51 protein-coding genes (2 of these 51 cut by a window edge) are annotated in these 57,033 nt (G+C 61.5%); 12 read left to right on the plus strand and 39 right to left on the minus strand.

Annotation, left to right across the window (positions count from 1 at the left end):
- From gutQ to ACTJJ6_RS16395, 17 genes are all read right to left on the minus strand, one after another.
- Positions 1-36, minus strand: partial view of an arabinose-5-phosphate isomerase GutQ gene (gene gutQ / locus ACTJJ6_RS16315; protein WP_016926691.1) — the start only. Its footprint begins 936 nt before the window's first position; only the first 36 of its 972 coding nucleotides appear in the window; it begins with the start codon at positions 34-36; its stop codon lies beyond the left edge, outside the window.
- Positions 29-802: a glucitol operon DNA-binding transcriptional repressor SrlR gene (gene srlR, locus ACTJJ6_RS16320; RefSeq protein ID WP_016926692.1), complete on the minus strand. Its 774-nt coding sequence runs from the start codon at positions 800-802 to the stop codon at positions 29-31. The genes gutQ and srlR overlap by 8 nt, the downstream gene beginning before the upstream one ends.
- A gap of 83 nt (positions 803-885) precedes the next feature.
- Complete coding sequence (gene gutM, locus ACTJJ6_RS16325) at positions 886-1,242, minus strand: transcriptional regulator GutM (protein ID WP_164053248.1); 357 nt, start codon at positions 1,240-1,242, stop codon at positions 886-888.
- A 46-nt stretch (positions 1,243-1,288) separates the two neighbouring features.
- Positions 1,289-2,068 carry a sorbitol-6-phosphate dehydrogenase gene (srlD, locus tag ACTJJ6_RS16330; protein ID WP_028127783.1) on the minus strand — a complete coding sequence of 260 codons (780 nt, stop codon included), beginning with the start codon at positions 2,066-2,068 and terminating at the stop codon, positions 1,289-1,291.
- Positions 2,069-2,078: 10 nt separating this feature from the next.
- A complete protein-coding gene (srlB, locus tag ACTJJ6_RS16335; protein WP_033639642.1) occupies positions 2,079-2,441 on the minus strand; it encodes a PTS glucitol/sorbitol transporter subunit IIA in 363 nt (120 codons plus the stop codon).
- Positions 2,442-2,463: 22 nt separating this feature from the next.
- Positions 2,464-3,444 carry a PTS glucitol/sorbitol transporter subunit IIB gene (gene srlE, locus ACTJJ6_RS16340; protein ID WP_016926695.1) on the minus strand — a complete coding sequence of 327 codons (981 nt, stop codon included), beginning with the start codon at positions 3,442-3,444 and terminating at the stop codon, positions 2,464-2,466.
- A 15-nt stretch (positions 3,445-3,459) separates the two neighbouring features.
- Positions 3,460-4,008 (minus strand): PTS glucitol/sorbitol transporter subunit IIC, encoded by a 549-nt coding sequence (gene srlA, locus ACTJJ6_RS16345; RefSeq protein ID WP_004941528.1) that lies wholly within the window; start codon positions 4,006-4,008, stop codon positions 3,460-3,462.
- A 236-nt stretch (positions 4,009-4,244) separates the two neighbouring features.
- Positions 4,245-5,294 carry a class I fructose-bisphosphate aldolase gene (gene fbaB, locus ACTJJ6_RS16350; protein ID WP_015378749.1) on the minus strand — a complete coding sequence of 350 codons (1,050 nt, stop codon included), beginning with the start codon at positions 5,292-5,294 and terminating at the stop codon, positions 4,245-4,247.
- Positions 5,295-5,500: 206 nt separating this feature from the next.
- A complete protein-coding gene (locus tag ACTJJ6_RS16355; RefSeq protein WP_016926696.1) occupies positions 5,501-6,187 on the minus strand; it encodes a GntR family transcriptional regulator in 687 nt (228 codons plus the stop codon).
- A 98-nt stretch (positions 6,188-6,285) separates the two neighbouring features.
- On the minus strand, positions 6,286-7,617 hold the full coding sequence (locus tag ACTJJ6_RS16360) for an MFS transporter (RefSeq protein WP_048325252.1): 1,332 nt from the start codon (positions 7,615-7,617) through the stop codon (positions 6,286-6,288).
- Positions 7,598-9,103 carry a mannitol dehydrogenase family protein gene (locus ACTJJ6_RS16365; RefSeq protein ID WP_440803493.1) on the minus strand — a complete coding sequence of 502 codons (1,506 nt, stop codon included), beginning with the start codon at positions 9,101-9,103 and terminating at the stop codon, positions 7,598-7,600. The genes ACTJJ6_RS16360 and ACTJJ6_RS16365 overlap by 20 nt, the downstream gene beginning before the upstream one ends.
- 52 nt (positions 9,104-9,155) lie before the next feature.
- Positions 9,156-10,445 carry an MFS transporter gene (locus ACTJJ6_RS16370; protein WP_015378745.1) on the minus strand — a complete coding sequence of 430 codons (1,290 nt, stop codon included), beginning with the start codon at positions 10,443-10,445 and terminating at the stop codon, positions 9,156-9,158.
- A 91-nt stretch (positions 10,446-10,536) separates the two neighbouring features.
- Positions 10,537-11,553: a Zn-dependent oxidoreductase gene (locus tag ACTJJ6_RS16375; RefSeq protein WP_110147594.1), complete on the minus strand. Its 1,017-nt coding sequence runs from the start codon at positions 11,551-11,553 to the stop codon at positions 10,537-10,539.
- Between the two features lie 5 nt (positions 11,554-11,558).
- Positions 11,559-12,773 (minus strand): D-mannonate dehydratase ManD, encoded by a 1,215-nt coding sequence (gene manD, locus ACTJJ6_RS16380; protein WP_016926700.1) that lies wholly within the window; start codon positions 12,771-12,773, stop codon positions 11,559-11,561.
- Between the two features lie 168 nt (positions 12,774-12,941).
- Positions 12,942-13,847, minus strand: a complete 906-nt coding sequence (gene yegS, locus ACTJJ6_RS16385; RefSeq protein WP_015378742.1) for a lipid kinase YegS — start codon at positions 13,845-13,847, stop codon at positions 12,942-12,944.
- A 467-nt stretch (positions 13,848-14,314) separates the two neighbouring features.
- On the minus strand, positions 14,315-15,667 hold the full coding sequence (gene trhP / locus ACTJJ6_RS16390) for a prephenate-dependent tRNA uridine(34) hydroxylase TrhP (protein WP_049299962.1): 1,353 nt from the start codon (positions 15,665-15,667) through the stop codon (positions 14,315-14,317).
- Between the two features lie 178 nt (positions 15,668-15,845).
- Entirely contained in the window at positions 15,846-16,184 is a 339-nt protein-coding gene (locus tag ACTJJ6_RS16395) for a YegP family protein (RefSeq protein ID WP_004941561.1), read from the minus strand.
- A gap of 337 nt (positions 16,185-16,521) precedes the next feature.
- Here ACTJJ6_RS16395 and ACTJJ6_RS16400 point away from each other — a divergent pair, with 337 nt between their 5' ends.
- Both ACTJJ6_RS16400 and ACTJJ6_RS16405 read left to right on the plus strand, forming a co-directional pair.
- Positions 16,522-16,785: an antitoxin gene (locus ACTJJ6_RS16400; protein WP_004941563.1), complete on the plus strand. Its 264-nt coding sequence runs from the start codon at positions 16,522-16,524 to the stop codon at positions 16,783-16,785.
- 3 nt (positions 16,786-16,788) lie between these two features.
- Positions 16,789-17,178 (plus strand): type II toxin-antitoxin system VapC family toxin, encoded by a 390-nt coding sequence (locus tag ACTJJ6_RS16405; RefSeq protein ID WP_016926704.1) that lies wholly within the window; start codon positions 16,789-16,791, stop codon positions 17,176-17,178.
- 7 nt (positions 17,179-17,185) lie between these two features.
- On the opposite strand, the gene baeR is transcribed toward ACTJJ6_RS16405, so the two are convergent.
- From baeR to ACTJJ6_RS16435, 6 genes are read right to left on the minus strand one after another with little or no spacing between them, the layout of a single operon-like run.
- Positions 17,186-17,902: a two-component system response regulator BaeR gene (gene baeR / locus ACTJJ6_RS16410; RefSeq protein ID WP_004941568.1), complete on the minus strand. Its 717-nt coding sequence runs from the start codon at positions 17,900-17,902 to the stop codon at positions 17,186-17,188.
- A complete protein-coding gene (gene baeS / locus ACTJJ6_RS16415) occupies positions 17,902-19,284 on the minus strand; it encodes a two-component system sensor histidine kinase BaeS (protein WP_016926705.1) in 1,383 nt (460 codons plus the stop codon). Before baeS ends, baeR begins: the two co-directional genes overlap by 1 nt.
- The gene (gene mdtD / locus ACTJJ6_RS16420) at positions 19,281-20,711 is read right to left on the minus strand and encodes a multidrug transporter subunit MdtD (RefSeq protein WP_193843016.1); all 1,431 of its coding nucleotides are present in this window, start codon (positions 20,709-20,711) and stop codon (positions 19,281-19,283) included. The genes baeS and mdtD overlap by 4 nt, the downstream gene beginning before the upstream one ends.
- A 10-nt stretch (positions 20,712-20,721) precedes the next feature.
- Positions 20,722-23,802: a multidrug efflux RND transporter permease subunit MdtC gene (gene mdtC, locus ACTJJ6_RS16425; protein ID WP_033639651.1), complete on the minus strand. Its 3,081-nt coding sequence runs from the start codon at positions 23,800-23,802 to the stop codon at positions 20,722-20,724.
- The gene (locus tag ACTJJ6_RS16430; RefSeq protein ID WP_110147268.1) at positions 23,799-26,918 is read right to left on the minus strand and encodes an MdtB/MuxB family multidrug efflux RND transporter permease subunit; all 3,120 of its coding nucleotides are present in this window, start codon (positions 26,916-26,918) and stop codon (positions 23,799-23,801) included. The genes mdtC and ACTJJ6_RS16430 overlap by 4 nt, the downstream gene beginning before the upstream one ends.
- Positions 26,918-28,171 carry an MdtA/MuxA family multidrug efflux RND transporter periplasmic adaptor subunit gene (locus ACTJJ6_RS16435; RefSeq protein ID WP_143779309.1) on the minus strand — a complete coding sequence of 418 codons (1,254 nt, stop codon included), beginning with the start codon at positions 28,169-28,171 and terminating at the stop codon, positions 26,918-26,920. The genes ACTJJ6_RS16430 and ACTJJ6_RS16435 overlap by 1 nt, the downstream gene beginning before the upstream one ends.
- 272 nt (positions 28,172-28,443) lie before the next feature.
- Between ACTJJ6_RS16435 and ACTJJ6_RS16440 the strand changes: the two genes are divergently transcribed.
- Both ACTJJ6_RS16440 and ACTJJ6_RS16445 read left to right on the plus strand, forming a co-directional pair.
- Positions 28,444-29,397: an aldo/keto reductase gene (locus ACTJJ6_RS16440; protein ID WP_337055683.1), complete on the plus strand. Its 954-nt coding sequence runs from the start codon at positions 28,444-28,446 to the stop codon at positions 29,395-29,397.
- 61 nt (positions 29,398-29,458) lie between these two features.
- Positions 29,459-30,076 carry a pyridoxamine 5'-phosphate oxidase family protein gene (locus ACTJJ6_RS16445; protein WP_016926711.1) on the plus strand — a complete coding sequence of 206 codons (618 nt, stop codon included), beginning with the start codon at positions 29,459-29,461 and terminating at the stop codon, positions 30,074-30,076.
- Here ACTJJ6_RS16445 and ACTJJ6_RS16450 read toward each other — a convergent pair.
- On the minus strand, positions 30,073-30,639 hold the full coding sequence (locus ACTJJ6_RS16450; protein WP_151254627.1) for a GNAT family N-acetyltransferase: 567 nt from the start codon (positions 30,637-30,639) through the stop codon (positions 30,073-30,075). The two genes, ACTJJ6_RS16445 and ACTJJ6_RS16450, sit on opposite strands and share 4 nt — an antisense overlap.
- Positions 30,640-30,690: 51 nt before the next feature.
- Positions 30,691-32,043: a molecular chaperone gene (yegD, locus tag ACTJJ6_RS16455; protein WP_033639655.1), complete on the minus strand. Its 1,353-nt coding sequence runs from the start codon at positions 32,041-32,043 to the stop codon at positions 30,691-30,693.
- A gap of 164 nt (positions 32,044-32,207) precedes the next feature.
- Between yegD and alkA the strand changes: the two genes are divergently transcribed.
- Positions 32,208-33,698, plus strand: coding sequence for a DNA-3-methyladenine glycosylase 2 (alkA, locus tag ACTJJ6_RS16460; RefSeq protein WP_049299957.1), 1,491 nt, complete (start codon positions 32,208-32,210; stop codon positions 33,696-33,698).
- Positions 33,699-33,706: 8 nt separating this feature from the next.
- Here alkA and ACTJJ6_RS16465 read toward each other — a convergent pair whose 3' ends face one another.
- From ACTJJ6_RS16465 to ppk1, 6 genes are all read right to left on the minus strand, one after another.
- Positions 33,707-34,060: a DNA-binding protein gene (locus ACTJJ6_RS16465; RefSeq protein WP_004941591.1), complete on the minus strand. Its 354-nt coding sequence runs from the start codon at positions 34,058-34,060 to the stop codon at positions 33,707-33,709.
- 195 nt (positions 34,061-34,255) lie between these two features.
- The gene (locus tag ACTJJ6_RS16470) at positions 34,256-37,585 is read right to left on the minus strand and encodes a diguanylate cyclase (protein WP_049299956.1); all 3,330 of its coding nucleotides are present in this window, start codon (positions 37,583-37,585) and stop codon (positions 34,256-34,258) included.
- Between the two features lie 185 nt (positions 37,586-37,770).
- Positions 37,771-39,204, minus strand: a complete 1,434-nt coding sequence (gene mgtE, locus ACTJJ6_RS16475; RefSeq protein ID WP_016926718.1) for a magnesium transporter — start codon at positions 39,202-39,204, stop codon at positions 37,771-37,773.
- Positions 39,205-39,307: 103 nt separating this feature from the next.
- Positions 39,308-39,490: a YfgG family protein gene (locus ACTJJ6_RS16480; protein ID WP_004941600.1), complete on the minus strand. Its 183-nt coding sequence runs from the start codon at positions 39,488-39,490 to the stop codon at positions 39,308-39,310.
- 181 nt (positions 39,491-39,671) lie between these two features.
- A complete protein-coding gene (gene ppx, locus ACTJJ6_RS16485) occupies positions 39,672-41,222 on the minus strand; it encodes an exopolyphosphatase (protein ID WP_033632396.1) in 1,551 nt (516 codons plus the stop codon).
- Between the two features lie 10 nt (positions 41,223-41,232).
- On the minus strand, positions 41,233-43,296 hold the full coding sequence (ppk1, locus tag ACTJJ6_RS16490; protein ID WP_016926720.1) for a polyphosphate kinase 1: 2,064 nt from the start codon (positions 43,294-43,296) through the stop codon (positions 41,233-41,235).
- Positions 43,297-43,692: 396 nt separating this feature from the next.
- Between ppk1 and ACTJJ6_RS16495 the strand changes: the two genes are divergently transcribed.
- From ACTJJ6_RS16495 to ACTJJ6_RS16510, 4 genes are all read left to right on the plus strand, one after another.
- Entirely contained in the window at positions 43,693-45,864 is a 2,172-nt protein-coding gene (locus tag ACTJJ6_RS16495; protein ID WP_440803514.1) for an ABC transporter permease subunit, read from the plus strand.
- The gene (gene pstA / locus ACTJJ6_RS16500; RefSeq protein ID WP_193843009.1) at positions 45,861-47,510 is read left to right on the plus strand and encodes a phosphate ABC transporter permease PstA; all 1,650 of its coding nucleotides are present in this window, start codon (positions 45,861-45,863) and stop codon (positions 47,508-47,510) included. The genes ACTJJ6_RS16495 and pstA overlap by 4 nt, the downstream gene beginning before the upstream one ends.
- Before the next feature lie 28 nt (positions 47,511-47,538).
- Positions 47,539-48,351, plus strand: a complete 813-nt coding sequence (pstB, locus tag ACTJJ6_RS16505; RefSeq protein ID WP_019452422.1) for a phosphate ABC transporter ATP-binding protein PstB — start codon at positions 47,539-47,541, stop codon at positions 48,349-48,351.
- A gap of 234 nt (positions 48,352-48,585) precedes the next feature.
- Entirely contained in the window at positions 48,586-49,398 is an 813-nt protein-coding gene (locus tag ACTJJ6_RS16510) for a hypothetical protein (protein WP_440803518.1), read from the plus strand.
- A gap of 29 nt (positions 49,399-49,427) precedes the next feature.
- Here ACTJJ6_RS16510 and ACTJJ6_RS16515 read toward each other — a convergent pair whose 3' ends face one another.
- From ACTJJ6_RS16515 to purM, 4 genes are all read right to left on the minus strand, one after another.
- On the minus strand, positions 49,428-49,643 hold the full coding sequence (locus tag ACTJJ6_RS16515; RefSeq protein ID WP_049299950.1) for a hypothetical protein: 216 nt from the start codon (positions 49,641-49,643) through the stop codon (positions 49,428-49,430).
- 202 nt (positions 49,644-49,845) lie between these two features.
- Positions 49,846-50,397 (minus strand): spermidine N1-acetyltransferase, encoded by a 552-nt coding sequence (gene speG / locus ACTJJ6_RS16520; protein WP_004941631.1) that lies wholly within the window; start codon positions 50,395-50,397, stop codon positions 49,846-49,848.
- Positions 50,398-50,510: 113 nt separating this feature from the next.
- On the minus strand, positions 50,511-51,149 hold the full coding sequence (gene purN / locus ACTJJ6_RS16525; RefSeq protein WP_004941635.1) for a phosphoribosylglycinamide formyltransferase: 639 nt from the start codon (positions 51,147-51,149) through the stop codon (positions 50,511-50,513).
- Positions 51,149-52,186, minus strand: a complete 1,038-nt coding sequence (gene purM / locus ACTJJ6_RS16530; RefSeq protein WP_021504399.1) for a phosphoribosylformylglycinamidine cyclo-ligase — start codon at positions 52,184-52,186, stop codon at positions 51,149-51,151. Before purM ends, purN begins: the two co-directional genes overlap by 1 nt.
- A gap of 255 nt (positions 52,187-52,441) precedes the next feature.
- Here purM and upp point away from each other — a divergent pair, with 255 nt between their 5' ends.
- On the plus strand, positions 52,442-53,068 hold the full coding sequence (gene upp, locus ACTJJ6_RS16535; protein ID WP_004941642.1) for a uracil phosphoribosyltransferase: 627 nt from the start codon (positions 52,442-52,444) through the stop codon (positions 53,066-53,068).
- 76 nt (positions 53,069-53,144) lie between these two features.
- A complete protein-coding gene (uraA, locus tag ACTJJ6_RS16540) occupies positions 53,145-54,434 on the plus strand; it encodes a uracil permease (protein WP_440803525.1) in 1,290 nt (429 codons plus the stop codon).
- Positions 54,435-54,481: 47 nt separating this feature from the next.
- Here the strand turns inward: uraA and ACTJJ6_RS16545 are convergent, their stop codons facing one another.
- Complete coding sequence (locus ACTJJ6_RS16545) at positions 54,482-54,730, minus strand: GlsB/YeaQ/YmgE family stress response membrane protein (RefSeq protein ID WP_016926728.1); 249 nt, start codon at positions 54,728-54,730, stop codon at positions 54,482-54,484.
- Positions 54,731-54,763: 33 nt separating this feature from the next.
- On the minus strand, positions 54,764-55,279 hold the full coding sequence (locus ACTJJ6_RS16550; protein ID WP_016926729.1) for a hypothetical protein: 516 nt from the start codon (positions 55,277-55,279) through the stop codon (positions 54,764-54,766).
- Positions 55,280-55,551: 272 nt separating this feature from the next.
- On the opposite strand from ACTJJ6_RS16550, the gene hda reads away from it, so the two are divergent.
- Positions 55,552-56,253, plus strand: coding sequence for a DnaA inactivator Hda (gene hda / locus ACTJJ6_RS16555; RefSeq protein WP_025159568.1), 702 nt, complete (start codon positions 55,552-55,554; stop codon positions 56,251-56,253).
- 48 nt (positions 56,254-56,301) lie between these two features.
- Here the strand turns inward: hda and arsC are convergent, their stop codons facing one another.
- Complete coding sequence (arsC, locus tag ACTJJ6_RS16560) at positions 56,302-56,655, minus strand: arsenate reductase (glutaredoxin) (RefSeq protein ID WP_015378717.1); 354 nt, start codon at positions 56,653-56,655, stop codon at positions 56,302-56,304.
- A 20-nt stretch (positions 56,656-56,675) separates the two neighbouring features.
- A protein-coding gene (locus tag ACTJJ6_RS16565; protein ID WP_004941664.1) for a beta-barrel assembly-enhancing protease crosses the window boundary here: on the minus strand, positions 56,676-57,033 show its 3' end. It continues 1,112 nt past the right edge of the window; the window shows 358 of its 1,470 coding nt (coding positions 1,113-1,470); the start codon falls outside the window, past its right edge; it ends in the stop codon at positions 56,676-56,678.

The following is a 57,033-nucleotide window of genomic DNA, read 5'->3' on the forward strand; positions in this document are numbered from 1 at the left end:
GCGGGCGAAGGCGAGCAGGGCGTTGGCGTTACTCATCGGGGTCTCCTACCAGAATGATATTGATGCCTTTCGCCTGCAGGGCGGCGAGGTAATCAGGGTTGATGTCTCGGTCGGTGATCAGCGTGTCGACGGCGCTGAGTTCGCACACCACGTTCGGGCTCTTGCGGCCGAATTTCGAGGAGTCCACCAACAGAATAATGCGGCCGGCGGCTTCGCACATCGCTTTGCTGACGTTGTGCACTTCGTTGAAGGTGGTGACGCCGGCGTTGAGATCGACGCCGTCCGCGCCGATAAACAGCTTGTCGAAGCTGAATTGCTGGAACGCCGATTCCGCCAGGCTGCCGTGGAACGAGGCCGATTTTTTGCGGTAGGTGCCGCCGGGCATCAGGATGGTCTGATCGTTGTCCAGTTCCACCAGCGCGTTGACGATGGTCAGGCTGTTGGTCATCACCGTGATGTTATTGAACTGCGCCAGGTGCGGCACCATCTGCAGCACCGTGCTGCCGGCGTCGAAGATCAGCGAGTCGCCGTCGGCGATCAGCGCCACGGCGGCGCTGGCGATGCGGCGCTTTTTCTCGGTGTTGATATGGGTTTTACGGTCGATTGGCTGATCGCCGTCGTCGCGGCTGAGCACCACGCCGCCGTAGGTGCGGATCACCTCGCCTTCTTCTTCCAGCAGGGTGAGATCCTTGCGGATGGTGGTGCCGGTGGTGGAGAAATGCTCGGCCAGGGCGTCCACCGCCGTTTTGCCATGCCGCTGCAGATATTCAAGGATAGCGGCCTGCCGCTGCTTTGGTTTCATCGCGATTCCCGTTCACAAGAGTTGGGCATTTCCCCTCGCTGAATAATTCACTATGAAAGGTAATGTCTTTTAATGTGAAAATATCACGATTTGGGGTCAATCGCTAACGATAGTGCAGACTGGCATGCGCGATCCTCGGGGAAGATCACATCCGGGCGCAAATCCTGCTGATGCAATCCGTGTAAATGAGGCAGCGGGCGGGGCCGGGCGAAGACGGTCAGGCCGCGCAGCAACAGGCTGCCGCATACCCGCCGATCGTCGTCGAAGGCCAGCGCCAGCACCACCCGTGGGCGAAAACGGCCGCCGGAACGGCCGACGCCCACGGCGCCCAGCCGGCATAAACCGTCGAAGGCGCGGTTGAAACGTTGCAGTTGCCACCAGCCGAAGGCGATTTGCAGCAGCCAGGCCAGCAGCGCGAAGGCGATCAAAGCTTGTGTCATGGGGTTCTCCTTAGGCCCCCTTCCGCGGAAGGGGGCGTCGGTGGCGTCAGAACATCACCTGGCCGCCGGTGATGTTGATCGATTGGCCGGTGCAGTAAGAGGCCTTATCGCTGGCGTAGAACAGCAGGGTGTTCAGTACGTCCTGATAGTCGCAACCGCGCTTCAGCGGCACCTTGTCGATGTAGTACTGCTCCACCTGGTCCGGTGCGATGCCCAGTTTTTGCGCGTACTGCGGCAGCAGCGACTGGAACATCGGCGATTTCAGCAGGTTGCCGAGCATCAGCGAATGCACGGTAATGCCGTATTCCGCCAGATCGAGCGCCAGCGACTGCGTCAGCCCCACGCCGCCGAACTTGGCGGCGCTGTAGCCGGAGTTGTGCTTGCTGCCGACCTTGCCGGACTTGGAGTTGATCTGGATGATGCGCCCGGCGATGCCGTCGCGGATCATCAGGCGCGAGAACTCGCGGGCGCAGAGGAAATAGCCCACCAGGTTCACCTGCAGCGAGCGGTCGAAGTCGCCCAGCGGGAAATCGGTGATTGGCGCCGCCTTGGCGATGCCGGCGCTGTACACCAGCAGGTTGGCCTGGCCGAACGCCCGGTCAACCGCCGTCGCCAGCGCGATCACGCTCTGCTCGTCGGTGGCGTCGGCTTGAAAACCGCAGGCGCTGCCTGTGCCGTACTCTTCGTTGATCTGCTGTGCCACCCGATTGGCGTTGTCGGCGTTCAGATCGGCCACCGCCACCCGATAACCGGCCTGCGCCAGCCCGTGGGACAAAAAGGCGCCTAACGTTTGGCCGCCGCCAATCACTACAGCTACTTCAGACATGGTCTACTCCTTATGCGATAAATGACAGCGTGCTGCCCAACGGGATATCAGTCGGCGTCGGGCCGGATACGTGGATCGAGCCGGGGAATTCGGCTTCGGCTTCGCCGTCGAAGCGCACGGTGACGTGGCCCAGCTCGCGCAGATTCTGCGTGGCGACGCTGCCGACGGCGGTGATTGCGTAGCGCTGCTGCGCCAGTTCCATCACGCCGCCGACCTGCAGCTCGCCGGCGGTTGCGCCGTGGCGGTGGATGAAGCAGAACTCTTCGATATCCGCCGGGGCGCCTTCACGGAAGGTGATCAGCATGTTGTCCAGCAACGCGTCGCGGGCGCAGCCGCCGATCTGCGTGATGGTGGTGTGAAAAATGGTGTGCATAAACGTCTCCCTGGGGATCACATTATTGATAAATGAAGGCCGAGGCGGCCCAGGCGATTAACACCGTCGGCGCGCCGGTCAGGAAGCGGCCGACCAGCACTGAAGGCACGCCGACCCGCACGGTGTCCTGTTTGGCTTCCGCCAGCGACAGGCCGACCGGAATGAAGTCGCAGGCGGCCTGCGCGTTGATGGCGAACAGCGCGGGCAGCGCCAGCTGCGGCGGAATATGGCCGAGGCCGATCTGTACCCCGACCAGCACGCCGATCACTTGGGCGATGACCGCGCCGGGGCCGAGGAACGGCGACAGCAGCGGGAATGAGCAGATCAGCGCCAGCGTCACCAGGCCGATCGGGCTGTTGGCGAGCGGCGTCAGGCCGTGAGCGATAAAGTCTCCGAGGCCGGAGGCCATGATGATGCCGATCAAGGCCGAGACGAACGCCATAAACGGCAGAATGGTCTTCAGCACGGTGTCGATGGTGTCGCGTCCGGCCTGGAAGAACACCGCCACCACCGATCCCATGCCCATGCCGACCTTCGCCAGCAGCCCGTCGCTTTGTTCGGTGATCTTCTTGCTGGTGTCGTAGTCGCGCGCCTTGGGCGGCGCTGCAACCGCGGCGGCGGGTGGGTTCTCCGTCGCGTCGATTCGGCTGATGTTGTGGTCACGCACGCCGGAGACATAGATGTCTTCGAGGATAAACTGCGCCAGCGGGCCGGACTGGCCGGTGGCATGGATGTTGACCGTCGGAATGCGGCGTTTCGGGTACAGGCCGCAGCGCAGGGTGCCGCCGCAGTCGATCACCGCCACGCCGATCTCTTCCGCCGGCGGTTCGCCCTCTTTGAAACCGTCGACGGCGGGCCAGCCGGTCAATTCGCTGAGGCGATCGACGATGGAAGGCCGGGTGCCGGCGGTGATGTACACCACTTTTTTGCCGGGCTCTATCGGCAGCTCCAGGGGGCCGCCCCAGCCGCTGGCGCCTTTTTCAATACGGATATAAGCACTCATGCTGCACTCCACGAATTAAAGTTGCACCTGGCGATCCAGACGGATGCCCATCTTGCGTTCAAACAGACTGGTGGTGAGATCGGTGACCCAGCCGCGGAAGAAGTTGGTGAACAGCCCCACCAGGAAATAGCTCACCGCCAGCGGGCCGAGCGGCAGGCCGAGGGTGGTCAGGCCGCTGGCGATGCCGAGGTAAACGAACAGTTCGCCGGGGTTGATGTGCGGAAACAGGCCGTTCATCGAGTGGCAGCTGTAGGAGGCCGCCGCGTAGTAACTCGGCTTGTATTTCTCCGGCATGAAGCGCCCCAGGCTGAGGGTCATCGGGTTGCAGAAGACAAAGGTGCCGATCAGCGGCAGCAGCAGATAACGCGAGACGGGGTTGCCCGCGCAGCGCTGCGCCAATCGTTCGATACGTTCCTGGCCAACAAATTTGATCAGCGCGTTCATGATAACCAACAGGCTGATCAACAAGGGCAAAATGCCGGTCACCATGCCGACAAACACTTCACCGCCTTTCTGAAACAGGCCGATAAACCACTCGGCGCCGTGGGTGATTAGCTCAATCATTATGTTCTCCTGTAATGGACTGATATGGCCTGGAGCGAACGGCGGCTCTGTCGCCATGGGCCTTACAGTAGTCACTTTGTTGGGCTATTTGTTTTAAATAGATCACAATTTGAAAGATAAATATTTTATTTTGAAAGTTTAAAGTGAAAGAAAGAGAAGGTTAACGGTGCGTGAGGCGGGATAACGGGCACAAAAAAGCCCGGCGAACCGGGCTTTGGGACAGGCGGTCCGTCACATCAGGCGATGGTGACCTTCTTGTCCAGATAGGCGTCTTGCACGGCGTTGATCAGCGCCACGCCGTCTTTCATCGATTTCTTGAAGGCTTTACGCCCCAGGATCAGGCCCATGCCGCCGGCGCGTTTGTTGATCACCGCGGTGCGCACCGATTCCTGCAGATCGTTCTCACCGGCGGCACCGCCGGAGTTGATCAGCCCGGCGCGGCCCATGTAGCAGTTGGCTAACTGGTAACGCACCAGATCGATCGGGTGATCGGTGGTCAGCTTGGTGTAGACGCGGTCGTCGGTGTAGCCGAATTTCACCGCGCGGTAGCCGCCGTTGTTTTCCGCCATTTTCTGTTTGACGATGTCGGCGCCGATGGTGGCGGCGATGTGGTTGGCCTGGCCGGTCAGATCGGCGCTGGAGTGGTAGTCCACGCCGTCCTTGTTGAACGCCGGGTTACGCAGATAGGCCCACAGCACCGTGACCATGCCCAGCTCATGCGCGCGCTCGAAGGCGATCGAGATCTCTTCGATCTGGCGGCGCGACTGTTCGGAGCCGAAGTAAATGGTGGCGCCAACCGCCACTGCGCCCATGTTGAACGCCTGCTCGACGCTGGCGTACAGGGTCTGGTCGTACTGGGTCGGGTAGCTCAGCGTTTCGTTGTGGTTGAGTTTGACCAGGAACGGAATTTTATGCGCGTAGCGGCGCGATACCGACGCCAGCACGCCGTAGGTGGAGGCGACGCAGTTACAGCCGGCTTCAATCGCCAGCTCGACGATGTTCTTCGGATCGAAATACAGCGGGTTGGCGGCGAACGAGGCGGCGGCGGAGTGCTCGATGCCCTGATCGACCGGCAGGATAGACAGATAACCGGTGCCGCCCAGGCGGCCGTGGTTGAACAGGGTTTGCATCGAACGCAGCACGCTGTTGGGGCGGTTGTTATCGATCATTACGCGGTCGACGAAGTCGGCGCCCGGCAGGTAGAGATTCTCGGCGGGGATAGTGGTACAGCGGTGTTGCAGCAGATCTTCCGCTTCCTTTCCTAGCAACTGCACAATATCAGTCATGATTCACTCCCGATTAAGCTTCTTCATACACCGGCAATGCAAGGGTTTTTGACCACCGGCGTAGTAAAAAAGCGGTGATTGAAGCTGTAAAGCGATGCTACCGAACTTGATCCGGCAAGGACAAACAATAGATGCGATTGAGAGGAAATGCCATTGGTGTGGCCAAATACGCGGGGGCGATCGCCCCCGGCTTGCTAAGCGGTTGATTATTCGATCTCGAACCACTCGGTGTTCTGCAGGGCGATCGGGGTGATGGAGTAGATCATCTCCTGCAGATGATCGTGGATGGCGCGCTCCGCCGCCTCGGCATCGCGCGCTTTCAGCGCTTCGTAGATGCGGTAGTGCTGCTTGATCAGGCTCTCCGGCGGCGAGACTTCGCTCAGGCTGAGGAAACGCACCCGATCCATGGTGGCCTTGATGGTTTCGATGGTCTCCCACGCCAGCGGGCAGTCGGCAAACTGGGTCAGCAGCTGGTGGAACTCGTCGTCCAGCGCCAAAAATTCGCGCGTTTGCCCGTTCTGCGCCGCCAGCTCTTGACGGTGCAGGTTATGCTCCAGCGTCATCAGCTGCGCCGGAGTGGCGCGCTCAGCCGCGCGGCGCACGATGGCGCATTCCACCGCTTGACGGATAAAGCGCCCGTCGGCCACGCGCTTGGCGGAAATCTTCATCACGAAGGTGCCGCGCTGCGGCAGGATCTGCACCAGACCGGCCTCCGCCAGCTTGATGAAGGCTTCGCGCACCGGCTGGCGCGAAACGCAAAAGCGGGTGGAGATCTCTTTCTCGGACAGCAGGGTGCCGGGGGGGATGGTGCAGTCGACGATATCTTTGCGCAGGAAGCGATAGATCTGCTGGTTGACCGGGACGTTGTTGGTGAGACTGTACGTTTCAGACATGGCGACAATCAGGCATCTGGCTGGAATTCGAATGCCACCATACTAGCAGATTATTGGTTGAGGGCGGGGGGATAAATCCACCCGCCGGGCAGGGTAACTCAGTGATGCCAATCCTGATACTCCTGCTTGCGCCGCTCTGGCGCGGTTTCCGGCATCAGGCTCAGGCCGAGGGCCGACACCACGCCCAGCACCATCATGTAGCCGGCCAGCCCGTAGTAATGGCCGCCGGTCACCTGCAGGATCTTCACCGCCAGCAGCCCGAGAATGCCGCTGCCGATCAGCGAGCCGATCTGCCAGATCAGCGCGATGCCGCTGCAGCGCACGCGGGTGGGGAACAGTTCCGGGAAGTAGGAAGCCTGCGGCGCGTAGCACATGCTGTGGCCGAAGGTCAGCACTACAATCATGGCGATCTGCGTCACCCAGAAATTATCGAGGTTGATCGCCATAAAGAACGGCACGATGCACACCACCTGCAGCAGCGCGCCGGCGATGTAAACCGGTTTGCGCCCCAGCCGATCGGAGAGGCGGCCCATCAGCGGAATGGCGAAAATCTCCAGCAGCACCGCCACGATCATCGCCTCCAGCAGAATGCTTTCGTTGAGGTGGTTGGCCTTACCGTAGGCCAGCACGATCACCGTGAACATGGCGAAGGCGCAGGCTTCGATCAGCTTGGCGCACACCCCTTTGGCGATAAGGCCGGGATAGCGGCGGGCCACTTCCACCACCGGCCGGCTCTCCACCGCTTTGGTGGCGCGGATCTGGGTAAACACCGGCGATTCGTCGATCTTCAGGCGAATAAACAGCCCGACCAGCACCAGCAGCAGGCTGAGCAGGAACGGAATGCGCCAGCCCCAGTCCAGCATTTGCGCCGGTGACAGCACGGCGGTCAGCAGCGCGAACAGCCCGGACGGCAGCAGGAAGCCGGCCGGCGCGCCGATCTGCACCCAGCTGGCGTAGAAGCCGCGCCGCGGCGGCGGCGCATATTCGGCGGTCATCAGCACCGCGCCGGCCTGTTCGCCGCCGACGCCGAAGCCCTGCAGCACGCGGATAAAGATCAACGCGATCGGCGCCCAGATGCCGATCTGCTCATAGGTGGGCAGCAGGCCGATGCAAAAGGTGCCGAGGCCGACGATCAGGATGGTGATCACCAGCGCCTTCTTGCGGCCGACTTTGTCGCCGATATGGCCGAACACGATGCCGCCCAGCGGGCGCGCCAGGAAACCGACCGCGTAGGTGGCGAAGGCCGCCAGCGTGCTGATCAGCGGATCGGCGCTGGGGAAAAACAGCTGGCCGAAGAACAGCACCGCGGCGGTGCCGTAGGCGAAGAAATCATAGTATTCGGCGGCGGTGCCGATGGCCGAAGCGCTGGCGACGCGCCGCAGCAGCGGTTGATTGCCGGTATTGACGGCATTATGCGTGGTGACGGTCATCGGAAACCTCCCGGTCGGTAAGCGGCAGAGCGGCGACGGCGGCTTTGGCCCCCAGGCTCAGCAGTTGGTGATAAGCGTGGCTGACGGCGTGGACGAAGTCAGGCGAATCGGGCAGATCGCGGCCGAAGACGCTGTCGAGTTGCAGCAGCGCCAGGACGCGGGGCCGCCCTTCCTCGCTGCCGGCGACCAACGCGGCGAGGCGTTCGCGCAGCGGATCGCTGATGGCGATCGGCTCGCCTTGTTCATCGCGGCCGCCGACGTAGCGCATCCAGCCGGCGACGCCCAGCGCCAGGCAGTCGAAGCGGCTGCCGCGCGCCAGATGCCAGCGGATCGCGTCCAGCAGCCGTTGCGGCAACTTCTGCGTGCCGTCCATGGCGATCTGCGCGGTGCGGTGCTTCAACGCGCGGTTGCGGTAACGCTGCAGCAGCGAGTCGGCATACTGCGCCAAATCGACGTTCGGCACCTGCAGGGTCGGCGCCTGTTCCGACAGCATCAGGTGACGGGCGGCGCGGACAAAATCCGCATCCTGCATGCAATCGCCGACGTGCTGATAACCGGCCAGATAGCCGAGATAGGCGAGGAACGAATGGCTGCCGTTCAGCATGCGCAGCTTCATCTCCTCGTACGGCAGCACGTCGCTCACCAGTTCGGCGCCGACCTTTTCCCAGGCCGGGCGCCCCTGGGGAAATCGGTCCTCAATGACCCACTGGCTGAACGGCTCGCAGGCCACGCCGACCTCATCCTCGACGCCGCCCAGCCAGACAAACAGTTGTTCGCGGGCCTCCGGTGTTACCGCCGGCACAATGCGATCCACCATGGTGGAAGGGAAGGCGACCTCTTGACGCACCCAGTCGGCCAACGCCGGATCCTGCCGCTGCGCCAGTTCGACCAGCACCTGGCGCGTGACCTGGCCGTTGGCCGGCATGTTATCGCAGGACATCACGGCGAACGGCGGCAGCCCGCGTTCACGGCGCAGGCGCAGCGCCGCCAGCAGCAGCCCCGGCGCCGACTGCGGCTGTGCCGGGTGGGCGATATCATGCGCGATCGCCGGGTGTTCCGCCATCAGCCGGCCGCTGGCGGGGTGGTGGCAATAGCCCTTTTCGCTGATGGTCAGCGAGACGATGGCGATCTCGGGCTGCGTCAGGGCCGCCAGCACCGCCGCCAGCCCGTCGGTTTGCAGGTGCAGCGCCTGGCGCACCACGCCGATGACCCGGCCCCGCCAGCCGTCGTCGTCCATCTCCGCCACCGAGAACAGCAGGTCCTGTTGCCGTAGATCGGCGATCTTTTGCCGGCCGTGCTGCATGCTGATTTCGCAGTAGCCCCAGTCACTGCCGTGCTCGCTGGCCAGCCTGTCGGCGTACATCGCCTGGTGCGCGCGGTGAAACGCGCCGAAGCCGATATGCGCCATGCGCGGTTTCACGCGCTCACGTGCGTAGCCGGGCCGGATAACGGCGGCCGGCAGCGCGCTGTGGTCGGAAAGTCTCATGTTCAATGTCCCTGGAGAGGTAAGCAAAGGGGCGAAGCCGCCCCGTCTGGCGTTAGGGTTTTAAGATTTGCACGCCCGCCGTTGCGCGCGGCGCCTTGATCACCAGCAGCACCAGCAGCGCACCCAGCGCGGCGACGCCGCCCGCCAGCATAAAGGCGCTGTCGAATTTGCCGGTGTTCTGCACGATGTAGCCGGTGGCGATCGGCCCGATGATGCCGGAGACGCTGCCGATCAAATGAATGAACCCGCTGGCGCCGCCGACCCGGGATTTATGCACCACGTCCTGGATGATCGCCCAGTAGAGAGCGCCGGTAATGTAGAGGAAGAAGATCGACACCGACATCAGCATCACCGCCGGCACCACGCTGCTGACGGTGCCCGCCAACGCCACGCACACCGCCGCCGCCAGCAGGCTGGTGACCAGCACGATCTTGCGTGACAGCAGCAATTTGCCGGTGATGTTGAAGATCTTGTCGGAAATATAGCCGCCGAGCGCCAGCCCGACGAAGCCGACGATCCACGGGATCATCGTGGTCAGGCTCATCTCTTTGATGTTCAGGTTGTGCGCCTGCACCAGATACGAGGGGAACCAGCTCAGGAAGAAGAACAGGATGTAGTTGTAGCAGAAGAAGGCGAAGGCGGTGACCAGAATGATCGGCTGCTTCAGGTAGTAACCCAGCCCGTGCGGAGCGTCGCTCAAGGCGCTTTCCTCGCCGAGATTTTCCTGTTTCAACCGTGCGATCAGCGCCCGTTCTTCGTTGCTGACGCGTTGGCTTTTCGCCGGGTTATCCGCCACCACGAAGAACCACACCAGCATCCAGACGATGCCGATGGCGCAGATGATCATAAACGCCGGCCGCCAGCCGAACGCCAGCGCCAGATAGCCGACGATCGGCCCGGCCACCGCGCCGCCCAAGGGCGAACCGGCGCTGAGCAGGCCCACGGCGGTCGCCGCCTGTTTCTTCGGGAACCAGCCGTTAATCATCTTGTTGGCCGAGGCGCAGATCGGCCCTTCGGCCATGCCGAACAGGACGCGCAGGATCAGCATTGAGTAAAAACCGGTGGCGATCGCCGTCATGCCGCAGAAGATGGACCACAGGCCGACCGCCACGCCCAGCACCAGCGTCGGGCCGAAGCGGTCGACCGCCAGCCCGCCGACGAAGTTGAAAATGGCGTAGCCGAAGAAGAAGCTGCCGAAGATCAGACCGAACTGTTCGGCGTTCAGCATCAGATCCTGTTCGATCATCGGCACGGTGATCGACAGCGCCACGCGATCGAGGTAGTTGATCATGTAGACCATGAACAGCAGGAACACGATGGTCCAACGCAGGTTTTTAAACATAAAGCACTCCACTGGGTGTCGTTTTAATCGTGATGCTTCGTTGTTTGCACGGGCGGCGGGCGCCGCCCCATGCCCCGATGCCGCCTTGGCGTTACTCGAACTGCAGCAGCACCTTGCAGCAGGTGCGCTGATCCCGCTCGAACATCTGCATCGCCCGTTCGACGTCGTCGGCGGGCACGCAGTGGGTGAGCAGCCGCTGCGGGTCCAGCTTGCCGTCCGCCATCCAGGCGATCACCTGCGGGAAGCGTGCGCTGTTCAGGCGCGAAGAGAAGATCGACAGCTCCTTGCTGGTGATGCTCTGCTGGGTCAGGGTGCAGGCGTCGCCGGAAAAGCCCATGATGCCGATGCGCGCCGCCGGCGAAGCCAGCGCGATCGCCTCCGGTAAAATGGCGGGGTGGCAAGCGGCATCGACGATCAGCGTCGGCTGAACGCCGCGCTGCTGCAGCGCCTGCGGCAATGCGGCCTCGGCGTTGTTGAATGTTTCGTCGGCGCCGTTGGCGCGCGCCATGTCCAGCCGCTCGGCGATGCGATCGACGACCCATACCTGCTTGACGCCATACACCCCTTTCAGCGTCTGGATCACCGTGAGCCCCATCGGCCCGGCGCCGTAGATCAGCGCGATGTCGTCGGGGCGCGGTTGCAGATGGGCGGTAATGTTGGCGGCGATGCTGAAGGGTTCGATCATCGCGGCGTGGCGATCGCTGATGGCCGACGGAACCGGGTAGGCATTGCGCGCCGGTACGCAGGCGTAGTCGCTGAAGCCGCCGTCGCAGTGCACGCCGATCACCTGCAGCGAGGTGCAGACGTTGGGGCGGCCGACCGAACAGGGATAGCAGTGGCCGCAGCTCACCACCGGGTCTACCGAGACGCGTTCGCCTAGGCGCGCCGGATCGACGCCTTCGCCCAGCGCATCGATCAGGCCGAAGAACTCGTGGCCGATCACCCGCGGGTAGCGGGCGAACGGGTTATGGCCGTGATAGATATGGACGTCGGAGCCGCAGATGCCGGCGAATTTCACCTTGACCCGCACTTCGCCGGCCGCCGGTAGCGGCAGCGCGCGCGTCTGGATCGCCAGGCGCCCGGGCTGTTCGATCACGACGCTGCGCATGGTGTTTACCAGTTCCATAAGGTGCCATCCTCCAGACGCGCGACCGGCAGGTAGGCCGGTTCATACGGGTAACGGGCCGCCAGCTTCTCATCGAACTCGATGCCGATGCCCGGCTTGTCGCCCGGATGCATATAGCCGTCGTCGAACGTCCAGCTGTGCGGGAACACTTCGAGCATTTGCTCGGAATAGCCCATGTATTCCTGCACGCCGAAGTTTGGCACCCACAGATCGAAGTGCAGCGCCGCCGCCATGCAGATCGGCGACAGATCGGAAGGGCCATGTGAACCGGTACGCACCTGATACAGTGAGGCGAAGTCGGCGATGCGCCGCATGCCGGTAATGCCGCCCGCGTGCGTCAGGGTGGTGCGGATGTAGTCGATCAGCTGTTCTTCGATCAGCTGTTTGCAGTCCCAGATGCTGTTGAACACCTCGCCGACGGCGATCGGCGTGACGGTATGCTGGCGGATGAGGCGGAAGCAGGCCTGATTTTCCGCCGGCGTCGGATCTTCCATCCAGAACAGGCGATACGGCTCGGCGCTTTTACCGAAGCGCGCCGCTTCGATCGGCGTCAGGCGGTGGTGCATGTCGTGCAGCAGGTGCTCGTTGAAACCGAACTTGGTGCGCACCGCGTCGAACAGTTTGGGGGTGAAATCGAGGTATTTTTCCGTCGACCACAGCTGCTCTTCCGGCCAGTCGCCCTTGGTGGCCGGCTCATAAGCCTGGCCTTTGCCCTTGGCCATGCCGTAAGTGGTTTTCATGCCCGGCACGCCGCATTGAACGCGGATCGCCTTGAAGCCTTGCTCTTTATGTTTGGCGTAGTCGTCGAGCACCTCGTCGATCGAGTGGCCGGTGGTGTGGCAATACACCATCACTCCCGAGCGCGAGGCGCCGCCCAACAGCTGATACAGCGGCATATTGGCGGCCTTGGCCTTGATGTCCCATAGCGCCATGTCGACGGCGGAAATGGCTGACATGGTCACCGGGCCGCGCCGCCAGTAAGCGCCTTTGTAGAAGAATTGCCAGAGGTCTTCGATCCGCTGCGCGTCGCGGCCGATCAACTGCGGGCAGAGGTGATCTTTCAGGTAAGAGGCCACCGGCAATTCGCGCCCGTTCAGCGTGGCGTCACCGAGGCCGATGATGCCGTCATCGGTGGTGATTTTCAGCGTGACAAAGTTGCGCCCCGGGCAGGTGACGAACACCTCGGCGTTGACGATTTTCATAACCTTCACATCCTGTAGCTGCGGAGAGATAGCGCGAAAATACGCCATGAACTAACTACCATACAAGTATGAATTAATGAATTTGCCGGAGAGGATCACATTTGATCGCGAGTGGAAGCGGATGAGCGGAGGGGAAGAAGCGGGGCGCAGCGGCTGCGCCCGACAAGGTCAGCCCAGCAGGGCGCAGTTAGGCGGCAGGCGGCATTCGATGGCCTGTGGCAACACTTCGATGCGAAAATGGCGGCCTTTGAGCGGTTCGCCGTCGAGGTTGAAAGTCATCTCATGCGGCGCGTCGATCTCGAGCCACGGCAGCGCCGCGCTGAGGATGCTGTTGCTCTCTTCGTCGTTGAACAGGGCGGCGACCAGCGCCGGCAGCAGTTCATCGGCGATCAGCAGGCGCAGCTGCAGCAGGCCGTCGTTGATCAGCGCGCTGGGGCACAGTTCCTGGCCGCCGCCGGCCTGTTTGCCGTTGCCGATGCCGATCACCAGCGCCTCGCCGGCCCAGCGGAAGTCCGGCCCGCGGATTTCACAGCGGTCGGCCTGCAGCGTATCCATGCGCAGCAGGCCGTGCACAAAGTAGGACACGCCGCCCAGCGCCGCCTTCAGCTTCTCCGGCGTTTCGGTGGTGATGCGGGTGCCGAAGCCGCCGGTGGCCATGTTGATGAAATAGCGCTCGCCGTTGACCTTCGCCAGATCGATAGGCACCGAGCGGCCCTTGATCGCCAGCTGCAGCGCCAGTTCGGGGGACGGAGGGATATTGCACGCCATGGCGAAGTCGTTGGCGGTGCCGAGCGGCAGGATGCCCAGCGCCGGCCGGTTGTGCGCCGGCAGCTGCACCAGCGCGGCGGCCACTTCGTTGATGGTGCCGTCACCGCCGCCGGCGACGACGGTGCCGACGCCGAGCTGCGCGGCTTCCGCGACATAGCGCGCGGCATCGCCGTGCTCCCAGGTGACGCGCACGTGCAACGTTATCTGTTCTTTGCGCAGCCGGTTGACCGCCTGACGCAGCTCTTCGTTACCGGCACCTTTGCCGTTGATGATAAGCAGGGCGGACGCATGTGAGTGTTGAGGCATTGCCGATATCCTCCGGCGGAAAACCAAGAATGCCTCAAGATAAACCAGCTGCCGCCACCAGGCCATCAGAATATTCAGCTAATTCCGGTTATTTCCCGGCGCTCAGTGAATATGAAGCAATGCGACTTTATCTGAATTTTACGCGGAAATAAGCAAAGTGTTAAAGAAGCGAGGATTAATCGCTGTAGCGTTATTTATATATCGAAGCGGCGTGATTATTATTATTAAAACGGATAATGGGAATAAGTTATGGAAATAGGCGTGGTGGAAAAAAATAGGCGCACCCATAAAGAAAAAGCCAGCCCAAGGGAGATTGGGCCGGCTAAGGAGGTGGTTCCTAGTATTGCTATGCAAATATTTTCGTTGTTCGTTTTAAGCAGCGTGATAGTAACCAAGCTGCGCGCACATTGATGTGATCCAATTCTAATATTTGCTAAAAATCGCCGCCGAATGACGGCGATTCATTTTTATACCCCGGCGCTATTTTCTTCCGCCAAATTGCGGATCAGCAACGCATAATTGAGATCGATATCCTGCGGGATCGGCAAATAAACGATATGGCCGTTGCCCGGCGCCACCTCAATCGATTCGCCTTTCTTATTTTTCATGCTCTCGAGGGTGAACACCACGTTGCCGCCCGGTGTCATCATTTCGACGCTGTCGCCGAGCGCGAACTTATTCTTCACGTCGACTTCCGCCCAGCCATCACGGCGCACGCCGGTGAATTCGCCGACGAACTGCTGGCGCTCGGAGAGCGAGGAGCCGTAGTCGTAATTCTGCTGCGCTTCGTGCACGTGGCGGCGCAGGAAGCCTTCGGTATAGCCGCGGTGCGCCAAGCCTTCCAGCGTGGTGAGCAGGGTCGGATCGAACGGTTTGCCGGCGGCCGCGTCGTCGATGGCGCGGCGATAGACCTGAGCGGTGCGGGCGCAGTAGTAGAAGGACTTGGTGCGCCCTTCGATCTTCAGCGAATGCACGCCGAGCTGCGTCAGACGCTCCACGTGCTGGATGGCGCGCAGATCCTTGGAGTTCATGATATAGGTGCCGTGTTCGTCCTCGAAGGCGCTCATATATTCGCCTGGCTTTTGCGCTTCAGACAGCATGAACACCTTGTCGGTGGGCGCGCCGATGCCCAGCGTCGGCTCGACGGTTTGCACCGGGATCGGTTCGTGCAGGTGCACGATATTGCCGGTGTCGTCCTCTTTGCCTTCTTCCGCTTTGTACTGCCAGCGGCAGGCATTGGTGCAGGTGCCCTGATTGGGATCGCGCTTGTTGATGTAGCCGGACAGCAGGCAGCGGCCGGAGTAGGCCATGCACAGCGCGCCGTGGACGAAGATCTCCAGCTCCATGTCCGGCACTTCGGCGCGGATCTCGGCGATCTCTTCCAGCGACAGTTCGCGCGACAGGATCACGCGGGTCAGGCCCATTTGCTTCCAGAACTTCACCGTCGCCCAGTTAACGGCGTTGGCCTGCACCGACAGGTGGATGTCCATCTGCGGGAAGGCTTCGCGCACCATCATGATAAGGCCGGGATCGGACATGATCAGCGCATCCGGGCCCATATCGATAACCGGCTTCAGATCGCGCAGGAAGGTTTTCAACTTGGCGTTGTGCGGGGCGATGTTCACCACCACGTAGAACTTTTTGCCCAGCGCATGTGCTTCGTTGATGCCCTGCGCCAGATTCTCGTGGTTGAACTCGTTGTTGCGCACCCGCAGGCTGTAGCGCGGCTGGCCGGCGTAAACCGCATCGGCGCCGTAGGCGAAGGCGTAACGCATATTTTTCAGCGTGCCGGCCGGGGAGAGAAGTTCTGGTGTAAACATAGTGTGTCTCGGTCTGATTTCAGGTCAGCACCACGCCACCTGATGGCGCAGTAAAAGCGGGGGATTGTAGCCGCAGCGCGGCAAGAAATCAGCAGTTAACCGGATTTATTCAAGGGAGATTGATCCCGGTCAAACGGAAAACGCGCGGTGGCCGCCACCGCGCGGGTGAAACGGGGGATCAGGCGCTCAAATCGCGGATATCGGTGGTCGGGCCGTTTTTTATCACCGACTGGATACCGTTTTTGGCCGCGCTTTCGGAGCTGTACATTTCGCTGACGCCGATCACCTGATGGTTCTTGGCCTTCAGCACAAAGTAGGGCTGATTGCTGGCGCTGTGCTTCAGTTCGTACTGCGCTTCGTGCGGTGAATTGGTCTGCACCGAGGCGATGCCGTTCTCCGCCGAGGCTTTGCTGGCATACATCTCGCTGGCCAGAATGATCTCGCCGTTACTGGCTTTCAGGTTGAAGTGGTACTGTCCGTTCTTTGCTTTTTTCAGCTCGTAATGACCGATTGCCATGGTTCTTCTCCTGTAGGTTCCGATTCGTGATGTAAGTGTAGCCAATCGCTTGAAAATCGGCGGCTAAACCTCACAGCAGCTTAGTTGAAAAAATGCGCAGTTTTTTTGCGCCGGCGCGGAGTTTTCGCCCGAGAGGCACAGCGCCGCACGGGAAGCTAAGGGAGAAGGCGTGATTGCGCAGTGCGCCGCATAACGAGGGGAACAGGGTGTCACCCCGTGAGATTGTGCGTTACTGTTTGGCCGTTTCGTCAATGTGGATGAAAAATGAGCGATACATCTTGGCATCGACACGCTACAGGCATATGCTTTGGCCTATGCCTGCTGTGGAGGTGTCGAGATGGAAAGGATCGCAAAGCTGTTTAAAAACGGCAGAAATCAGGCGGTGAGGTTACCGGTGGAATTTGAATTTGATACGGATCGTGTCTATATCCGTCGCGATCGGGAGGGCAACGTGATTTTATCCAAATATCCGGCAAAGCCGGACAGCTGGGCACCGCTGCTGAGCATTATCGCCCAAACGCCGGTGCCGCAAGAGTTTCTTGGCGCGGAAGATCGTCAGCAAGGGGTTGCCGACCGCGATCCGTTCTCAGAGGAAGAGTAGGCGATGTACATGTTTGATACCAACACCGTCAGCCACTTGTTTCGGCAGCATCCGCAGGTGCTTAACGTCATGGAAAAGCTCCCGCCTTCTGCCGTATGTATTTCCAGCGTCACGGAGGCGGAACTGCTTTACGGTGTGGCTAAACGGCGGAACAAGGCGTTGCAAAGCATGGTCGAGGCCTTTCTTGCTGCAGTGACGGTCTATGCATGGGATAGCGAGGCCGCCCGCTGCTACGGTGAAATGCGGGCAACCATGGAGAGAAAGGGCAAAATCATGGGCGCGATGGATCAACTGATCGCCGCTCACGCGCAGAGCCGTGGCGCGACGCTGGTGACCAACGATCGCGCATTCGCCATGGTGCCCGGGTTAGCGGTTGAAGACTGGACGCGCTGATTTCCCCCTAAACCCCATTCATCAGCCGGCAGGGCTCGGCTTCCCAGCGGTAGCCCACGCCGTATACCGAGCGGATAAAGGATTTTTCCCCATCGATCAGTTCCAGCTTGCGGCGCAGGTTTTTGATGTGGCTGTCGATGGTGCGGTCGGTGACCACCCGGTAGTCGTCGTACAGGTTGTTCAGCAGCTGCTCGCGTGAAAACACGTTGCCCGGCTGGCTGGCCAGCGTTTTCAGCAGGCGGAACTCCGCCGGCGTCAGATCCAATAACTGCCCCTGATAGCTGGCCTGGAAGCGCGGTTCATCGATGTGCAGCAGGTCATCTTCCCGCGCGTTCTCCTGCGGCCGATAGCTGCGGCGCAGGATGGTTTTCACCCGCGCCACCACTTCGCGCGGGCTGTAGGGTTTGCAGATGTAATCGTCGGCGCCGATCTCCAGCCCCAACAGGCGGTCAATCTCTTCAATTTTCGCCGTCACCATCACGATGGGCACGTCGCTGAAGCGGCGCAGCTCGCGGCACACCGTCAGGCCGTCGGCCCCCGGCAACATCAGGTCGAGCAAGATCAGCGCCGGCGGATGCTGGTGCACGGTCGGCACCACCTCATTGCCGTTGGTCAGCCAGCGGGTGGCGTAGCCCGCCGCCTGGAGATAATCCACCAGCAGCTGGCCCAGCTTGGGCTCATCTTCAACAATCATGATCTGCACGGGTTGATTCTGAATGTCCATCAGGGCGCCTTATTTTTTATCGGGGTAGCAAATTCTACTGTAATGCGCACGCCGCCTAAAGGCGAATGCTCGGCGCGGATTTTCCCGTCGTGCGCTTCCACGATGTTGTGGCAGATCGCCAACCCCAGCCCGGAACCGCCGCTGGCGCGGTTGCGTGAACCTTCCGCCCGGTAGAAACGTTCGAAAATGCGCGTCAGTTGCTGATCGCTGATGCCCGGCGCGCTGTCCTGCCAGTAAAGGAGCAGCCGCCCCGGCTGCTGCTCGACGCCGATCTCCAACCGGCCGCCGGCGTCGGTGTAACGCAGGCTGTTTTCCAGCAGGTTATTGAACAGTTGGTTCAGGCGATCGGGATCGCCGAACAGCGGCGCTTGCGCCGGCAGATGGGTGACGATCTCCAGCCCTTTGGCGCGGAAGCGTTCGCGGAAGGCGGCGACGGCGATCTGCACCAGGTGCACGCAGTCCACCGACGCCTTGCGATAGGCCAGCGCGCCGAGATCGGAGAGCGACAGCTGGTGCAGGTCGTCGACCAGTTTGGTCAGGGTGGATACCTCGGCCTGCAGCGAACTGAGCGACGCCGGCGTTGGCTGGCGCACGCCGTCCTGCAGCGCCTCCAGCTCGCCGCGCAGCACTGCCAGTGGCGTGCGCAGCTCATGTGATACATCGGCCATAAAGGCGCGGCGCATCTGCTCGTTTTTTTCCAGCGAGGTGGCCAACTGGTTGAAGTCGTGCGCCAGCCTGCCCAGTTCATCCTGGCTGCTGACCGCCACGCGGGTGGTGAAATCGCCCGCCGCCAGGCGGTGGGTGCCCGCCACCAGGCGCTTGACCGGGGCCAGCATGCCGCGCGACAGCAGCCAGGTCACCGCCGCCGCCAACAGGGTGGAGAGCGCGACGATAATCCAGCTGGTGCGCCGCTGCTGGCGATCGAAGTTGATGTCGGTATTGCGCGTCAGGCGCTCGACCGGGGTGGTGAGCACCCAGCCGACGATCTCGTTGTTGTAGCGGATCGGGTGGCGCGGCCCCTCCTTCGGCAAGGGGCCCGAATGCCCGACCAAGCGGTTGAACTGGCTGTCCACCACCCAAAACTGGGTGCGCCACCCCTTGGGCGGCAGATTGTGGCTGCTGTCGCTATTCTGCTCGAACGAACGCATGATCTGGTAGACCACCTGATCGTTGTTGCGCAGGAATATCCAGTTGCCATGATGGCTGTACTGTTCCTCCAGCGCTTCGCTAAGCATGTTGATGCGCTGCTCGTTGCTGCTCTTGATGTAATCGATAAAGCCGCGCTCAAAGCTGACACGGACCCCCCAATGCATGGTGATCAACACCAGCATGCAGGTAGCGAAAATGGCCAGGAACAGTTTTCCGGTAATGCCTATCCTCATTGCAACCTCGTTGAGCCGGTACCCGGCTCTTTGGTCAGCGTGCGGTTGGGCGCGCTATCGGCCGGCACGCGCGCGAAGGCGAGCGCGGGCAGAGCGATAATCAACGCCATACAGCAGTAGCTGTAAATGAATGCGCTGTGGATGGCCGGGCTATCGGCCACCACCTGGTGATGGGCGAAGCTGCCGATCAAGATGCCGGCGACGCTGACGCCGAGGCTCATCGACAGCTGCATGACCATCGACAGCAGGCTGTTGCCGCTGCTGGCCAGCCGGTCCGGCAGATCTTTCAGCGTCAGAGTGTTCATCGCCGAGAAGCGCAGTGAGTTGATCATCCCCTGGAAGAACAGCACCACCGGCAGCAGCCACAGCCAGCCGAGCATCGCCGCCAGCAGGAAGCTCAGGCTGACCAGCGCCAGCAGCAGCGTGGCGGCCACCAGCACGTTGCGGTAGCCAAAGCGGTTGACTACCTGCACCACGATGCGCTTCATGCCCATGCTGCCGATGATCATCGGGATCATCATCAGCCCGGCGTGGAACGGCGTGAAACCCATGCCCACCTGCAGGAACAGCGGCGTCATGAATGGCAGCATGCCGCTGCCGATGCGCCCCAGCAGGCTGGCCAGCAGCCCGATTTTGTAGGTCGGGGTGCGAAGCAGCCGCAGCGAGAACAGGGCGCGGCTATTGCCGTAGGCATGCCAAACATACCCCAACAGCGCCGCTGCGCCCAGCGCCACCAGGCCGGCGATGGCGCTGCCGGACAGCCCCATGCCTTTATGGCCGTCGAGCGCCAGCGTCAGCGACGCCATGCCGATCGCCAGCAGGATAAAGCCGCTGAGATCGAAGCGGCGGGTCTGCATTTGGTAGTTGGGCATCAGCAGCAGCGTGGCGATGGCGCCCACGATGCCCACCGGAATATTGATCAGGAAAATCCAGTGCCAGCTGGCGTATTGCACCAGGAAACCGCCCAGCGCCGGCCCCATCAGCGGGCCGATCTGGCCCGGCAGCGTCACGAAGGTCATCGCCGCCATGTACTGCTCGCGCGGCACGATCTTCATCACCGTCAGGCGCCCGACCGGCACCATCATCGCGCCGCCGACGCCCTGAAGCACGCGCGAGGCGATCAGCTCGTTCAGGGTTTCCGAACGGGCGCAGAGGAGGGAGCCGAGGGTGAACAGCACGATGGCGCTGAAAAACACCCGCTGTACGCCGACTTTGTCCGCCAGCCAGCCGCTGGCCGGCAGCGTCACCGCCACCGTCAGCACATAGGAGACGATCACCGACTGCATGCGCAGCGGGTTCTCCCCCAGGCTGGCGGCCATTGAGGGCAGGGCGGTGTTGACGATAGTGGTATCCAGCGTCTGCATAAAGAAGCCGAATGCCACTATCCAGAGTTGCCAGCGTACCGTGGCGGCGTGTTTCATCAGCATCAGTCGGCCATTAATGGGGCAGCGGAGCCAGTTGCTTGTTGCGGCGGAACTTCGCCTGCAGCCGGTCGAAGTAAAGGTAGACCACCGGGGTGGTGTACAGCGTCAGCAGCTGGCTCATCACCAGGCCGCCGGCGATGGTGATGCCGAGCGGCTGGCGCAGCTCCGCGCCGTCGCCGCTGGTCAGCACCAACGGCAGCGCGCCGAACAACGCCGCCAGCGTGGTCATCATGATCGGCCGGAAACGCAGCAGGCTGGCCTGGAAAATCGCCTCGCGGGCGCTGATGCCGCCGTTGCGCTGCGCTTCGAGCGCGAAGTCGACCATCATGATGGCATTTTTCTTCACGATGCCGATCAACAGCATGATGCCGATCAGCGCGATCAGGCTGAACGGCGCGCCGAACAGCTCAAGCGCCAGCAGCGCCCCCACGCCGGCGGAAGGCAGCGTGGAAAGGATGGTCAGCGGATGGATATAGCTCTCATACAGCACGCCGAGCACGATATACACCGTGGCGATCGCCGCCAGGATCAGGATCAGCTGCGACTTCAGGGTGTCCTGGAACACCTGGGCGGTGCCGGCGAACGCGCCGCGCACCGTGGACGGCACGCCGAGCTGAGTCATGGTGCGCTCTATCGCCGCGGTGGCGTCCGACAGGCTGCCGCCGTCCGGCAGGTTAAAGGAGACGGTCGAGGCGGCGGACAGCCCCTGATGGTTGACCGACAGCGGCGCGTTGGCCGGCCGCCAACTGGCGAAGTAGGAGAGCGGTATCGCTTTGCCTTCGTTGTTGATGATGAACATTTTGTCCAGCGAGCTCACGTCCTGGGTGTAGGGCGGCGCCACTTCCATCACGACTTTATATTGGTTGAGCGGTTGGTAGATGGTCGAAATCTGTCGCTGGCCGAAGGCGTTGTTCAACAGGTTGTTGGCGTCGGACACCGAAATGCCGAGGCGCGCCATGGTTTCGCGATCGTAGACCAGATCCATCTCCGAGCCTTTATCCTGCTGATCCGAGTTGACGTCCGCCAGCTCGGGCAATGCGGCCAGCGCGGTGCGGATCTTCGGCTCCCATTCGCGCAGCGCGGCGAGATCGTCCGCCAGCAACGTATATTGGTAGCTGGCGTTGGCCTGCCGGCCGCCGACGCGGATATCCTGCACCGCCATCAAAAACAGGCTGGCGCCCGGTTCTTTGGCCAGGCGGGCGCGCAGGCGGGCGATCACTTTCTGCGCGTCGTCGCTGCGTACCGACAGGGGTTTCAGTGAGATGAACATCGAACCGCTGTTGGTGCGCGAACCGCCGGTAAAACCGGTGACGTTTTCCACGTCCGGATCTTCGCGCACGATTTTCATGAAGTCTTCCAGTTTGCCGCGCATTGCCTGGAACGAAATGCTTTGGTCGGCCTGAATAAAGCCCATCAGACGCCCGGTATCCTGTTCCGGGAAGAAGGTTTTCGGGATGCTGATATACAGCCAGACGTTGAGCGCAACGGTGGCGAGGAACACCGCCAGCACCCAGCGAGAGTGGCCGAGCACCCAGTTCAGCGAGCGCCCGTAGCCCTGCTGCAGCGCCAGCAGCATTTTGCCGAAGCCGCGCGCCCGCCGCTGCGAACGCGGCGGCTGGTGGCGCAACAGGTAGGCGCACATCATCGGCGTGAGCGTCAGCGAGACGATCAGCGACAGCCCGATCGACACCGACAGGGTGACGGCGAACTCGCGGAATAGCCGGCCGGGCAGGCCTTCCATCAGCAGCAGCGGGATAAACACCGCCACCAGCGAAACGCTCATCGACAGCACGGTGAAACCGACCTCCCGTGCGCCCAGCAGCGCGGCGTTGATCGGTTTCATGCCGGCCTCGACGTGGCGGGAAATGTTTTCCAGCACTACGATGGCGTCGTCCACCACAAAGCCGGTGGCGATGGTCAGCGCCATCAGCGACAGGTTGTTGAGGCTGAACCCGCACAGATACATGGCGGCGAACGAGCCGATCAGCGATACCGGTACGGCGACCGCCGGGATCAGCGTGGCGCGCCCGGAGCGCAGGAAGATGAACACCACCAGGATCACCAGCCCGATGGCGATCGCCAGCGACTGTTCCACCTCGGCCAGCGACGCGCGGATGGTCGGCGAACGATCCTGTGCGACGTTGAGTTGAATCGAGGCCGGGATATTCTCCTGCAGGGCGGGCAGCTCGGCGCGAATGCGATCGACGGTTTCGATGATGTTGGCGTCCGGCGCGCGGCTGATGGCCAGAATGATCGCCGGTTTGGCGTCGGTCATCCCGGCGTTGCGCACGTCTTGCACCGAGTCTTTGACCTCGGCCACGTCGGCTAAACGCACCGCCGAGCCGTTGTTGTAATGAATGATCAGCGGACGATAAGCATCGGCGGTTTTCAGCGCGTCGTTGGCCTGGATCTGCCAGCGCTGCTGCGGGTTTTCCACGGCGCCCTGCGGGCGGCGCACGTTGGCGTTGGCGATGGCCTGCCGTACGGTGTCCAGCGACACGCCCTGATTGAACAGCGCCGAAGGGTTCAGCTCCACCCGCACCGCCGGCAGCGAGCTGCCGCCGACGGAAACGTCGCCGACGCCCTCGGTCTGGCTGATCTTCTGCGCCAGCTGGGTGGAGGCGAAATCGTAAAGCTGCCCCTGACTGTAGGTGTCCGAGGTCAGCGTCAGGATCATGATCGGCGCGTCTGATGGGTTGACCTTGCGGTAGCTGGGGCGGCTCGGCATGCCGGTCGGCAGCAGGCTTTGCGCGGCGTTAATCGCCGCCTGCACGTCGCGCGCGGCGCCGTTGATGTCGCGATCGAGATCGAACTGCAAAATGACCCGGGTACTGCCGAGCGAGCTCATCGACGTCATTTCATTGACCCCGGCGATGCGGCCCAGCGCGCGCTCCAGCGGCGTCGCCACCGAGGACGCCATGGTTTCCGGCGAGGCGCCCGGCAGCGACGCGCTGATCGAAATCACCGGAAAATCCACCTGCGGCAGCGGCGACACCGGCAGCAGGCGAAAGCCGATCGCGCCGCTGATGGCGATGGCCAGCGTCAGCAGGGTGGTGGCCACCGGCCGGTGAATGAACAGGGCGAAGAATCTCACGGCAACTCCTGCGTATCCGGCTGGCGATGCGTGTTGCGCGCCAGTTTGTCAAACAGCAGGTAGATCACCGGCGTGGTGAACAGCGTCAGGATCTGGCTCATGATCAAACCGCCGACCATACAGACGCCGAGCGGATGCCGCAGCTCCGCGCCGACGCCGGTGCTCAGCATCAGCGGCAGCGCGCCGAGCAGGGCTGCCAGCGTGGTCATCAGGATCGGCCGGAAACGCAGCAGGCAGGCCTGATAGATGGCGTCGCGCGGCGATAAGCCCTGCTCGCGTTCCGCCGCCAGCGCGAAGTCGATCATCATGATGGCGTTCTTCTTCACGATGCCGATCAGCAGGATGATGCCGATGATGGCGATCACGTCCAGCTCGCTGCCGGCCATCATCAGCGCGAGCAGCGCGCCGACCCCGGCGGTCGGCAGGGTGGAGAGGATGGTGACCGGATGAATGAAGCTTTCATACAGCACGCCCAGCACGATGTACATCGCCACCACCGCCGCCAAAATCAGCCACAGCGTGCTGCCGAGCGCCGCCTGGAAGGCCAGGGTCGCCCCCTGGAATTGGGTAGTGATGTCCCTTGGCATGTTGAGATTTTTTTCCGCCTGGGTGACCGCGTCCACCGCCTCGCCGAGCGAGTAGCCGTCGGCGACGTTGAACGAAACGGTGGCCGACGGGAACTGATCGAGATGGTTGACCGACAGCGGGCCGAAGCGCTCTTCGATTTTGGCGATGGCGCTCAGCGGCACCACGGCGCCATCGTTGCCGCTCAGACGGATCTCATTGAGCGCCGCCAACCCCGGTGTCGCGCTGACGTCGTGCTCCAGCACCACGCGGTATTGGTTGGCCTGGGTGTAGATGGTGGAGATCAGGCGCTGGCCGAACGCGTTGTACAGCGCATTGTCCACGTCGCTCATGGTGACGCCGAGGCGGGAGGCCGAATCGCGATCGACGTTGACGTAGGCCACCAACCCCTGATCCTGCCAGTCGCTGGTGACGTCCGCCAACTGCGGGGTTTGTTTCAGCTCATCCATCAGCTGCGGCACCCACAGGCTGAGATCGTCCAGCGACATCGCCTGCAGGGTGAACTGGTACTGGGTGCGGCTGACTTGGGTATCGATGGTCAGATCCTGCACCGGCTGCAGGTACAGCTTCACGCCGGGAAACTGCGCCGTTTGCTGCTGCAGGCGGCTGATGATCGCCGGAATGCGGTCGCTGCGTTCGCTCAGCGGCTTCAGGTTGATCTGCAACCGGCCGCTGTTGAGCGTGGCGTTGCTGCCGTCGACGCCAACGAACGAGGTCAGGCTTTCCACCGCCGGATCCTTGAGGATCTGCGCTGCGACCTGCTGCTGGCGCTCGGCCATGTTGCTGAACGAGACGCTCTGCGGCGCTTCCAGCGTGCCCTGAATGATGCCGTTGTCCTGCACCGGGAAGAAACCTTTCGGGATCAGCAGATACAGCAATACCGTCAGCGCCAGGGTGCCCACGGCCACGCCGAGCGTCAGCCAGGGATGGTTAAGCACCGTTTTCAGCCACTGGCCGTATCGCGCGATCACCCGCTCGAAAAAGCGTTCGGAGGCGGCGGAAAAACGGTTCTGCTTGCGCAGCGATTCGTGGCTGAGCATGCGCGCGCACATCATCGGCGTCAGCGTCAGCGACACCACGGCGGAAATCAAAATCGCCACCGCCAGCGTGACGGCGAACTCGCGGAACAGGCGGCCGACGATGTCGCCCATGAACAGCAGCGGGATCAGCACCGCCACCAGCGAGAAGGTCAGCGAGATGATGGTGAAGCCGATCTCGCCGGCCCCTTTCAGCGCGGCGTCGAGCGGTTTTTCCCCTTTCTCGATGTAGCGCGAGATGTTCTCGATCACCACGATGGCGTCGTCCACCACGAAGCCGGTGGCGATGGTCAGCGCCATCAGCGTCAGGTTGTTGATGGAGAAGCCGAGGAAGTACATGGCGGCGAAGGTGCCCACCAGCGACAGCGGCACCGCCACGCTGGGGATAATGGTCGCCGGCACGTTGCGCAGGAACACGTAGATCACCATCACCACCAGCGCGACTGCCAGCAGCAGCTCGAACTGCACGTCGCTGACCGAGGCGCGGATGGTGGTGGTGCGATCGGTCAGCACCTTGACGTCGACCGACTTGGGCAGGCTTTTAATCAGCGTCGGCAGCATTTCGCGGATGCTGTCGGCGGTGGTGATGACGTTGACGCCGGGCTGGCGTTGGATGTTCAGCACGATCGCCTGCTGCTTGTTGGCCCAGGCCGCCAGCCGGGTGTTTTCCGCCCCTTGTTCGATGGTGGCGATATCCTGCAGGCGGATCGCCGCGCCGTTCTGATAGGCGACGATCAGCTGGCGATAGTCGTCGGCAGATTTCATTTGGTCGTTGGCGGACAAGGTGACCGATCGGGTCGGGCCGTCAAGGCTGCCTTTCGCCGAGTTGACGTTGGCGTTGCTGATGGCGGCGCGGATGGTTTCACTGTCCAGGCCATAGGCGGCGACCGCCGCGGCGTTCAATTTTACACGCACCGCCGGGCGTTGGCCGCCGGCCAGGGTCACCAGGCCGACGCCGGTCACCTGAGAGATTTTCTGCGCCACGCGCGTCTCCACCATGTCTTCCACCTGCGTCATCGGCATGGCGGTGGAGGTGACGGCCAGCGTCAGGATCGGCGGATCGGCGGGGTTAACCTTGCTGTAAATCGGCGGATAGGGCAGATCGTTCGGCAGCAGGTTGGTGGCGGCGTTGATCGCCGCCTGCACTTCCTGCTCCGCGACGTCGAGCGGCAGCGCCAGCTGGAACTGCAGCGTCACCACCGAGGCGCCGCCGGCGCTTTGCGACGCCATTTGCTTCAGGCCGGACATCTGGCCGAACTGGCGTTCCAGCGGCGCGGTAATGGCGGAGGTGACTACGTCCGGGCTGGCGCCGGGGTATAGCGTCACCACCTGGATGGTGGGGTAGTCCACTTCCGGCAGGGCGGATACCGGCAGCGCGCGATAGCCGATAATCCCCGCCAGCAATATCGCCACCATCAGCAGCGTGGTGGCGACCGGACGCAGAATAAACAGGCGGGACGGACCGCCGCCGGCGTTGGGAGGCATCACCTGCATCAGGACTTCCTCTGAACGTCAGGTTCGCGCTTGGCTTTTGACGTCGCAGGCGCGTCGTTCGGCGCGAGCACTTCCACCTGCATGCCTTCGGTCAGGCGATCGATGCCGTCGGTCACCACCCGATCGCCGGCGTTGAGGCCGGCGCTGATCACCACCTGCCGGCTGTCCTGCACGCCGGCGGTGACCCGATGTTTGCTGACCTTGTTGTCTTCGCTGAGCGTCCAGACGAAGTTGCCTTCGTTGCCCATCTGCAGCGCGGCGGTCGGGATCACCACCGCATCGTGCAGGGTATCCACCTGCAGCCGCGCGTTGACAAATTGGTTGGGGAACAGCGCGTCATCTTCGTTGGCGAAACGCGCTTTCAGCTTGATGGTGCCGGTGGCGGTATCAATTTGGTTGTCCAGGCTCAGCAGCGAACCGGTCGTCAGCTTGTTCTGGTTGGTGCGATCCCAGGCTTCGACGCTCACCGGCCCGGCTTTTTGCGCCTTGAGCAGATCGGCGATGTTGCCTTCGGGCAGCGTGAACACCACGTCGATCGGGTGCGTCTGCGTGATCACCACCAAACCGGTGGTGCTGCCGCTGGTGACGTAGTTGCCTACGTCGACCAGTTTCAACCCGACGCGGCCGTCGATTGGCGCAGTGATGCGGCTGTAGGTGATCTGCAGTTTGGCGCTGTCGACCGCGCCCTGATCGGCCTTGATCGCGCCTTCGGTCTGCTGCACCAGCGAGGCCTGCGTATCCAGCTCCTGACGGGAAACCAGATTGGTTTTCACCAACTGCTGATAGCGCGCCAGATCGCGCCGGGCGTTGGCCAGCGTGGCCTGATCTTTTGCCAACTGCCCCTGAGCCTGGGTCAGCTGCACCTGGAACGGCCGGGGATCGATCTCCGCCAGCAGATCGCCGGCTTTGACCTGCTGGCCTTCGGTAAAGTGGATCGCCATCAGTTGGCCATCGACCCGGCTGGTGACGGTCACGGTATTGGCGGCGGTGGCGGTGCCCAAGCCGGAAAGATAGCGCGGCACGGTTTGTTGCGTGGCTGTCGCCGCCTGCACCGGCGACATCGGCGCGCCGCGTCTGCCGCCCGCCGCGCGGCCCGCTCCCGTTTTACCGGCGGCCTGGTGCGCGCCCGGCGTCGTCCCGGCGGTCGGTTGAACGGCGCTGAAATGGCGCCAGGCCAGAACGGCGACGATGATCGCAATCGCCGCAGCCAGCAGGCGCAGCAGCAGGGAACGACGTTGGGGTTTTGCATTCATGGTGGTGAAAATTCTCTCCAAAAGGCAGGGGCGCGGGCACTCATTGCCACAAAAATGACACTCCTTACAGGATACTAGTTTAGCCAGCGAAGACGGCATAAAAATGAAGGAAATATGGAGGAACCGTCAGCATTGTCTTAATAAGTGGGTGATTTGCGCGTGCTATGTTTATAAGTGATTTATTCCGGCTTATAGCCAATACGTTTTAACGATTTCCTGTATTTGGCGCTAATAATTAACAGGCAAATCATTTAACCCATGGAGCCTTTGTGATGAGCAAGAAACAACTGGGCCGTTCGGGCATTCAGGTGCCGGCGTTGACCTTTGGCGGCAACGTGTTCGGCTGGACGGCGGATCAAGCGACCTCGTTCAGTCTGCTGGATGCGCTGGTGGACAATCAGCTCAACTTTATCGATACCGCCGATGTCTATTCCAGCTGGGCGCCGGGCAACCGGGGCGGCGAATCGGAAACCGTCATCGGCGAATGGCTGAAGAAGAGCGGCAAGCGCGACCAGGTGATCATCGCCACCAAGGTGGGCAAACCGATGGGCGAAGGCAAACAGGGGCTGTCGCCGCGCTATATTCAGCAGGCGGTGGAAGATTCGCTGCGCCGTCTGCAAACCGATTATATCGATCTCTACCAGTCGCACGACGATGACCGCGATACGCCGCTGGAAGAGACGCTGGCGGCGTTCGATGCGCTGATCAAAGCCGGCAAGGTGCGGGCGATCGGCGCCTCCAACTATCAGGCGGATCGCCTGGAAGAAGCGCTGCGGGTGAGCGAGAACAACGGATTGGCGCGCTACGAAACCCTGCAGCCGGAGTACAATCTGTATGCGCGCAAAGGGTATGAAGCCGAGCTGGAAGGCGTGGTGCAGCGCCACGGGCTCGGGGTGATCAATTTCTTCGCGCTGGCCAGTGGTTTTCTGACCGGCAAATACCGCAGCAAAGCGGACGAGGGCAAAAGCCAGCGCGGCGATCGCATCGTCGAACGCTACCTGAACCCGCGCGGTTTCCGCATTCTGGCGGCGCTGGATCAGGTGGCGGGCAAACACGGCAGCTCCCCGGCGCAGGTCTCGCTGGCCTGGCTGATTGCGCGCCCGAGCATCACCGCGCCGATCGTCAGCGCCACCTCGTTGCCGCAGTTGGATGAGTTGGTCAGCGCCACCCGCCTGACGCTGGATGCGGACGACATTCAGACGCTGAACCACGCCAGCGCTGAGTAAAAGCCGCCGGCGATTTTGCTCTATGCTGAAGGGGTCAATATGACTTATTCAGGAAACTGCAATGTCTGGCGATATCATCAACGACCTCGCGGCGCTGGAACAGCTTTACGGCAAACCCGCCGCGCCCTCGGTTTTTAAAGAAGTCAGCTATATCCACCCGGCGTACCGTCCGTTTATCGAGGCGGCGCCGTTTGCCGCCCTCTCGACCGTCGGGCCGGACGGCATGGATGTCTCCCCGCGCGGCGATCCGGCCGGTTTTATCCAGATCGAAGACGAGAAAACCCTGCTGCTGCCGGACCGGCGCGGCAATAATCGCATCGATAGCCTGCGCAATATCCTGCACGATAACCGGGTGGCGCTGCTGTTGCTGATCCCCGGCATCGGCGAAACGCTGCGGATTAACGGGCGGGCGGAGATCGTGGTGGCGCCGGCGGTGCTGCAGCGCTTCGCTCACCGCAACCAGTTGCCGCGTTCGGTGCTGCGCATTCGGGTGGAGGCGGTGTTCTTCCAGTGCAGCCGGGCGATCTTGCGTTCGGGATTGTGGGAAGAGGGCAGCCGCCTCGAACGTTCGGCGCTGCCCAGCCCCGGCCATATTTTGGCCGCGGTGAGCCAAACGCGCTTCGACGGTGAGGAGTACGACAGCGCGCTGCCGCAGCGACTGAAGGATACGCTGTATTAATCGCCGTGGCGTTCGCGCCACGTTTGCCGGTTCAGCCGGTACAAGACGTGCTGTTGCAGCGGATGGCCCGCCGGCAGACGCGGGTGCAGGAAGGTTTCGCCGTCGAAGCGCATGCCGATGCGCGTCATCACCCGGCGCGACGGCTGGTTATCTTCGGCGGTGAAGGACACCACTTCCGGCAAGTGCAGCGTGTCGAAGGCGCACGCCAGCGCGGCGCGCGCCGCCTCAGCGGCGTAGCCGTTGCCCCAGTGGGCCGCCGCCAACCGCCAGCCAATCTCCACGCAGGGGGCGCAAGGCAGGTCGTCGCCCGGCCGCGCCAGCCCGACAAAACCGATAAAGGGCGCGCCGCTTTTCACTTCCACCGCCCACAGCCCCCAGCCGTGTTGTTGCATGAAGGCGCGGATGCGTTCGGCCTGCGCGCGGCTTCCCTCGGCCGTCATCGGCGCCGGGAAATAGCGCATCACCTGCGGATCGGCGTTGAGCGCGGCGAAGGCCGGCAGATCGTCATCACGCCAGGGGCGCAGCCGCAGCCTGGCGCTGTCGAGGGTAAGGATGGTCGACATGATGCATAGCCTCCAATGAACAAGGGCGCGGCGAGCCGCGCCCGTGGGCAGTCAACGGAACAGCGTTTGCGCCCAGCGCGCCAGCCCGGCGGTGACCGAGCCGAAGTCGTTACCGCCGACGATCGGAATGCCCGGCAGCTGCTGTTGCAGCGCGGCGCGCAGCAGCGGCGAACGCGCGCTGCCGCCGGTCAGGTAGATCACCTGCGGCGCGGTCTGGCTGCTGGCCAATGCGGCGCTGACCTGCTCCTGGATGCGCATCAACGGCTGCGAGATGGCGTCGGCGAGCTGAGCCTGGCTGATGTTCTCCGCCAGATCGGCCTGCACGAAATTGAGCGGCGCGCTGATGGCCGTTTGGCCGGACAGGGCGATCTTACTCTCTTCTGCCGCCCGCACCAGTCGGTAGCTCAGGCGCTGCTGGTACACTTTCAGCAGGCGCTTGACCTTTTCCGGCTCCGCCGCGTCGAGGATCAGATCGCGCAGCACGCGGCCGTTGGCGGCGCTGTAGAAATCGTTTTGCGCCGGCACGTCGTTGGTCGCCACCGCATTCCAGTAAGGCAGCGCCGGCAGGGCGATGCCCTTCGCGGTTTCGCCGCCCAGGCCGAACAGCGGCATCAGCTGTTTGAAGGCCAGCATGATGTCCAGATCGTTACCGCCGACCCGGCAGCCGCTGTGGCCCAGCAGGCTCTGCTGGCGATCGGCGCGGTCGCGCCACTGCGGCCCCATCAGCAGCACCGAGCAGTCGGTGGTGCCGCCGCCGATGTCCACCACCAGCACGGTTTGCTCTTCGCTCAGCGTCGCCTCGAAGTCCAGCCCCGCCGCCACCGGCTCGAACTGGAATTCAATGTCCTTGAAACCGGCGCGTTCGGCGGCGCGCTGCAAAATGCCCTGCGCCTGCCGGTTGGCTTCGTCGCCGCCGATGCCCTGGAAGTTGATCGGCCGGCCGATCACCGCCTGATCGATGCCGGTCTGCAGCACATTTTCCGCCTGGCGTTTGATGTGGAACATCATGGCGCACACCAGGTCTTCGAACAGCGCGATCTGCTGCGGCTTCAGGCCGTTGGCGCCGAGGAAGGATTTCGGCGAGCGCACGAAGTACACCTCTTCCGGATCTTCCATGTAGTGCGCCAGCGCCTGCAGGCCGAACAGCACGCTGTCGCCGTTGACCGGAATGTCTTCTTCGCGGTTGTAACTGATGGCGCGGCGCAGCAACTGCTGGTTTTCTTCGCTGCCGGTTGGGATCTGCCAATGGCGGTGCAGGCATTCGCTCACCGCTTCGCGGGTCGGCGCGCACAGCATCGAAGGCAGATAGGGCGCGTTGTTTTCCAGCGTCAACAGCTCGGGGCCGTGGTCGCGCATCACTGCAACGGAACAGTTGGCTGTCCCGTAGTCGAATCCAATAAACATCTCTTTTTTGTCCCCATGCCAATGAAGGGGGGCGACTTTACCCGAGACGGGGCCGGCGGGCAATGCGCCAATGCGCGAGTGTCGAAAAATTTAGCGGGCGCGGCGGCGGCGTGCTTAACTTAATGTCCGAATTCCGCACGTCAGCACGCCAGCCGAGCCCCATAATGCAGAAAAAACCGAACCCGAGCGTTGCCATGAATACCCAACAGCAAGCGTTGTACGACGCGCTGCGCGCGCGTGACCGCAAATTCGACGGACGCTTTTTCGTCGGCGTCTCTTCAACCGGTATCTATTGCCGTCCGGTGTGCAGCGCCCGCACGCCGAAGCGGGAAAATTGCACCTTTTATCCGAGCGCGGCGGCGGCTGAACTGGCGGGGTTTCGCCCCTGCCTCAAATGCCGGCCGGAGCTGGCGCCCGGCCTGGCGCTGATCGACCTGGGCAACCGCTATGCGCAGGTGGCGGTGCAGCTCATCGAGCAGGGCTATCTGTCCGAACACAGTTGCGAAGCGCTGGCGGCGCGGCTGGGCATTTCCGATCGCCATCTGCGGCGCATCTTCGCCGAACAGTTTGGCGCCTCGCCGATCGATTACGCGCAGTCGCACCGGTTGCTGCAGGCCAAGCGCCTGCTGGCGGACACCGATCTGCCGCTCAGCGAAGTGGCGTTCGCCGCCGGTTTCGGCAGCCTGCGGCGTTTCAACGAGCTGTTCAAGGCGCGCTATCGCCTGATACCGTCAGCGCTGCGCAGCGGCGGCGCGCGCGGTGAACGGGCCGCCGCCAGTGGGCTGGTGTTTCACCTGGGCTATCGGCCGCCCTATGACTGGGAGCGCATGCTGAATTTCTTGCAGGCGCGCGCCGTGCAGGGCGTGGAGCGGGTCGACGGACGCCGCTACCTGCGCTCGATCGCCGTCAGCCAGGGCGGCACGGAACACCGCGGCTGGGTCAGCGTGCAGCCGGAAGAAACGCGCAATCGGGTTCGGGTCGAGATCGCGCCTGCGCTCAGTCTGGTGACGACGGAGGTGTTGCGCCGGGTGCGCCTGCTGTTTGATCTGGATGCCGCGCCGGATCGCATCAATGAGGCGCTGGGCTCGCTGGCGGCCGATGCGCCGGGGCTGCGCCTGCCGGGCTGCGTGAACAGTTTCGAGCAGGCGGCGCGGGCGGTGCTGGGGCAGTTGGTCAGCGTGAAAATGGCGGCGACCTTCGCCGGGCGGATGGCTGAACGCTGGGGGGAAGCCCTGGCGACGCCGCATGAGGGCATCACCCATGTCTTCCCCACCGCAGAACGGGTGGCGCAGCTGCAGCCCGAAGAACTGCGCCCGCTCGGGGTGCAGCTGAAGCGCGCGGCGGCGCTGATCGAGATCGCCCGCGCGCTGGGCGAAGGGCGGCTGCAGCTCGATAACGTGCTGGATATCGAACAGGGCATCGAGGCGCTGACCGCGCTGCCGGGCATCGGCAGCTGGACCGCCAGCTATATCGCGATGCGCGCCTGGTCGTGGCCGGACGTGTTCCTGGCCGGCGATTACCTGATCAAACAGCGTTTTCCCGGCATGACGCCGCGCCAGATAGAACGCTACGCTGAACGTTGGCGCCCGTGGCGCTCTTACGCCACGCTGCATCTGTGGCACAACGACGGCTGGGCGCCGAAAGGGGAGAGTTGAACGCAGAGCTAGCGAGGGGTGTCGATCAGCTGCAGCAGGCGGCTCATGCCCTCGCGCATCAGGAACGCCAGCAGCTTTTCTCGCTCGGCCGGCGTCAGGTGGTAGTAATACTCGATCCAGACCCGTATCGGATCCTGGCGTTTGACGTCGTAATCCGGATGGTCGGTTTCGCGCAACGCCGACAGGCTGCGCGCGCCGAACGGCAGACTGTCGATATGGTATTCCAGCGCTTTGCCCTGTACGCCGCTGCGGCGGCGGCTGACCCAGCCTTCACGCCGGGCCATCAAATTGACCCCTTGCGGAGTTGAAGGCAACCCCGCCTTACCCATCAGTTCCCTGGCGGAAAACCATTTCTTTTCCATAGTCCCTTATCCCTGAGCCATCACCTGCCGAGGAAAATCAACGGAAACGCTGATAGTCGCATGGGCGCTTCATCTTACTTAATCGTTTAAGCTTCAGGTGTTATTTATATCACTAATCTTGTCTTGGTTAATATCATGTAACGAACGATATGCGAGGCGCCGCCCGGGAGACGGCGCCTGAGAGGGGGGAGAAGGTTAACGGATGCCGAAATAGCCGTCGCTGAGCAACACCGCCAGCGGCTGCTCCAGCGCCACCTGGTCGCCGTCCGCCAGATCGACGCCGATATCGCGCAGCGCCTGCAGCGTCACCGGCTGGTGAGCCGGCCCGGCGAAGGTCTGCGCTTTAATGCGATGCGCCGCGCCGTTGAGCATCGAGACCATCAGCTCGTCCATCTGGTTGCAGTGCACGTTGGTGATAAAGCGCTCATCGATGCGAATGATGTCGATCTTCTGATCGCTGAGCTCATCGAACGCATTGATGTTATGTCCGAAGCCGTTGACGATCAGCCGGCAGCCCTGCTGCTGCAGTTCGCGAAGAAATGCCCGACACTGCGCGGCGTGCTCCAGTATCGCGGCCTCATCGACGCTGAACAGCAGCGCCTGCGGCGGCAGCGAGGAAGCGAGCACCGTTTCTGTCAGGTAGCGCTGGAAGTCGGCGCTCAGCAGGCTGTCGATGGCCAGCGGCAGCGCGAGCGACAGCCCTTTGCGTTTGATGTCGTCGGCATATTTCACCAGCAGTTGCGCCGCCGTCCAGCGGTCGATGTCCGGCATCAGGCCGTACAGCTGCGCGGCGGCGATGAACGCCTCGTGCGACAGCGGGCGGTCGTCCGGCGCCATCACCTGCAGTGTTACCTGGTGAAACGCGGCCGACAGCGGCGTCGCCGGCGGCGCGACCGCGTGAGTCAGCAGCCGCAGTTGCCCCTCGCTGATGATCGTCTGCACTTCCTGCAGGCTCAGCACCTCGTGCTGCCGCTCCAGCAGCTGTTTCTGCCGCGTTTCGTACAGATAAACCTGGCCGCGCCCCTGGTGCTTGGCGGTGTAGCAGGCGATATCGGCCTGCGCCAGCAGTTCGCTGCTTTTGGCGTCGGCGCTGATGCGCGTGATGCCGGCGCTGGCGCCGACGCGGTAAATCTTCCCTTCCCAGTAGAACGGGTGCTGGCTGATTTGATTAACCACTTGCTGCACCAGCGATTTGGCCTGTTCCAGCCGGCAGTCGTACAGGATCAGACCGAACTCGTCGCCGCCCAGCCGGGCCAGGCAATCGCTATGGCGCAGCTGATGCCGCATCAGCTGGGCGATGTCCCGCAGCAGGGCATCGCCCGCCGCATGGCCGGCGGTGTCGTTCACCGCCTTGAACCGATCCAGATCGAGGAACACCAGCGAATGTGGCGACGACGGTTCCCCGCCGGCGACGATCGCCGCTTTCAGCTGTTTCTCGAAGCGGGTGCGGTTCGGCAATCCGGTCAGCGCATCGTGCGAGGCGCTGTAGCTGAGTTTTTTCATCAGTTCGCGCGAGGCGGTGACGTCCTGCAGCACCATCACCGCACCCATGGTTTCCCCGTCGAGGGTTTTCAGCGGTGAGACCGACTGCTGTACGTCGAAATAACGCCCGTCGCGGCTGTGCAGCACCAGCGCATAATCCGCCGGCCATTGCCGTGGGTATTGCGTGAGGTTTTCGATTTCCGGGCCGTCTTTGCCGTTGGTCAGGCGCACCACGCCGGCGACGGGCATACCGATCGCCAGGTCGAGCGGCCAGCCGCACATCTGTTCCGCCACCGGATTCATAAAGGTGATGCGCAGGTGGCTGTCGGTGGAGATCACCCCTTCGCCGATGGCGTCGAGGGTGATGTGCAGGCGCTCTTTCTCTTCGTGCAGCGCCTCGGCGAGGCTCTTGAGCTCGGTCATGTCGATATTGGTGCCGATCAGGCGCAGCGGCCGGCCCTGATCGTCGAGGATCACGTTGCCCTGGCCGCGGATATGGCGCACTTTGCCGCTGCGCGTAGTGATGCGAAATTCCATGACGAACGGTCGCGGCTGCGCCAGGATCTCGGCCAGCTCGCGATCGGTACGCTCGCGATCTTCCGGCACCAGCAGGGTGCGCCACAACGCCAGCGTCGGCGTTTGGTCGGGGGGGAGATCGTAGAGTTCGAACATGCGCTGATCCCAGGTGAAGTTTTCCTGGCTCATCACCCATTCCCAGATGCCGACGCCGCCCACCTGGTTGGCCAGCGTGATGCGCTCCACCAACCGGTTGTTCTCCGCCTCGCTGCGCTTAAGGTCGCTGATGTCCTCCACCTGAGAGATGAAGTACAACGGCCGGCCTTCGCCGTCGCGCACCAGCGAGACCGCCAGCAGCGCCCAGACCGTCTGCCCGTCGCTGCGGATATAACGCTTCTCCATGGTGTAGCTGCTGATATGGCCGTCGAGCAGTTCGTGCAGTTGGGTCAGGTCGGCGTTCAGATCGTCCGGGTGGGTGATCTCTTGAAAGGTCAGGCGATAAAGTCTTTCGGGCGGATAGCCGAGCAGCTTGCACAGCGCCTGGTTAACCTGCAGCCATTTGCCCTCCGGCGACACCAGTGCCATGCCGATGGCGGAATACTCCAGCGCGCTGCGAAAGCGGCTTTCGCTCTCGACGATATGTTGCTTTTCCACCCGGAAGGTGTGCATCACCATCGCCATGGCGTGCGCCGGGATCAGGATCAGCAACATCGGCAGATAGAGGCCGAGTTCGCCCAGGAAAGTGTGCTGGGAAGACTGAAGGCGCAGCAGGCCCAGCGACAGCAGGACGGTGATCAGCAGGAGAGTGCAGAAACAGACGGTGAAGGTTTCGAAGCGCGACAGGGCGATAGCCGCCCACAGCAGCGGCAGGATGACGAAGGTAAAGGGGAAGGGCAGATGCGTCAGCGCCAGATAGCTGAAGGCCAGCGAGCCCATCAGGGTCAACAGCAGCGGATACGGATTCAGCCCGGCCAACAGACGGCGGTGATAGGTGAGCCCGAGCGGCGCCAGCGACAGCACCCCTATCGCTTCAGAGATGAACCAGGTGCCGAACGATTGCCAAAACGTCAGGTCCGGCGTGGGGGTCAGTCCGGCGGCCAGCAGCGCGCTGAACAACGGGGTAAAGATCACCGCGCAGACCACGAAGCGCAGCCAACAGCCCAGATCGCTCAGCGGATCGATCGCCGGCAGCGTGCGGCGCAGCAGCAGAGCGCACACTGCCGCTTCCAGCAGGTTGATGGCGGCCAGCTTGACCGGAATGGCGCTGAAGCCGAACAGCAGGAAGCTGGCGAGCACGATGCCTGTGCCGCTGGCCAGCAGCGGCAAACCCCAATGACGCGGAGGATGACGATACAGCACGGCGATCGCGGCAGCGGTCGGGAACCACAGCGGCGTGAAGTGATGAGCCTCACTGGATAACGACAGGCTCAGCAAGGCGAGCAAAAATGTCGCCAGCGCCACGAACAGAGAATGTGTCAGCATAACGCCTTTGTGTGTGCCGAACGCGTTCGGCGCGCTGATATCCATAGACATCCTTACCGATGACCTCTGCCTGTGATTGGATTCATGACGTGGATGAATCAAGATGATTTATTGAAAAAGGGTAGTACAGCGCGGGAGGAAAACCTATCGGGAGGGCCGACTTTACTGCGTTAGCGCAAACCCGGCGACAGAATGACGAAAAAGCCGGCGCGGGGCCGGCTTTGAGCGTCTTACAGCAGGAACAGGGTGGCGAGGCCGAGGAAGATGAAAAAGCCGCCGGTATCGGTCAGCGCGGTGATGAGCACGCTCGAGCCGACCGCCGGATCGCGGCCCAGTTTGAGCATGGTCATCGGGATCACCACGCCCATCAGCGCCGCCAGCAGCAGGTTGAGCAGCATCGCCAACGTCATCACGCCGCCCATCGCCGCGTCGCCGTACAGCAGCCAGGTGACCACGCCCATGATGCCGCCCCACACCACGCCGTTGATGATGGCGACGCCCAGCTCCCTGAGCATCAGGCGCGAGATGTTGCCGACTTCAATCTGGTGCAGCGCCAGCGCGCGCACGATCATGGTGATGGTCTGGTTGCCGGTGTTGCCGCCGATGCCGGCGACGATCGGCATCAGCGCCGCCAGCGCCACCAGCTGGGAAATGGTGTGTTCGAACAGACCGATCACGCGCGAGGCGACGAACGCGGTGCAGAGGTTGATCGCCAGCCAGGCCCAGCGGGTTTTGACCGCTTTGCTGACCGGGGCGAACACGTCTTCTTCCGGGCTTAAACCGCCCATGCGGCGCAGGTTGGTGTCGCTCTCTTCGTTGACGGCGTCGACGATCTCTTCGATGGTCAGGCGGCCCATCAGTTTACCTTTGGCGTCAACCACCGGGGCGCTGATCAGGTCATAACGTTCGAACGCGCCGGCCGCTTCATCGGCCTTGTCCTCAGGCTGAAAGGTGGCGGGATCGCTGTCCATCACTTCGCGCACCGGGATTTCCGGGTCGTTCAGCAGCACCGCGGTGAGCGGCAGTTCGCCCAGCAGGGTGTTTTTGCGATCGGTGACGAACAGTTTATCGGTGGCGTCGGGAATGGTTTTGCGCATGCGCAAAAAACGGTGCACCGCGCCGAGCGTGACGTCCGGCCGCACCGTCACCAGTTCGAAATCCATCATCCAGCCGACGCTGTCTTTGGCGTACTGGCTCATCTCGCGCACCTGAGCGCGCTGCTCCGGCTCCAGCGAGGTCAGCAACCGGCCCATCAGGTTACGCGGCAGGTATTGCGCCAGATAGGCCTGTTCGTCCACGTCCAGCGTTTTGATCGCTTTGAGCAGGTCTTTATCGCTCATTTCTTCGATCAGGCTGTCCCAGACCGGTTCGGCGACTTCCACCAGCGTCTGGCCGCGCTTGCTGTTGCCCACCAGCCGCCACAGCGCCATGCGTTCGTCCTGCGGCAGCGCCTCCAGCAAGTCCGCCAGGTCGGCGGCGTGCATGTCGTCAAGCAGGCCGGTAATTTCCGCCGTTTGGTTCAGCAGTTCGCTTTGGCTGAGGGCGTGTTCATCCCCTGGCCGGCCGAGAATGCCGTCGACCAATTCCTTATTGTTCAACAACAGAGTGAGAATGCGCTGGCGGTGTTCAGCGACTTTTTTGACGTTATGGGTTGCGGCTGACATGGTGTTCCTTAACGGGCGCTCGGCGTTCCTGACGCAGGCTCATTAAAAGATAGAGCATAGCGAGTGCCGGAGTCATTTTTATGAAACGGACGGGGCGCGGCGGTTATTCAGAGGAGGCGTCCTGTTGCGGCGCGCTGACTTCGGCGGCGTTTTGCGCAGCGGCCTGCTTTTTTTCCTGATGATGAGGCACCGCCACCACGGCGGCGTACAGCAGTCGGCCGACTAAAATGATAAAGCTGATAAACAACACTATCTTCGTCATCTGTCCGGTGGTTTTCTTGCGCATATATCACCCGGTATGCCGGTGTCCTGTGTTATTCGCTCGAGAATTTGTAACCGGATTTTAGGCGCTGATGACAAAAGTTGTCCATTTTTTTCCGGCGAGCGGCGCGCCGTATTAGGGTTTCGTTTAGGTTGGCGGAGCGGGGGCGGAAAGAAAAACCCCCTGGCTGGCAGGGGGCGGGGGATCAGGCGGAGCGCTGTTCGTCTTGCGAACCTTCTTCGTCGATCAGCAGCTTCCAGCCGACGACGTCGTTCCAGTAGGCCTGCTCGCGCTCGAAGTCCAGCTGCACCAGGTTGTTTTGCGCCAGGTAGCCGGCCGGGAAGCGCAGCGTCCAGTGGTTGTCGTCGGTGGTCAGGCGCAGCGTTTCCGGCGTGGTGGTCGACTGGCGCTGGTTGTTGAGCAGGGTGCTCAGACGCAGCAGCTGGATCAGCGGCAGGTAGTGTTTCTTTTTGAACAGGTTGAGGCGCGGCAGCTCTTCCAGCTTGATCGCCTTGCGGTGGAAACGCACCAACGCCGCCAACAGCAGCTGCTGTTCTTGGTTAAAGCCAGGCAGGTTGGAGTTTTGCAGAATGTAGGCCGAATGGCGATGCATGCCGCTGTGGTTGATGCTCAGCCCCACTTCGTGCAGCATGGCGGCCCATTTCAGCAGGGCTTCCAATTGCGGATGCACCAGCTTGGTGTTTTGCGCCATCCACTGCGAATAGAGCAGCTCGGTGGTTTCCAGCACCCGCTTGGCCTGTTCGCGGTCGATGTTGTAGTGATCGGCCAGGCTTTTGGCGGTGCGGCTGCGGATGTCCTGGTGGCGGAAACGGCCTTCCATTTCATACAGCACGCCTTCACGCAGCGCGCCGTCAGACAGGCGCAGATCGCGGATCGCCAGCGCGTCGAACACGCCGCACAGGATAGCCAGCCCCGGCACGAACACCGATTGGCGATCTTCCGACAGCCCCGGCAGGCTCAGCGAGCTGAAGCTTTTGAACTGCAGCACCTGTTCGGCGAGCATTTCCAGGCGTTCCAGGGTGATCAGACCGTCTTTTTCGCCCATCGCCACCAGCACTTCGTGGGCGGCCTTGATGGTGCCCGAGGCGCCCAGCGCGTACTGCCAGCCCTGAATGCGGTACTGCCAGGCCAGCGTTTCCAGCTTCTGCGCCGCCGCCAGCCGCGCGCGGCGGAAGTTGTTTTTGCTGATCTCGCCGCCCGGGAAGAACAGCTGGGCGAAGCTGACGCAGCCCATGCGGCGGCTTTCCGCCAGCAGCGGCTCGAAGTCTTCGCCGATCACCAGCTCGGTGGAGCCGCCGCCGATGTCGATCACCAGCTTGCGGCCCTTCTCCGGTTGGGTGTGTTCCACGCCCATGAAGATCAGACGCGCCTCTTCCTGCCCGGCGATGATTTCGATCGGGTAGGGGATCACTTTGGCGGCGCGCTTGAGGAACACTTCAGCGTTCACCGCCTGACGCAGGGTGTGGGTCCCGACGATGGTGACGTTATCCGCCGGGAAGCCCTGCAGCCGTTCGGCAAACAGCGCCAGGCAGGCCAGGCCGCGTTCTATCGCCTCTTCACTGAGTACGTTGTTGCTGTCCAATCCGTCGGCGAGATGCACCCGCTGTTTTAAACGGCCCAATACCTGTAAGGCGCCGTTGACGACGCGGGCGATCACCATGTGGAAACTGTTCGACCCGAGGTCGATGGCGGCGATTTCCTGCGGTTTGTTCGTTGCAGTGTTTTTTAGCGGCATAGTTGCTGGCCTACTGTCCTGGTTGTTCCAGAGCTTTTAAATACTCGTAAATAGCCACCTGGGCGCGCACTTTGCGGCGGTTGCCGCGCGGCACGTACTGGTTGCTCAGTTCTTTATCCACATAACGGGCCTTGACCGTATCGCTGAACAGGATCTCCAGAATGTCCAGAACGCGCTGTTTCAGCGCCGGATCCAGCAGCGATACCGCCACTTCGATACGGTAATCTATGTTGCGGGTCATCCAGTCGGCGGAGGACAGATACACCCGTTTGTCACCTTTGTTGTCGAAAACGTAAACCCGATCGTGTTCCAAAAAGCGATCGACGATGCTGATCACCTGAATATTGTCGCTGATCCCCGGCAGGTTGGGAATCAGGGAACACATGCCCCGCACCAGCAGACGGATCTTCACGCCGGCGCCGGACGCGGTATATAACCGATCTACCAGCCCTTTATCCACCAGATTATTTATTTTCAACATAATGCCGGCCTGTTCCCCGGCCTGGGCGTTGGCGATTTCGTTGTCAATCAGCTCATACAACTTCAGGCGCGAGTTCTGCGGCGACACCATCAGGTTGTCGAAGGTGACCGGCCGGTAGGGGTTCTCAATAAAGTTGAATACCCGGCGTACCTCGTTGGTGATGCGCGAATCGGCGGTCAACAGCGAATAGTCGGTGTAGATGCGCGCGGTTTTTTCGTTAAAGTTGCCGGTACCGATATGAGCATAGCGCACAATTTCATCGCCTTCACGGCGCGAAATCAGGAACAGTTTGGCGTGGATTTTCAGCCCCGGCGCCGAGAAGATCACGTGCACGCCGGCTTCGGTCAGGCGCTTCGCCCAATGAATGTTGGCCTCTTCGTCGAAGCGCGCCTGCAGCTCGACCACCACCGTGACCTTTTTGCCGTTGTGCGCGGCGTGGATCATCGATTCGATGATGCGCGAGTCTTTCGCCACCCGGTAGATGTTGATTTTGATCGCCAGCACGCTCGGATCGAACGACGCCTGGCGCAGCAGCTCCAGCACGTGTTCAAAGGTGTGGTACGGGTAGTAGAGCAGCACGTCCTTTTCGCGAATGGCGTCGAAGCCGTTGCGGAAACCGTCGAACCAGATGTGGCGCAGGCGCGGCAGCGGCTTGTTGACCAGATTGGCCTTGCCGACGTTCGGGAAGCTGATGAAGTCTTTGAAGTTGTGATAGCGGCCGCCGGCGATCACCGAATCGTAGTTGGAGATGCCCAGCTTGCCGCGCAGCAGCTCCACCATCTCGTTCGGCATGTCGCGCTGATAAACGAAGCGCACCGGCTCGGCGGTGAGGCGCTGTTTCAGGCTGGAGGACATCAGTTCCAGCAGGCTGGATTCCATTTCGGTGACCAGATCGTACTCGGCGTCACGGGTCATCTTCATCGAATAGGCGTTGAGCGCGTCGTAGTCGAAGAAGCCCTTGAAGATATCGTCCAGGCAGTAGCGCAGGATGTTGTCGAGCAGGATCATCGGCTTGCGGCGGCGCGGCGCTTCCGGCGGCAGATTGACGAAGCGCGGCACCTTGTCCGACGGGATCTCCAGCAGCGCATAGTCGGTGCGCGCGCCGCGGATAATCTCCACCGCCAGATAGGTGTAATCGTCTTTCAGGAACTGCACCAGGTTGGTGTCGTGGTTGATCAGGATCGGCGTGATGTGCTGGCGCAGGTGCTGTTTGAAATATTGCCGCAGCCAGATTTGCTGGTTCTCGGACACCTGGCGTTCGTTGATCAGGAAGATCTGGTTGCGCGCCATTTCCAGCAGCAGATCGTTGTACAGACCGTCGAACTCCTGATCGGTTTTCAGCACCTTGGCCTGGATCTTTTTCAGCAGATGGCGTGAAGAACCGGCGGAGCCTTGCTCTTCGCTGATCAGGATGCGCCGTTTGAGATCGGCGAAGCGGACTTTATAGAACTCGTCGAGGTTGTTGGAGTAAATGCCCAGAAAACGCATACGTTCAATCAGGGGATTGCTCTTATCTGCGGCTTCCTGCAACACGCGCTCATTAAAGGATAACCAGCTTAGTTCTTTTTCGATGTAGAGCTTTTCCTGACCCATTGCCACTCCAGTTCAAATTTAGAATAGGATCCGGGACGCAGCGCCCGGATGCCGCTCTAGTGTCCTTCATCATTATTGCGAGAGATTGACAGGAAAGTCCAACATATCCATTGCGTTGGCGCGCGGCGTTTTTCGGCGGCAATAAATTTTCTCAGAGGTGGGGCGCCAGGTGGCGAAATGAACAGCAGGAAATGACGATTAGCAGACTTATTCTTGGTGATATTAAGCGTGTTTACGTTCATTTTTCAGCAATATATCAAAGCCATATTGTCTTTTTGCAGTGTAAAAAACCTGGGTTATGGTGGGTAACTTTGTCATGCAAACGTCATAAAACTGACATAAGATGCCCGGTTATCTTACGGCGCAAGCCCGATTACATCAGCGACAGCGAGACACATGATACAGACGACGGCCAATCAACATCCCCGAGATCGCATGCGCGGGCGCATCGACCGCGGCGTGCAGGCGGCAGTGACCGCCAGCGGGCTGATGGTGCTGATGACGTTGATGCTGATCTTCGTTTATCTGCTGTTTGCGGTGCTGCCGTTGTTCAAACCGGCCTCGCTCGGCCAGGCGCAGCCGCTGCCGCTCACGGTATCGGCCCCGGCGCTGGCGCTGGGCATGGACGTGCAGCAGCGCGTCGGTTATCGCATCGACGCGCAGGGCTCGGGGCAATTTTATCGCCTGATGCCGGCGCCGAGCGGCCAGGCCCAGACGCCGCTGGCGCAGCAAACGCTGCTGGCCAAACCGGCGCTGCTCGCGCAGGCCGCCGGAGAGCGCGATCTGTTTGCGCTGGCGCAGGCCGACGGCCGGTTGGTGGTGGCGCGCGCGGATTTCGCCACGGCGGAAAACGGCCGGCCGCAGTGGCAGTTCCCGCTCGGGCAGCAGCCATTGGCGCTGGATCCACAGCGCAAGCCGCTGAAACTGCTGTCGCTGGCGGATGCGCATCGCGGGCAGTATCTGCTGGCCGGGGTGACCGACGATCGGCGTCTGGTGTTCGGCCGCTTCAGCCCCGACCGGCCGCCGCAGTTCAGCGAGCGGCCGCTGGAGCACGACGCCGAGCAGCTGGTGCTGACGCCGGATGGCCGCCAGCTTTATCTGCTGACCGGCAACCGGCTGGCGCGTTATCAGATCGACGGCGCACAGCTGCAGCTGCGTGAAACGCGTACCCTTGGCGAACACGCCCCGTATCAGATGACGGCGCTGCCCGGCGGCAGCGCGCTGCTGATCAAGGGCGCCGACGGCAACCTGCGCGAGTGGTTCGAGGTGGAAAAAGAGCAGCGCTGGCGACTGACGCCGGTGCAGCATTTCGACCACGGCGCCGACGGGCAGGAGCTGACGGTGGCTGAGCCTTACCGCCGGGTGTTCGCCACCCTGCGGCCCGATGGCGGCTTCTCGCTGTTCTCCGCCATTCAACCGCAGCCGCTGCTGAATACCCGTTTGGGCGCCGAGGTGCGGCAGATGGCGTTCGCGCCGCGCGGCGATGGCCTGCTGCTGGAGAGCGCGCAGGGCTGGCAGCGCTATGCGCTCGACAACCCGTATCCGGACGTCACCTGGCGTTCGTTGTGGGGCAAGGTGTGGTATGAGAACTACCCGCAGCCGGCCTATGTCTGGCAGTCCACCTCCGGCGAAGACAGTTACCAACCCAAATTCAGCCTGATGCCGGTGATCTTCGGCACCTTTAAGGCGGCGGCTTACGCGATGCTGTTCGCCATCCCGCTGGCCTTGGCCGGCGCCATCTATACCGCTTACTTTATGACGCCGGGGCTGCGGCGGGTGATCAAACCGGCTATCGAAGTGATGGGCGCGCTGCCGACGGTGGTGATCGGGCTGGTGGCCGGCATTTGGCTGGCGCCGATCATCGAGCAGTATCTGTTGGCGGTGCTGGCGTTGCCGCTGCTGTTGGCGGCGGCGGTGTTGCTGTGCGGCGCGTTGACCCATCGCTTTATGCCGCGCTGCCGGCCGGGCGTCGATCTGCTGTTGCTATTACCGCTGCTGGCGTTGACGGTGTGGCTGGCGCTCAGCCTGGGGCCGCGGCTGGAGGTGGCGTTGTTCGGTGAGCCGCTGCATTTCTGGCTGGGGGATAATTATGATCAGCGCAATGCGCTGGTGGTGGGCGTGGCGATGGGCTTCGCGCTGGTGCCGATCATCTTCTCGCTGGCGGAGGACGCGCTGTTCAGCGTGCCGGCGACCCTGAGCCAGGGCTCTTTGGCGCTGGGCGCCACCCAGTGGCAGACGGTGATCAAGGTGGTGCTGCCATCCGCCAGCGCCGGCATTTTCTCCGCGCTGATGATCGGCTTTGGCCGCGCGGTGGGGGAAACCATGATCGTGCTGATGGCCACCGGCAACACGCCTATTATCGACGGCAGCCTGTTCCAGGGGCTGCGCGCGCTGGCGGCCAACATCGCCATTGAAATGCCGGAGGCGGTCTCCGGCAGCAGCCATTACCGCGTGCTGTTCCTGACCGCGCTGGTGCTGTTTGTCTTCACCTTCGTGTTCAACACGCTGGCGGAGGCGGTGCGCCTGCGGTTGCGCAAGCGTTACACGCCGAATCAGGAGGCGCCATGAAGAGCTGGGTGAAGAGCGGGTCGCCGTGGATATGGCTGACCGCCGGTTCGGTGGCCGTCAGCCTGCTGGCGCTGATCGGCATTCTGTTGCTGCTGGCCGGGCAGGGGATGCGCTATTTCTGGCCGAGCCCGGTTTATCAGTTCGAACTGAATCAGAACGGCGCCGGGCCGGTGACGGTGATCGGCGAGTTGTACCAGCAACAAAGCATTTCCCGGCGCCAACTGGCCGAGGCGGGCGTCACGCCGCCGGGCGAGGCGCAGAGCGTCGAACGCTATCTGATTAAGGTCGGCAACCGCGAGCGCGAGGGGCAGGATTTCCGCACGCTGCTGGCCAGAGACATCCGCAGCCAAAGCACGCCGCGCAGCCTGCTGGTGCTGGAGCGTGATAGCCATGGCACCGCCTACGGCTATCTGGCAGGGCTGCTGGAGGATGGGCAACCGCTGACCGGCCGCAATCTGGGGCAGGCGCTGCAGCAGCGGCTGCCGCAAATCGCCGCGCTCTCGCGCCAGGCGCACGACATTCAATTCCGCGACATGGCGCGCATCAATCAGCAGTTTGACGCGCTGCGGCTGCGGGAAAAGCGCCTGCAGCGCGACGATAAGCTGGACGCCCGCGCGCAGGACGCCATCAAGGCCGAACGGCTGGAGCTGCAGCGGCAGTATCAGCTGCTGTCCGAACGTCTGGCGGGGCTGAACCGCGATCGCCAGCGCGACGCGCTGCTGCTGCGCGACATGCACGGGCAGACGTTGACCATTCCGCTCAGTCAGGTGCGCGATGCCTGGTACCCGAACGCCATGAACACCGTCGAGAAGCTGGCGCACTGGGGCGAGCAGGTGAAGAAGTTCCTCACCGACAGCCCGCGCGAAGCGAATACCGAAGGCGGGGTGTTCCCGGCCATTTTCGGCACGGTGTTGATGGTGATCCTGATGTCGATCGTGGTGATGCCGTTTGGCGTGATCGCGGCGGTATATCTGCACGAGTATGCCGGCAACAATCTGCTGACGCGGGTGATCCGCATCGCGGTGGTCAACCTGGCCGGCGTGCCCTCGATCGTCTACGGCGTCTTCGGCCTCGGCTTCTTCGTTTATATGATCGGCGGCACGCTCGATCAGCTGTTCTATCCTGAATCCTTGCCCAACCCGACTTTCGGCACGCCCGGCGTGCTGTGGGCGGCGCTGACGCTGGCGCTGCTGACGCTGCCGGTGGTGATCGTCGCCACCGAGGAAGGGCTGTCGCGCATTCCCACCTCGCTGCGGCAGGGCTCGATGGCGTTGGGCGCCAGCCGGGCCGAGACGCTGTGGCGCATCGTGCTGCCGATGGCGGCGCCGGCGATGATGACCGGCCTGATCCTGGCGGTGGCGCGCGCCGCCGGGGAGACCGCGCCGCTGATGTTGGTGGGGGTCGTGAAATCGGTGCCGGTGCTGCCGGTGGACGAGATTTTCCCGTATCTGCACCTGGAGCGGAAGTTTATGCATTTGAGCTTCCAGATCTACGATATGGCATTCCAGAGCCCGAGCGTAGAGGCGGCGCGGCCGCTGGTGTTCGCCACCGCCTTCCTGCTGGTGACGATCGTGGTGAGTTTGAATCTGGCGGCGATGGGTATCCGCCATTCGTTGAGGGAGCGGTACCGAGCATGGTCGCAGTAACAATGACGCTATTTTTGGGGAGTGCGTAATGGGTTTGATGACGCCAGGCAGTTTGCCCCGGCTGGATGTCCAGCATCTCGACGATGAACAGACCGCGCTGGCGGTCAACGGCCTGAACCTGTTTTATGGTGACAAGCAGGTGTTGCACGATATCTCGTTACGTATCCCGAAGCACCGGGTGACGGCTTTGATTGGTCCCTCGGGCTGCGGCAAATCGACGCTGCTGCGCTGTTTCAACCGCATGAACGATCTGGTGGACAACTGCCGCATCGAGGGCGATCTGCAGCTGAACGGCGCGGCGATCTCCGGCGCGCAGATCGACGTGGCGGCGCTGCGGCGGCGGGTGGGCATGGTGTTCCAGCGGCCGAACCCGTTCCCGAAATCGATCTATGAAAACGTGGTGTACGGCCTGCGGCTGCAGGGAGTGCGCGACCGGCGCTTGCTGGATGAAGCGGTGGAGCGTTCGCTGCGCGCCGCCGCGCTGTGGCATGAGGTGAAGGACCGGCTGCGCGAAAATGCGTTCCGCTTGTCCAGCGGCCAGCAGCAGCGCCTGGTGATCGCGCGCGCCATCGCCATCGAGCCGGAAGTATTGCTGCTCGACGAGCCGACCTCGGCGCTGGATCCGATCTCCACGCTGACCATCGAAGAGCTGATTTCCGCACTCAAGCAGCGCTATAGCGTGGTGCTGGTGACGCACAACATGCAGCAGGCGGCGCGCGTCTCCGACTACACCGCCTTTATTCATCAGGGCCGGCTGGTGGAGTACAACGACACCGACGCCATTTTCACCTCGCCGCGCCAGCGCCGCACCGAGGATTATATTACCGGGCGGTATGGGTGAGGGATGAGCGGCGCAAACCTGTGGGTTTACGCCGCTCATTGAATTTAAAGTCCAGCAGATATGGTTCGGTATCGCAATAAAAATCCTTTCATAATTATTTTTCCTACATTATTCATGCTATATAGAGGGTTCTCGATAAAAATCGGACCCTTGGTGATTTTTTAATTCATCATTTCATTTGTTTCTGCGTTTTATCGATGGATTAATAACTGTCTATAAAAGGAAATTATAAGTATGAATATTGATGAGGTTTATATCAAAGAATTATCTCTCCAGTTATTACCCCTACTGATCTCTGGAGTGGCATGGTGGTTTTTACGTTGGTTGAAGGGATATGATTCCCGACGACGTTGCCAGTTTGATAGCGTCAGCGATGTAAAACGCTTGTCCGTCCTGTCGCGTATTCAGAAATTGCGGGATGCGCCGCAGAGTGGCATGACGTTGCTGCAAATTAAAGCGCTATATGAAAGTATTGGGATCCGCCTGCCGGTATGGGTGGCGCATCAACTAGTGGACTATTTGGGCCGTGGACCGGTGGCATTGAACGACCTTGCGTTGAACAGTTTCTTGCGTCGTACTTCGCTTACAGCTAGCAAAAATGAAGGCAACAAAGTATTTGCCCTCGATGTCAACCAGTTGTTTAAGCAGCGCTTTTTTGTACTGATATTCTTTGTCGTCAGTGCGTTGGCTATCGCTTACGGTGTCTATACCAGCGTGCTTCCGTTGGGGGCAAGCGAAGCCACTGCCAGTAATATATTTTTGTTTTCATTATTCTTTTTCGCCTATTTGTTCTTGGCGTTGTTCGTTGTGGCTTGGTCGATTAATGAATGGGGATCCCTGCAGCACGCCAAGGCTTTCTGGCTGAAGTGGCAGCCCCACCTGTATCAAAACGAAGCGGAATATCAGGCGCATTGTCAGCATGCGTGCAATGTTGCGGCACAGGAAAACGTACCTGATATCACTTTGGAGACCGTTGCTGATTTGCCACCGGCCGAAAAGCCACTGCGTGGATGGCTGATGCGTAGGCTGGGCAAGAAAAATAACTAACCTCTAAGCGCCATACCATCACATGGTTCTTAACGCGTTTTATCGGCGAGCTTCAACACGCCCCCCACCAGCAGCAACGCGGCTCCCGAGGCATAGAGCGGGAACCAGCGCGTCCACCAGAGCGGGGAAAATAGCGGGGTGCTATTGGGATCTGCAGGCGCGTAGCCGCTATAGGTATTCAGGCCGGCGGCGATGGCGAGCATCGCCAGGCCGATAAAAAGCAGCAGGTTTGAGACGGTCGTCATGGCATTTTTCCTTTGTAGAGGCAGAGGGTAACTCTTACTATCACTATTAATTATTTTTCGATTAATTATATTGGAGAATATTATTTATTTTCGTATTCATCAGGCTATTTCCTGACGATAAAATAACATGCCTTAATACTAGCCACTTATTTTCCAATAAAAAACCCGCCTGGGCGGGTTTTTTCTTTTTTCTCGCGAATTGTCACTTCACCAGCGGCTTATCATTGGGCGTTTTGAACTTCGCCAGATATTGCGGCTGGAAAATGCACATGCGCAGCACGGTACGGTATTCGCCGTTGACGAAGAACTCGTCGATCAGCTCGCCTTCCACGTTGAAGCCCAGCTTGCTGTAGATGTGGATCGCCTTCGGGTTCTCCTTATCGACGATCAGGTACAGCTTGTACAGGTTCAGCACCGAGAAACCGTAGTCCATCGCCAGACGGGCGGCGGTGCTGGCATAGCCTTTGCCCTGGTGGGCGGGATCGATGATGATCTGGAACTCAGCGCGGCGGTGGATGTGATCGATCTCCACCAGCTCTACCAGGCCGACCTTGGCGCCTTCGTGCTCGATGATAAAGCGGCGCTCGCTCTGATCGTGGATGTGTTTGTCGTAGAGATCGGAAAGCTCGACAAAGGCTTCGTAGGGTTCTTCAAACCAATAGCGCATGACGCTGGCGTTGTTGTCCATCTGGTGGACGAACGACAGATCGTCCCGTTCCAATGGGCGTAACCTGACGCTGGCAGTGCTGGACATGTGGGCTCCTCTGTGCCGTGAAATTGTGCAAAGTATAACTTCACAGAATGGATGAAGGCGAAAAAAAACGGCGCCGCGCGGGCGCCGTTTAGGCAAGGTTCAGGCTGCGCGCATCAGTCGGCGGCGTGACCCTGTTCAGGCAGGCGTTCGCCGTCCAGCCAGGCGGCGCCGTCGCGCATAGCCAGGCGGCCGTCGACGAACCAGCTCACCACCAGCGGATAGATCGTGTGTTCCTGGGTTTGCACCCGTTCAACCACGTCATCCTCTTCGTCGTCAGCGAAAATCGGCACCTTGGCCTGCAAGATCACCGGGCCGCCGTCGAGCTGTTCGGTCACGAAGTGCACCGAGGTGCCGTGTTCGCTGTCGCCGTTGTCAATGGCCTGACGGTGGGTATGCAGCCCCGGGTATTTCGGCAGCAGGGAAGGGTGGATGTTCAGCATGCGGCCGGCATAGCGCTGCACGAACTGCGGGCTGAGGATGCGCATGTAGCCGGCCAGCACCACCAGATCGGGCTGGTACTGGTCGATGGCGTCCGCCAACGCGGCGTCGAACGCCGTGCGATCGGCGTAGGCCTTGGCATCCAGCGCTTGGGCGGCGATGCCCGCCGCTTCGGCGCGTTGCAGGCCATAAGCCTGCGCCTTGTTGCTGAACACCGCCACGATTTCGGCGGCGATGCGGCCCTGCTGGCAGGCGTCAATCAGCGCCTGGAGATTGCTCCCCTGGCCGGAGACCAACACCACGATCTTTTTCATCAGTTGATGACCACTTGTTGTTCGTCGGAAGAGGCGGTCAGTTTACCGATTTTCCACGCTTTTTCACCTGCCGCGGTCAGCAGCGCGATGGCCGTTTCCACTTCGGCTTCCGGCAGGGCGATGACCATGCCTACGCCGCAGTTGAAGGTGCGGTACATTTCATGACGGCTGACGTTACCGGCCTGCTGCAGCCAGGTGAACACCGCCGGCCACTGCCAGCTGGCTTCGTCGATCACCGCCTGCATGCCTTCCGGCAGCACGCGTGGAATATTTTCCCAGAAGCCGCCGCCGGTGAGGTGAGCGATGGCGTGGACGTCAACCTTCTCGATCAGCTCCAGCACGGACTTCACGTAAATTTTGGTCGGCGCCAGCAGGTGGTCGGCCAGCGGTTTGCCTTCCAGCTGAGTGGCGGTCGGGTCGGTGTTGCTCACTTCCAGGATTTTGCGCACCAGCGAGTAGCCGTTGGAGTGCGGGCCGGAAGCGCCCAGGGCGATCAGCGCATCGCCGGACTGCACTTTGCTACCGTCGATGATCTCGGATTTTTCGACTACGCCGACGCAGAAACCGGCCACGTCGTAATCTTCGCCGTGGTACATGCCCGGCATTTCAGCGGTTTCGCCGCCCACCAGCGCACAGCCGGACTGCTTACAGCCTTCGGCGATGCCGGTGATCACGCTGGCCGCGGTGTCCACATCCAGCTTGCCGGTGGCGTAGTAGTCGAGGAAGAACAGCGGCTCGGCGCCCTGAACCACCAGATCGTTGACGCACATCGCCACCAGATCGATGCCGATGGTGTCGTGGCGTTTCAGATCCATCGCCAGACGCAGCTTGGTGCCCACGCCGTCGGTACCGGAAACCAGCACCGGCTCGCGGTATTTCTGCGGCAACGCACACAGGGCGCCAAACCCGCCCAGACCGCCCATCACTTCCGGGCGACGGGTCTGTTTAACTACACCTTTGATGCGATCTACCAATGCGTTGCCTGCATCGATATCGACACCTGCGTCTTTATAGCTGAGAGAGGTTTTGTCGGTCACTGCGCGATTCCCCACGACGGTTTGCGGTTTGAAAACTGTGCTTCCGATGTTGATTCCGGAATAAGGCGCGGCAATTCTAACAGCGCAGGCAAACGTTTGCGAGCGGCTTGTGAACCGGCTCCGCTTTTTCGTCATCTATACTGATATTCAAACTTTTGTTGATCCCGATCGGGCTATTGTGGGTGGCGCAGCGAAAAAAAGGAGGTATAATCCCGCGATTTTTTTGGCCGCAACCACCTTAATAGGAGAAAAATGATGAAGATCGTTGAGGTGAAACACCCGCTGGTAAAACACAAGCTTGGCCTGATGCGCGAAAATGACATCAGCACCAAACGCTTCCGTGAGCTGGCCTCAGAAGTGGGTAGTTTACTGACCTATGAAGCGACCGCCGATCTGGAGACGGAAAAAGTCACCATCGAAGGCTGGTGCGGGCCAGTTGAAGTGGACCAGATCAAAGGGAAAAAGATTACCGTAGTGCCAATCCTGCGCGCCGGTCTGGGCATGATGGAAGGGGTGCTGGAGCACGTGCCGAGCGCGCGCATCAGCGTGGTGGGCGTTTACCGCGATGAAGAAACCCTGGAGCCGGTGCCGTACTTCCAGAAGCTGGTTTCCAACATCGAAGAGCGCATGGCGCTGGTCGTCGACCCGATGCTGGCCACCGGCGGTTCGATGATCGCCACTATCGATCTGCTGAAGAAAGCCGGCTGCCACAGCATCAAGGTGCTGGTCCTGGTGGCGGCGCCGGAAGGCATCGCCGCGCTGGAGAAAGCGCACCCGGACGTTGAACTGTACACCGCCTCCATCGATCAGTGTCTGAACGATAAGGGCTACATCGTGCCTGGCCTGGGCGATGCGGGCGACAAGATATTTGGTACCAAGTAAACATTTGAGCCGACTTAACGAGTCGGCTTTTTTTTGACTAAAACCTATAAAACCAATAAACCGAGGAAAAACACACATGACCCGTCGCGCCATCGGCGTCAGCGAGCGCCCGCCGCTGCTCCAGACCATTCCGCTCAGCTTCCAGCACCTGTTCGCCATGTTCGGCGCCACCGTGCTGGTGCCTATCCTGTTCAAGATCAACCCAGCGACCGTGCTGCTGTTCAACGGCATCGGCACGCTGCTGTATCTGTTCATCTGTAAAGGCAAGATCCCGGCCTACCTCGGTTCCAGCTTCGCGTTTATCTCGCCGGTGCTGCTGCTGTTGCCGCTCGGTTACGAAGTGGCGTTGGGCGGTTTCATCATGTGCGGCGTGCTGTTCTGCCTGGTGGCGCTGATCGTGAAAAAGGCCGGCACCGGCTGGCTGGACGTGATGTTCCCGCCGGCGGCGATGGGGGCGATCGTCGCCGTCATCGGCCTGGAGCTGGCGGGCGTGGCGGCCAACATGGCGGGGCTGCTGCCGGCGGAAGGCGCCAGCGCCGACTCGACCACCATCACCATTTCGCTGGTGACGCTGGCGGTCACGGTGCTCGGCTCGGTGCTGTTCCGCGGCTTCCTGGCGATTATCCCGATCCTGATCGGCGTGCTGGTGGGTTATGCGTTGTCATTCTTCATGGGCGTGGTGGATTTGACCCCGATCCGCGAGGCGCACTGGTTCGCGCTGCCGACCTTCTACACCCCGCGCTTTGAGTGGTTCGCCATCTTCACCATTCTGCCGGCGGCGCTGGTGGTGATCGCCGAGCACGTCGGCCACCTGGTGGTGACCGCCAACATCGTGAAAAAAGACCTGATCCGCGATCCGGGCCTGCACCGCTCGATGTTCGCCAACGGCATCTCGACGGTATTCTCCGGCTTCTTCGGCTCCACGCCGAACACCACCTACGGCGAGAACATCGGCGTGATGGCCATCACCAAGGTCTACAGCACCTGGGTGATCGGCGGCGCGGCGGTGCTGGCGATCCTGTTGTCCTGCATCGGCAAGCTGGCGGCGGCGATCCAGGCGGTGCCGGTGCCGGTGATGGGCGGCGTTTCCCTGCTGCTGTACGGCGTGATCGGCGCCTCGGGCATTCGCGTGTTGATCGAGTCCAAAGTGGATTACAACAAAGCGCAAAACCTGATTTTAACCTCGGTGATCCTGATTATCGGCGTGAGCGGCGCCAAGGTGCACATCGGCGCGGCGGAGCTGAAAGGCATGGCGCTGGCGACCATCGTCGGCATTGGCTTGAGCCTGCTGTTCAAGGTCATCAGCCTGTTCCGCAAGGAAGAAGATGTGCTCGACGCGCCGGACGAACCGGCGGAGCAGAAGTAACGAAAAGGGCAGCCCAAGGGCTGCCCTTTTGACTTATGGCATTCGCCTTAGCTGCGAATTTTGCGGTACACGAACAGCACCACGATGGCGCCGATAACCGCCACCACGAAGCTGCCGAAGTTGAAGCCGTCAACCTTGCCGTAGCCGAAGAAGGTGCTGATATAGCCGCCGACCACGGCGCCGATGATCCCCAGCACGACGGTCAGAATAAAGCCGCCGCCGTCTTTGCCGGGCATGATCCACTTAGCCAAAATACCGGCGATCAGGCCGAAGATAATCCAGGAAATAATCCCCATTTACTGCTCCTTTCTTTTGTGGCTGAGAATAGCTTACTGCTGGGTGGCCGGCTGAGTATTGCCGTTCACCGCCGCATCGGTTTCTTGTTTCAACTCTTGCGCTTTGTTTTCGGCGCTGTTCTTGATGGCTTCGGTCTTCGCCTTGGCCTGCTCGGTCAAATCGTTGGCGCCGTTGATGGCGTCGTTTTTGATGGCCTTGGCCTGATCCACCAACTGCTGGCTCTGTTTGCCTGCGTCGTCTTTGATCGCGGCGGCTTTGGCCTTGGCGTCGTTGGTGATGGCGTCCGCCTGCTTGGCGGCGTCTTCTTTAATCGCCGAAGCTTTGTCTTTCAGCTGATCCGCCTGAGTGGCGGCCTCTTTTTTGATTTCATCCGCCGTCGCTTTCGCCTTGTCCGTCAGATCGTCCGCTTTTTTCTGGGCGGCGTCTTTCATCTGCTCGGCGCTGTCTTTGGCTTTATCCAGGTTGGCGTCAACCTTGGACGAGTCATCACAGCCGGCAACCAACAACCCGATAAAGGAGGCCAACAGCACTTTATTCCATACTTTCATCGTCTATATCCTTGCAGAAACCTTGTTGATGGTGATTGCGTTTAGCCTACCTATACTAGGCCAGATTTGGCTTAAATGACAAATTTAACCTGCGCAGGCATGGGGTTAGGGAATTAACTCGGATAATTCTTGCCTTGGCGGGGGCCGCAGCCAATCAAGCGGCGCTTAGGCATTGTTCACTATTGCGGCATAAGATCCAGCCGGTTCAACAGCGCCCGTTTTCTGTGTTAAACTGCCCACGTTTTTCTGCCAGTTTTGGTTGAGGTGCTTCTCTGAATACGCCGGCACAGCTTTCACTGCCACTTTATCTTCCCGATGATGAAACTTTCGCCAGTTTTTATCCGGGCGAGAACCCATCCCTATTAGCCGCGATCCAATCCGCCGTCCGTCAGGAACATGGCAGCTATATCTATTTTTGGTCGCGTGAAGGCGGCGGGCGCAGCCATTTGCTGCATGCGGCCTGCGCCGAGCTTTCGCAGAAGGGGGAAGCGGTGGGCTATGTGCCGCTCGACAAGCGCGCTTACTTCGTGCCTGAAGTGTTGGACGGCATGGAACAGCTGGCGCTGGTCTGCATCGACAATATCGAATGCATCGCCGGCGACGAAGAGTGGGAGATGGCGATCTTCAACCTTTACAACCGCATCCTGGAAACCGGCCGCACCCGTTTGTTCATCACCGGGGATCGCCCGCCGCGTCAGCTGAACCTGCGTTTGCCGGATCTGGCTTCGCGTCTGGACTGGGGGCAGATCTACAAGCTGCAGCCGCTGTCGGACGAAGAGAAGCTGCTGGCGCTGCAGCTGCGCGGCAAACTGCGCGGCTTCGAGCTGCCGGAAGACGTGGGCCGCTTCCTGCTGAAACGGCTGGATCGCGAGATGCGCACGCTGTTTATGACTCTCGATCAGCTCGATCGCGCCTCGATCACTGCCCAACGAAAGCTCACCATTCCGTTCGTTAAAGAAATTCTGGGGCTGTAGCCGCTACCGTAAAAGAAAGGGCGCAATAGTCCGCGCCCGAATTCGAATTTACAAAATCTCCAGCACCTGCTCCGGCGGCCGGCCGATGCGCGCCTTGCTGCCTTTCACCACGATGGGGCGTTCGATCAGTTTCGGGTTCGCCGTCATCGCCGCCAACAGTTGCTCTTCGCTCAGGCTGTCGTCCGCCAGCTTCAATTCCTTATACAGATCTTCTTTTTTGCGCATCAGATCGCGCGCCGATGTGAAGCCCAGTTCCTTCAACAGCTTTTTCAGCTCATCGACCGTAGGGGGCGTATCGAGGTACAGCACCACCTTCGGATCGACGCCGTGCTGTTCCAGCAGCGCCAGGGTTTCACGGCTCTTGGAGCAGCGTGGGTTGTGGTAAATCGTGACGTTTTTCATGGCGTTCATTCCTTGTTGAATCAGCTGCGCTGGTATTGGCGGAAGCGCTGTTGCAGTTGGCGCAGCTGGTCGATGCGCGCATCGTAACGCGCCTGTTTCAGGCTGCCGAGTTTTTGCAGCGAGCTGGCATTGCTGAGCAGGCCGATGGCCTGATCGAGCCGGCCGGTCAGCGCCAGGCTTTCGGCGCGGGCCGACAGCTCTTCATCGCGCAGCCCCTGAGCGGCGCTGGCTTGCGCCAGCAGATCCCAGCCGTTCGGATCGTCCGGATGGGCAAAGGTGTAGCGGTTCAGGATCTTCGACGCCTGCGCCGGTTGGTTGCCTTCGACATAGGCGTTGGCCAGGTTGAGCTGCAGCACCGGGTTGTTGTTCTGGGCGGCA

Source organism: Serratia sp. 22278 (assembly GCF_052045405.1).
GTDB lineage: Bacteria > Pseudomonadota > Gammaproteobacteria > Enterobacterales > Enterobacteriaceae > Serratia > Serratia marcescens.

Bases quoted from the DNA above. Each gene is read 5' to 3' on its own strand.
- mdtD (WP_193843016.1), bottom strand. From the start codon at position 20,711: ATGCTGATGAAACACGCCGCCACGGTACGCTGGCAACTCTGGATAGTG.
- srlR (WP_016926692.1), bottom strand. From the start codon at position 802: ATGAAACCAAAGCAGCGGCAGGCCGCTATCCTTGAATATCTGCAGCGG.
- alkA (WP_049299957.1), top strand. From the start codon at position 32,208: ATGCAGAAAAAACCGAACCCGAGCGTTGCCATGAATACCCAACAGCAA.
- srlD (WP_028127783.1), bottom strand. From the start codon at position 2,068: ATGTCTGAAGTAGCTGTAGTGATTGGCGGCGGCCAAACGTTAGGCGCC.
- srlB (WP_033639642.1), bottom strand. From the start codon at position 2,441: ATGCACACCATTTTTCACACCACCATCACGCAGATCGGCGGCTGCGCC.
- gutM (WP_164053248.1), bottom strand. From the start codon at position 1,242: ATGACACAAGCTTTGATCGCCTTCGCGCTGCTGGCCTGGCTGCTGCAA.
- trhP (WP_049299962.1), bottom strand. From the start codon at position 15,667: ATGTTTACACCAGAACTTCTCTCCCCGGCCGGCACGCTGAAAAATATG.
- ppk1 (WP_016926720.1), bottom strand. From the start codon at position 43,296: ATGGGTCAGGAAAAGCTCTACATCGAAAAAGAACTAAGCTGGTTATCC.
- ACTJJ6_RS16365 (WP_440803493.1), bottom strand. From the start codon at position 9,103: ATGAGACTTTCCGACCACAGCGCGCTGCCGGCCGCCGTTATCCGGCCC.
- ACTJJ6_RS16400 (WP_004941563.1), top strand. From the start codon at position 16,522: ATGGAAAGGATCGCAAAGCTGTTTAAAAACGGCAGAAATCAGGCGGTG.
- baeR (WP_004941568.1), bottom strand. From the start codon at position 17,902: ATGGACATTCAGAATCAACCCGTGCAGATCATGATTGTTGAAGATGAG.
- fbaB (WP_015378749.1), bottom strand. From the start codon at position 5,294: ATGACTGATATTGTGCAGTTGCTAGGAAAGGAAGCGGAAGATCTGCTG.
- baeS (WP_016926705.1), bottom strand. From the start codon at position 19,284: ATGAGGATAGGCATTACCGGAAAACTGTTCCTGGCCATTTTCGCTACC.
- mgtE (WP_016926718.1), bottom strand. From the start codon at position 39,204: ATGTCAGCCGCAACCCATAACGTCAAAAAAGTCGCTGAACACCGCCAG.
- ACTJJ6_RS16465 (WP_004941591.1), bottom strand. From the start codon at position 34,060: ATGGAAAAGAAATGGTTTTCCGCCAGGGAACTGATGGGTAAGGCGGGG.
- pstB (WP_019452422.1), top strand. From the start codon at position 47,539: ATGGGTTTGATGACGCCAGGCAGTTTGCCCCGGCTGGATGTCCAGCAT.
- ACTJJ6_RS16550 (WP_016926729.1), bottom strand. From the start codon at position 55,279: ATGAAAGTATGGAATAAAGTGCTGTTGGCCTCCTTTATCGGGTTGTTG.
- ACTJJ6_RS16510 (WP_440803518.1), top strand. From the start codon at position 48,586: ATGAATATTGATGAGGTTTATATCAAAGAATTATCTCTCCAGTTATTA.
- ACTJJ6_RS16370 (WP_015378745.1), bottom strand. From the start codon at position 10,445: ATGTTTAAAAACCTGCGTTGGACCATCGTGTTCCTGCTGTTCATGGTC.
- ACTJJ6_RS16545 (WP_016926728.1), bottom strand. From the start codon at position 54,730: ATGGGGATTATTTCCTGGATTATCTTCGGCCTGATCGCCGGTATTTTG.
- ACTJJ6_RS16445 (WP_016926711.1), top strand. From the start codon at position 29,459: ATGTCTGGCGATATCATCAACGACCTCGCGGCGCTGGAACAGCTTTAC.
- ACTJJ6_RS16430 (WP_110147268.1), bottom strand. From the start codon at position 26,918: ATGCAGGTGATGCCTCCCAACGCCGGCGGCGGTCCGTCCCGCCTGTTT.
- ACTJJ6_RS16435 (WP_143779309.1), bottom strand. From the start codon at position 28,171: ATGAATGCAAAACCCCAACGTCGTTCCCTGCTGCTGCGCCTGCTGGCT.
- ACTJJ6_RS16375 (WP_110147594.1), bottom strand. From the start codon at position 11,553: ATGCGCAGCGTCGTGATCGAACAGCCCGGGCGCCTGGCGATCCAGACG.
- pstA (WP_193843009.1), top strand. From the start codon at position 45,861: ATGAAGAGCTGGGTGAAGAGCGGGTCGCCGTGGATATGGCTGACCGCC.
- manD (WP_016926700.1), bottom strand. From the start codon at position 12,773: ATGAAAATCGTCAACGCCGAGGTGTTCGTCACCTGCCCGGGGCGCAAC.
- srlA (WP_004941528.1), bottom strand. From the start codon at position 4,008: ATGATTGAGCTAATCACCCACGGCGCCGAGTGGTTTATCGGCCTGTTT.
- ACTJJ6_RS16360 (WP_048325252.1), bottom strand. From the start codon at position 7,617: ATGACCGTCACCACGCATAATGCCGTCAATACCGGCAATCAACCGCTG.
- ACTJJ6_RS16480 (WP_004941600.1), bottom strand. From the start codon at position 39,490: ATGCGCAAGAAAACCACCGGACAGATGACGAAGATAGTGTTGTTTATC.
- uraA (WP_440803525.1), top strand. From the start codon at position 53,145: ATGACCCGTCGCGCCATCGGCGTCAGCGAGCGCCCGCCGCTGCTCCAG.
- ACTJJ6_RS16405 (WP_016926704.1), top strand. From the start codon at position 16,789: ATGTACATGTTTGATACCAACACCGTCAGCCACTTGTTTCGGCAGCAT.
- upp (WP_004941642.1), top strand. From the start codon at position 52,442: ATGAAGATCGTTGAGGTGAAACACCCGCTGGTAAAACACAAGCTTGGC.
- yegS (WP_015378742.1), bottom strand. From the start codon at position 13,847: ATGCCTCAACACTCACATGCGTCCGCCCTGCTTATCATCAACGGCAAA.
- ACTJJ6_RS16395 (WP_004941561.1), bottom strand. From the start codon at position 16,184: ATGGCAATCGGTCATTACGAGCTGAAAAAAGCAAAGAACGGACAGTAC.
- ppx (WP_033632396.1), bottom strand. From the start codon at position 41,222: ATGCCGCTAAAAAACACTGCAACGAACAAACCGCAGGAAATCGCCGCC.
- ACTJJ6_RS16470 (WP_049299956.1), bottom strand. From the start codon at position 37,585: ATGGATATCAGCGCGCCGAACGCGTTCGGCACACACAAAGGCGTTATG.
- srlE (WP_016926695.1), bottom strand. From the start codon at position 3,444: ATGAGTGCTTATATCCGTATTGAAAAAGGCGCCAGCGGCTGGGGCGGC.
- purN (WP_004941635.1), bottom strand. From the start codon at position 51,149: ATGAAAAAGATCGTGGTGTTGGTCTCCGGCCAGGGGAGCAATCTCCAG.
- ACTJJ6_RS16515 (WP_049299950.1), bottom strand. From the start codon at position 49,643: ATGACGACCGTCTCAAACCTGCTGCTTTTTATCGGCCTGGCGATGCTC.
- ACTJJ6_RS16450 (WP_151254627.1), bottom strand. From the start codon at position 30,639: ATGTCGACCATCCTTACCCTCGACAGCGCCAGGCTGCGGCTGCGCCCC.
- ACTJJ6_RS16355 (WP_016926696.1), bottom strand. From the start codon at position 6,187: ATGTCTGAAACGTACAGTCTCACCAACAACGTCCCGGTCAACCAGCAG.
- speG (WP_004941631.1), bottom strand. From the start codon at position 50,397: ATGTCCAGCACTGCCAGCGTCAGGTTACGCCCATTGGAACGGGACGAT.
- arsC (WP_015378717.1), bottom strand. From the start codon at position 56,655: ATGAAAAACGTCACGATTTACCACAACCCACGCTGCTCCAAGAGCCGT.
- ACTJJ6_RS16440 (WP_337055683.1), top strand. From the start codon at position 28,444: ATGAGCAAGAAACAACTGGGCCGTTCGGGCATTCAGGTGCCGGCGTTG.
- ACTJJ6_RS16495 (WP_440803514.1), top strand. From the start codon at position 43,693: ATGATACAGACGACGGCCAATCAACATCCCCGAGATCGCATGCGCGGG.
- yegD (WP_033639655.1), bottom strand. From the start codon at position 32,043: ATGTTTATTGGATTCGACTACGGGACAGCCAACTGTTCCGTTGCAGTG.